A 55,748-nucleotide genomic window follows, 5' to 3' on the forward strand; every position below is an offset into this window, starting at 1 on the left:
ACAAAGGCCGGGTGCGCATCGACACGGCTGGCAAGAGGGTGATGCTGGAGGTCTCGCTCAACACCTCGCTCACCTATTGGGACGAATCCAACACCACCACGCCCACCAACACCACGGGCAACGCCAACAACGGCGCTGTCAATGGCGGCACCGGCACCTGGGACGCCACCACCACCAACTGGACCCACAGCACAGGTTGGCTCAACGGGGCGTGGGCGGGCGGTACGGCCACGGCGGTGTTCAGGGGCACGGCCGGCACCGTGACCATTGCCAACGGCTACAACGCGTCGGCCGGTGGCCTGACCTTTGAGACCCATGGCTACACCCTCACGCGCACCGGCAACGGCACGCTGGCCCTGACGCAAGACGCCACCTTCAGCAGCACTGCCGGCAGTGGCTCCACCGCCACCATCAGCACCCCGATCACGGGCACCCACTACGGCGTGACCTGGAACGCCACCGGCGGCGGCGCGTTCGTTCTCAACGCCAACAACACCTACACCGGTGCGACCAAGGTGAGCGCCGGCACGCTGGTCATCAACGTCACCCAAAACGGCACCGCCACGCCGGCAGACAAGAGCTTCCTGGTGGACACGGGCGCGACCTTGCAGCTCAGCCGCACAGACAGCTGGGGTACGCACGTCACAGCCGGTCATTCGGCCATGGAGGTCAAAGGCACGGTGCAAAGCAACAGCACCTTCAACACCTTGAGTGGCTTGAAGCTCACGGGCGGCACCTTGCAGGACAACGGGGGCTTGGATACCCTCTGGCCCGCCTTCAGTTTGAAGGGCACAGTCACGGTCACCGGGGCCAGTGCCATCACCCGGGGAACGGGGAACAACCATGGCGTATTGATTGGCGACACCACCGACGGTGCCGTCACTGACTTCAGTGTCGCCAATGGCGCCACATTGAATGTGACCACGCCGCTGCTCAACAACCGAAACAGCATGGCTGCGAACGTGCAAAGTGCGCTGACCAAATCCGGTGCGGGCACGCTGGTGTTGGCCGCCCCCAACACCTACACCGGCACCACCACCGTGAGCGCCGGCACTTTGCAGATCAACAGCTCACAGACCAGCGCCACCGGCGCGGTGACGGTGAACTCTGGTGCCACGCTGCAGGTGGCCGGCACGGGCGTGACGGTGGGCGGTGCGACCACGGTGCAAAGCGGGGGCAATCTGCGCGCGGCCGGAAGCCCCAGCCAGCCGAAGTTCGGCAGCGGCCTGACGCTGGCCGCCGGCAGCACCACCTACTTGGTCATGGGCGCCCCCAGCACCAGCTGTGCGGTGGGCGAGCCCAGTGACTGCATGGCCGTGACGGGCAACCTGAGCCTCGATGCGACCGCCAACACCGGCTCGCGCGTGGTCATCATTGCGCTGCCCGGCTTTGCCGCAGGCACCTATACCTTGTTCTCCTACACGGGCACGCTCAGCGGCACACCTGACATCAGCAACGTGGTGCTGCCCACGGGCTATGTGGGCACGGTGGTGGTCGACAGTGCGGCCAAGCAGGTGCAGCTCTCGGTCGCCGTGGACACCAGCCTGAGCTACTGGGACGAGGCCACCCTGACCCCGGCCAATGCGAACAACAACGCGGTCAACGGCGGCACCGGCACCTGGAACGCCACCAACAGCAACTGGACCCGCAGCAGCGGCAACGCCAACGGCCCCTGGGTCGGTGGCACGTCCACCGCCTCGTTCAATGGCACGGCCGGCACCGTGACGGTGGCCGACGGCCATTCGCCCGCCATCGGGGGCCTGAGCTTTGGCGCTGACGGTTACACCCTCAACCGGGCGAACACCGGCACCCTGACCCTGGGCAAGGACGCGGTGTTCACCACCACCACCTTGGCCAATGCCACCATCAACGTGCCTATTACGGGCACCTACGGCATCGAGTGGAGTCCCACCCAAGTGACCGATACCAAGGGCAAATTGACCTTGGGTGCCGCCAACACCTACACGGGTAAAACCACAGTCAGTGCCGGTACGCTGGAATATGGGCTGGGGCTCTCCCCCGCAGGCAGTGACATCGTGGTGGGCAGCTCGGGCACCCTGCTGCTCAGCCGCACCGATATCTGGGGAAATGCCGGCACCACAGGTCACACCAAACTCACGGTCAATGGCACCTTGAAGAGCAACAACAGCTACAACACCTTCACCAGCCCCACGCTGAACAACGCCAGCTTGCAGCTCAACGGCGGCAAAGACGGCACCTGGGGCACGTTTGGCTTCAAAGGGACGGTGACGGCCACCGGCACCAGCAGCATCGGTCTGGCCAATCCACTGGGCAACACCAACTTCAACTGGATTCACATCCACAACGCAGGCACCACCTTCAACGTGGCGGCCAACGATGACAAGCTGACCATTGATGTCCCCATCTACAACAGCAGCTCGGGCAGCCCCTTGATCAAGACGGGCACCGGCACTTTGACCCTGAGTGGGGCCAATCGCTACAGCGGCACAACGACGCTCAATGCGGGCACCCTGATCCTCAATGGCACCCATACCAGCGCAGCCTCCGGCGCAGTGACGGCCAACGCCAACACCACCCTGGCGGGCAAAGGCTCCACCCCCGCTGCGGTGATCGTCAAGGCCAATGCTTCGCTGGCCCCCGGCGATGGCGGCGTGGGCACGCTCACGCTGGGCGCCCTGACCCTGGAAGCCAACTCGACCACCCAGTTCGAGTTGGGTGCCCCGGGTACAAGCGGCGGTACCGAGAATGACCTGCTGCGGGTCCAGCCCGTCAGTGGCGTCGGCACCGGCAACATCACACTGGCCGGCGCGCTCAACATCACGCCCCTGAGCACCTTCAGCCCCACGGGGCGCTACACGCTCATCACCTACACCGGCACGCGCACCGGCACTTTTGCCAGCAACAACCTGGCCGCCGCCGGATACCAGGGGGTCATCCAATACGACGACGCCAACAAGCAGGTGTTGCTGTTGTCGGTGCCGCAGGTGAACATCACCACCCAGTCCAACGGGGGCGTGGGCACCTTTGGCTACGCGCTCACGGGCCTGAGCAGCAACAGCCTGAGCCAGACCACGGCCACGTCGGGCGTGGCCGTCACGGGTACCCCCTTCAATGGCACCTTGGGCGCTGCGGTCAGCATGGTGCAAAGCGTCCCCACGGGTTGGCCAGCCAACCCGGCCAGCGTCAGCTGTACCGACGCCAACGGCAGCACCACCGGCAACGGCAACGGCGCGCTGGGCACGGTCACCGGCACCCGCATTGACCTGCCTGCCAGCGTGATGAAGGCCGGCGCCTCGATCACCTGCGCCTTTGTGAACACGCTCAACGGCCTGTCGGGCGTCGTGTTCAATGACGGGGGCGCGCCCTCGGGCGGCGTCAACACCGGCACGCCCAATGACGGCATTCGCAACGGCAACGAGGCGGGCCTGTCCGGCGTGGCCATGACGCTGGACAACTGCACCGGCACGACCGTGTACGACAGCACCACCACCGATGGTGGCGGTGCGTGGCGCCTGTACATTCCACCGGCGCAGACGGGGCAGACGGTGTGCGTGAAGGCGGCCGTCAGTGCCAGCCATGTGGACACCGGCGCCAACGCGGCCGGCACCGCACTGCCCAACGCCACGGCCACCACGGTCGGGGGCGTGGCCTACACCTACACCCGCGCCTCGGCCCAGGTGGCCTTCACCGCCCCGGCCACGGGTACGGCCGTCATGGACTTCGGCCGGGTGCCGGTCAGCGCCTTGCTGACCCACAGCACCCTCTCGGCCCGCGGCGGCACCTATGCGGTGCACGGCCACCGCTTCACGGCGGGCACGGGCGGCAGCCTGAGCCTGTCCACGCTGACGCCCACCATCAGCCCCACCGGGGTGTCCGGCTGGAGCGAGGCGCTCTACCTCGACCCGGGTTGCACCGGCGCCTACCAGCCCAATGCCACGCAGGTGTTTCCGCCGGCAGCGCCCATGGCGGTGCTGCAAGGCGAGGTCGTCTGCTTCGTGATGCGGCAGTTCGTGCCCTCGCAGGCGGGCCATGGCGCGGTCAGCAGCGTGCCGGTGCAGGCCCATCTGAGCCTGACAGGCGCCAGCCCCACGCTGAGCGTGACCTACACCGTGACCGACGTGACCACCGCCTCCAATGCGGCTGTGCAGCTGTTCAAGCAGGTGCGCAACCTCACCACGGGCGGGGCCAGCGCGCCCTGGACCACCAACAACAGCGCCAAGAAGGGCGACGAGCTGGAATACCAGGTGACCTTCACCAATGCCAGCGCGGCACCGGTGACCGAGGTGGTGATTCAGGACAGCACCACCCACTGGACCACCTGGAAGAGCGCCATGGCCACGGCCGTGCCCAGCGGCACCACCTGCACCATGACCACACCGGCCGGCACCCAGACAGGCTGCACCACGGCCATGACCGGCACGGGCAAGGGGGCCTTGCAATGGTCCTTCACGGGCACGCTGTTGCCTTCGGCCAGCGGGACGGTCAGCTTCCGTGTGACGGTGGACTGAATGCGTGCAAGCGCTCCAAAGGCCAGGCGCTTGAACCGCGCCTGGCCAAGCGCCTTGCAGCTGGCGGCCCCATGAAGCGCTGCGGCCATCCCTCCAACAGACCTGGCAGCGCCCCTTTTACGCGACGCCGTGACGGATCACTTCTTGGTGTAAATCTGATCGAAGCTGCCGCCGTCTGCAAAGTGGGCTTTGTCGGCTTTTTCCCAACCCCCAAAGGCCTGATCGATGGTGAACAGGTTCAATTTGGGGAACTGTTTGGCGTATTTGGCCTGGGCCTTGGCCGAGATTGGGCGGTAGAAGTTTTTGCCGGCGATGTCTTGGCCTTCGTCGGTGTAGAGGTATTCCAAATAGGCCTGGGCCACAGCGCGGGTGCCTTTGCGGTCCACGTTTTTGTCGACCACGGTCACGGCCGGTTCGGCCAGGATGCTGATGGAGGGGTAGACCACATCGATCTTGCTGCCGAATTCTTTTTCGAGCAGGTTGGCTTCGTTTTCCCAAGAGATGAACACATCACCCTGGTTGCGTTGCGCGAAGGTGATGGACGAGCCCCGGGCACCGGTGTCGAGCACCGGCACGTTTTTGTAGAGTGCGGCCACAAAATCTTTGGCCTTGGCTTCATGGCCGTATTTGCGCTTGGCGAATTCCCAGGCGGCGAGATAGTTCCAGCGGGCCCCGCCCGATGTTTTGGGGTTGGGCGTGATGACGCTGATGCCGGGTTTGACCAGGTCGTCCCAGTCACGGATAGCCTTGGGGTTGCCCGCACGCACCATCAGCACGATGGTCGAGGTGTAAGGCGAGCTGTTGTGCGGCAAGCGTTTTTGCCAGTCTTTGGGAATCAGATTGCCGTTTTTGTGCAGCGCGTCGGTGTCACCGGCCAAGGCCAAGGTGGCCACATCGGCATCCAAGCCGTCAATGATGGAGCGGGCTTGCTTGCCCGAGCCGCCGTGCGACTGCTTGAAGCTCAGGTCTTGGCCGGTTTTGGCTTTCCAGTGGGCGGCAAAGGCCTTGTTGAATTCAACGTACAGCTCACGGGTCGGGTCATAGGACACGTTGAGCAGGCTGACGGGCGCTTGCGCCTGCGCCGTCAGACCCGACACGGTCAAGGTCAAAGTCAAGGTGAGTAAGGCGGCGAGTTTGAGAAATGGGCGTTTTGTTTTCAAGGGATCACTCCGAAAATACACATCAAAAGGCTGATGGGATGGATTCTGGAAGTGATCCTTTCAAACTCAAACGACTGTTTTTCTATTTCCTAATGAAGGAATCATCTATAGATAAGGCCAGCAAAGAAGGGCTTAACCATAAATGCGTGCAACCTTAGAGATTTCTCATGGCCCTTTTGGCGGTAGCAAACGCATTGGCCCGCATCCCGGCAAACATGTCTTTTAGGAATTGTCTGGCCAAGGGCTGCGCTTTTTCGGGCGAACCGGCATTGAAGGGGGGCTGCGGGTCGTACTCCAGGTACAACTGCACCGCCTCGGCATAGACCCGGCTTTTCAGCAGCGCCACCAACTTGAGGCCAAAGTCGATCCCGGCCGTCACGCCACCGCCTGTGATGCGGTTGCGGTCCACCACAATGCGGCCCCGCGTGGGAATCGCGCCCAACTCTTTGAGCACATCGCGGGTGTCCCAATACGAGGTGGCTTTGTAGCCCTTGAGCAAACCCGCTGCCCCCAGAATCAAGGAGCCGGTGCACACGCTGGTCACATAGCGGGCGGTTTGACCCTTGGCTTTGAGGAAGGCCAGAACTTCCGGGTCTTCCATCATGGTGAAGGTGCCCGGCACACCGCCCGGCACAAATAACACATCCAGCTGCTCGGGGCATTGCGCGAAGGTGGTGGTGGGCTTGATCGGAATGAGCGCGGCAGGCCCCGGGCTTTCATTGCCCACGGGTTCCAGGTCTTTCCAAAGCAGGTGGATTTCCTTGTTCATCAAGGCCTCGAACACGGTCAAGGGCCCGACCAAATCCTGCAAAAACATGCCCGGATAAACCAACATGCCGATGGTGATTTTGGGGCCCCCAATGAGAGGCGCGTAACGGTCCATGGTGGCCAGGTGGTGCTCGTCAGCAGCTTGCTTCGAGGGCGCATGCACGGCAGCGGGCTTGGCCGACGCTTGGGACGTCTGCATGGCCGAGTAGCCCAGCACCACCGAGGGCCAGGACAACAAACGAGAGAAATAACGACGGTTCATGAGAGCTCAAGGGGCACCCTTGCGGATGCCCCCTCCTGTGGCGTGGTGGATGGATCAGAATTTCGAGCTGATGCCCACCACCAGGCTGCGCGGCAAACCGGGTACGACTTGGCCACCACCAAAATAGGCCATGGGTGCGTAATACTGTTTGTTGAGCAGGTTGCTGATGCTGGCGCTGTACTGGATGTCGCCGCGCTTGTAACTGGCCTGTGCATCCCACAAGGTGACAGCCGGCATCAAGAAGGTGTTGCTGGTGTCGCCTGCCAGGTTGGAGCGATGCGACGCGCCCAAGCCCAGGCCCAAACCGCTCCACTCGCCTTGTCGCACGTCGTAGCGTGCTGCCACACGCAGTGTTTGTTCAGGCACATTGAACAGGCGTTTGCCCACCAGGTCCGTGGTGTCCTGAGTGATTTCTGCGGTTTGGTGCGTATAGGCTGCAATCCATGCCAGTGAAGGTGTGGCTTGCCAGCGCAAGTCAACATCGAGGCCTTTTGCTTGCTGAACACCTGTCTGCACCGAGAAGCCGGTGTTCAAGGGTTCAGCCACTGTGGCGTTCTTGCGCTGGATATCAAAGAGCGCTGCGGTCGCTGTCAGACCTTGCCAGCCCTTGATGCGAAGACCCAATTCTTTTTGAACGGCTTCCTCCATTTTGGGCGCAGTTCTAAACAATTTGCCGAAGGGTACGCGGGACATCTCGCTGTAACCACCAAAGAAGGACACGACATCACTGGCGTCAAAGACCGCTCCGAAGCGAGGCGTGACCTTGCTATTGCTGCGAGGGGTGTTGATGTTGATCATCATGACCGGGTCAACGTAATAATCTTTCCCAGTGGTCCGGGTGTGACGCAAGCTGCCGTGCAAATGCAAATTGCCGATCTGAACTTGGTCCTGAATAAAGGCCACGGTTGAAGTGCTTCGGTTATGTTGTCGGTTTGATTCGTTAGGCACCATGGGCTCAAACCAAACGGGCCTGAAGTTGCCAGATAAATCTGTTGGAGTCAGCCCATCGAGAGGGGAAAACCCCATACCAAATGGATAAGGGTCTGCGTAAGCCATGAATGCATCGTCACGGGTTTCGTCTCGATCAAGGCCAAAACTGATGCGATGCAAAGCATTCCCTGACTTGATGGATGTGTTCAAGCTGACTTGGAGGGTGTCTGAGGTCAACTTCTCCCACAAACGCAAGCCATACAAACTCACCGACGATCCAAAACCGCTGCCGAACAAACCCTCACTGCCATAGGGAAACGGAAACACCCCCCGCTGATCCACTTCAGCCGTGTTGTGTGCAGCCAGGGCCTTCAAGGTCCAGTCATCGTTCAAGACTTGTGTCCACTGCACATTCAAGCCGCGTGACTTTTGTGTGGTGTCGGGCAAGCCGGTGGCGGTGACGAAGGTGCTGCGGCCTATGCCTGCAGCAGGCTCGGTGGCCGAGGCGCTGGCGCGGGGCAAGCCCGAATAATCCACCGTGGTGTTGTCCAGCATGCGGGCCTTGATGACCACTTTGGTTTTGGCATCGGGCGACCAAGACAGGCTCGGGTTCAGCGCCGACTTGCGGAAGAAAACGCCTTGGGTTTCGCTGTCAGAGCGGTCATGCTCGCCGTTGACCCGAAACGCCCACGCCTCGTTGATGGGCTGATTCAAATCAAAGTGCGCATTGCGGCGGCCAAAGTTGCCCAACTTGACACCCACTTCACGCGAGGCCTTGGCCACAGGGTCTTTGGTCGTCACTGCAATGGTGCCGCCCACCGTCGAATAATTGCCAATCGCCTGCCCACTGCCATACAGGCCACCCGCTGGGCCTTTGATCACATCCATTTGCTGAATGCCCCCCAGACTCTCTTGGTTCTGAAACCAGCCTGGCACCGAGACACCATCGACCACCATGGCCGCATTGAACCCGCGGATTTTGAAGCCCACGTTGTTGCTGTCGCGTGGATCGATTTCGTTCACATTGCTGACATTGCGCAAAGCGTCAGAAACCGTTTTGCTGCCCTGGTCCTCGATGACCGAGCGTGGAATGCTCACAATCGACTGAGGCACCTGCTCTACAGGGACGGCAGAACGTGTCGCGGTTTGTGTGATGGCGGGCTGATATCGCTCTTTGTCAGCCGTGATTTCGATGGTTTGTGTTTGAGCGTGTGCCAACGAGACGCAGCAAGCCCATGCGGCCAACGCGACAGGCGATAGACGTGAAATTTGAAAAGACATTTTTATTCCATAGATTGAATTGATGGCGAGAAGGCTGCGCAGCCCTCAAGGTGTTGACGCCTGCTGGATCCCGAAGCAGTGCGTCCTTTTTCCGTGCGCAAATTCAGCGCGGTGAATTGTTTTTGGGATGAGCCCCATGGGACCCATGTGGAGCGCCATGACCGGCATCACCATCCACCCGCAACATGCCCTCAAAGGAAGCGAACTTCTTCAAAGTGTCAGCGGGCAGTCGGCTTTCGGCCGTTTGCAGCTTTTTCGACAATGCAGTCGCAACATCGTTGGGCATGCCGGTTTGCACCAAAGCGTCTGCTTGTCGCAGGCCATCCCCGGCACAAACCACGATCACCCAATGAGCGTGCCGTTTTTGCAGCAACGCACGCCCACCGCGTTCGCCTTGCAACCAACCTGCCAATGCCCAGTCGCCCTCTACAACCACAGGCGCGACCTGCAAAGGCGACTTGGGTTGGTCAAACTGCTTCTTCATGACATGCACGATGGTCTGCATGTCTTTTGCCGGACTGACCTTGGAAGAGTGATGATCCCCAGCAACCTGATGGCCACTGGCAGATGCCAACCAAGCAGCCAAAAAGGCGGAAAAGAAAATTTTTGTCATGGTACTTTTTCCTTTTAGCGTCAGAAACTGGCTTTCACACCCACTTGCAAAGAACGTCCCGGCATGGGGTAGCCCTCGCGAAACGTGTAGGTTTTATCCAAAAGATTCTCGATCGCCGCAAAGACTTCGCCACGCTGTCCGAGTTGCGGGACCTTGTATCCCAAGCGCAGATTGGCCACAGTGAATCCATTGACCTGAACGGTATTGGTGCTCACCGTACGCGCTTGACCCAAAACCGTCATGCGGGTCTGGTGTTGTGCATCGGCACTGGCGCGCCACGGGCCTTCTTGCCAATTGATGCCCACACTGAGGCTGTCTTGCGGTGCATAAGGTAAGTCTGACTTGCTGCTGTTCAGGTGTGTCCATCCCGCAAACATCTGCCAAGACTTGCCCATGGATTGCGCCCAGGTGAGCTCTGTCCCTGTCACGTCATAGGTGCCCAAGTGGACAAAACCAGGGGCCGATACTGCAGGAGGGAAAGCAAAAATGTAACGGTCCTTGACACGGTCTTTGAACAGGGCCAAGTCCACCGAGGTATCGCTCGAGGGTTTCCAGCTCACACCCAACTCCTGATGGTCAAGCCGTTCTGCGCCCAAGGATTTCCAAGTATTTCCGAGGGGAGCCATGAGGTGCGACAACACAGCGGCATCCAGTCCTGGGTAGTTGACCCCTTTGGACACCTGAACGCGCAATGCCAAACGTTCCCCCTGCGCCAGTACCAAGCCCGCTTGATGCGCGGACTCTGACTTCAGGACATTGTGGCTGTAGTGCCGCACACCCACGGACGGCGTGGCCGACCAGCCGCCAGTCAAGTCCAACTTGTGACTGACCGCCACAAAGGGAGAGCTCACGCGCAAATCAGCGGCCACGAACCGGGCGGTAGGCACATCACCACCGATCTTGTCGACGTCCAGGCCTGCCTGTACCTGCCCACCTTGCCAAGGCTGCAGGCTTTCACGCCAACGCAAGCCCGTTGTTTTGAAGTTGGACTTCAACCCAGGATTTTGTTCCCCATAGCCCTCGGTGCTGTACACCTTGAAACTGCCTTGAACTTTGTCATGTTGATGTGCGACAGTGAATGCCAACAAATCGCCACGGGTGTTGAAAGTCTGTCCCTTGTTGGCCTGTGTATCCTGATGGCCAGGGTCGGTCGCGGTATTGCTGCTGTTCATGGCCAGCAGGCGAATCGACCACTGGCGGTCAATCCTGTAACCCAATTGGCCCATGACATTGTTCAAGCGACCTTTGGCGTCCGGCCGATGGCCATCGGAAGCAGCATGCCCCTGAGCCAACGCGAAGTCCCAGTCGCCCTGTCGGCCGCTGACATCCAACTGCTCAGCCACGGTACCAAAGCTCCCGCCACGCACACTCACCTCACCCGAGACGCCATCTGCGGCCCGTGCCTTTTTGGGCTCGAGGGCAATGGCCCCAAACGTGTTCCCAAATTCGTGCAGCTGCGGACCTTTGATGACATTCAATCGGGCCATGCCGTTGAGCGGCAAGAGGTCCAGCAATGGATGGTTCCAGATGCCCATGTAAAAAGGGACGCCATCGATGTAGGTCTTGATTTCACTGCCGGGGCGGCTGGAGCCCATGCCACGGATATAAACCGCACCACCTTCTTCACCACCAAAGGAGCCCACTGGATTGAAGCGAGAAATGCTGACGCCCGGTGTACGGCGCAATGCGGCGGCGGCATCGATCGCATTCAGGTCTTCGATCTGACGCGATGTCACTGTCGTGCGGAAACCTGCCATGTCATCGGCACTGTTGCTGTCGATGACGGCGGGCGCAATGATGAGCACATCATTTTGCGGCGATTGCGCCCATACCGTTGCCGCAGGCAGTAAGCCCCACAGGGCGATTGCAACGGGTGAAAATTTGAATTGTTTTTGCATGGTCTGATGAGATCTGTGCGCGCAGGCTCTGCCGTACACGCGAAAAAGCACCGCCCAAAAAAATATATCGAGCGGAGGAAATGCGCCTTACGGCGTTCAGATCAGATCAGGCGGTCCGCGAGAAGGCAGCGGCGGCGCGGTACGAGCCAACAACAGCGCCTCAGGCAAGGCTTGCACGATGAAAGCGCGTGCATCGTGCACATGCGCCAAAGCAGCCGCCGTGGGTGGCGGCAATGCGGGTGTGGCGTGAGCACACAGCGGGCAGTCCATGCTGCTGCTCAAGGCAGTGTTTTCACCCTCGCCTTGCACCACCACTTTCATGACGCCCATGCTGGAACACACGACGTCCATGGTTTTGGGCTGCAGCGTGGCGGCCAACACCGAAACACCCACAAACAGCATGTACCAAACCAGCAGGAGGCGACTCAGTGAGCGAAAGAAGGGGTGTGATCGGTACATACCCATGCCTCAACGACTGGCTGCCCACGGATTCGCGTGGCGAGGGTTTTGAACAAACGTGTGGTCGGTCAAGGTGTTCAAGAAAGCGACCAGGTCGCTGACTTCTTGCTCGCTGACCTCGAAGCCCCCGATCAATGAACTGCGCAAGGGGCTGGGCCCGTTGGTCGTGCCGCCTGCGCGGCCAGCCTGCGCGTAGTGGGCGCGGATGACTTGGTCGAGCGTGGCCAAAGAGCCGTCGTGCATGTAGGGCGCAGTCAGCGCAATGTTGCGCAGACTGGGCGTGCGGAACTTGCCCATGTCATCGGCGTCGCCCGTGAACTCGCTGATGCCCGGGTTGTCTGCGGGGTAGGCACCCCGGCCATCCAGGTTGTGCAAGCCTGTGTTGTGAAAGCCGCGCTCGGCCAGAGGCAGCTTGCTGTGGCGGATGTTGTCGGTGAAGGTGAAGCTGCCGTGGCAGTGGTAGCACTCCATCTTTTCGCCAAAGAACAGGCTTTCTCCGCGCTTGGCCGCTGCTGAGATGGCTTTGGGCTGGCCGCCGTATTTGTACCGGTCATACGGGCTGTCAAACGAGAGCAGGCTGCGCTGAAAACTGGCCAAGGCTTTGGTCAGCGTGCCCAGCGAATACAAAGCCTCGCTGCCTTTTGCCGCTTCGACTGGAAAGGCTTTGACAAACAAGTCGCGGTAACGCGCATCGGCTTGCAGGCGTGCAAACAGTTCTTTCTCTCGCCCTGCCATGCCCATCTCGACCGGGTGCTCGCCAAACAGCGGAATGAGCGCCTGCACCTCCAAAGCCGTGAGGTTGGGGTTGGCCCAAGTCAGCACAGGCAGATAGGCCACATTGCCCAGCGCCATGGCGCTGCGTTGACCCGCTTGCCCGGTCACGCCTTTGGCCACGGCCAGTCCATCGGTGAAGGCTTTGTCTTGGTGGTGGCAGGTGGCGCACGACATGCTGCTGTCCGCCGACAGGCGTTGGTCGTAAAACAGGTGCCGCCCCAGCTCGACCTTGGCCGCACTCATCGGGTTGTCTGCGGGCACCACAGGGCGTGGCACCCAGGCAGGCAGGTCCCAATGAAATACGTCTGTGGAACTGCCCGTGAGCATGGCCCAACCGGCCAAAGCCAGCAGGCAGGTGCTCAGGGTTTTGCGCAAGGGGTTCATGGCCGAGCTCTGGGGTGCAGATCAGCGTTTGGACAAAAGGCGTTGAGGGCCTGCAGCGGCCACGCCGTCATAGGCCAGGCCCAGCGCCTGCATCACAGGTGGGCAGTCGCCGTCTTTGGAAAAGCTCATGCAGCCGGGCGATGTGCCTTTGGCGTTGACGTCCACATTGGCTTGTGCCAGCACCGCGCCCATGTCGGCCACCACGGTGTTTTTGCGCAGGTCAAAGCCATCGAAGCGCACCGTCAGGCGGTTGGGGTTTTGGCAAGCGCTGGGGGCCTGGGTTTTGCTCTCGCCCGCGCATGCCGTGCTGCCCAGGTGCACCGAGTAACGGGTGACCGGGCCCATAGCGTTGGCTGCAGCGGGTTTGTCTGTGCTGATGCCACTGCTGGCGGTGTCGAATTTGATGAACTTGTAGCCGCCTTGCCAGTTCCAGAACATGGCTGTGGAGTTGAGCGGCGCGGGCGCGACCGTGGGGTCTTGGTGGTTTTGTGCAAAAGGCACGCCCACAGTGAGTTCCACCCCGGTGTACTCGCCCGCTGGCACTTGGCCGCGCACGCTGGTGTTGGTGGCCTCTGTGCCATTGCGGCAAGGGCCTGCGCCGTTTTCAAAGTCCAGCAGCGCCACCGATTGCTGTTGCCACACGCCGTCTTGTGCGAGTTGCACAGGCACGGTGCTGCCGTCTTGGCGCACCAGCTTGACTTCGCTCACGTACATGCGAAAGTCGCTGGGCGTGATGGTCGAGCGCGTGCTGCCCACGCCTTCGTAACGCTGGCCGCAGGCAAAGGGCTGGCCGTTGATTTGGGCGGCAAACTTCAGCTCAACAGCTTGGGAAGTGGGTGGGCTGGGCAAGGTGCTGCAAGCGCTCACGGCCAAGGCCAGTGCCGTCAGGGTGAAAAAATATTTCATCGTGTCTTCCAGTTGAAAATCAATGCTGATGCGCAGATGCACCTGCACGCGGTGTTTGCACCCAGACGTTGACACGCCGGGTGCCTGCTTTTTCAAAAACCAACTCCAGATCGAAGCGGTCACCGTCTTTGAGGGGTTGGGCCATGTCCAGCAGCATCAGGTGGTGCGTGCCCGCGCCGCCGTGACGCAAGGACACTTCGGTTTGCGCGGGCAACTCCAAGGCGGGCACTTGGCGCATGCGCATGACCTGGCCGTCCATCTGCATCTGGTGGATTTCTACCCGTGCCGCCACAGCGGTGCGGGCCGACAGCAGGCGGTCAGGCGTTTTGCCTTTGTTGCGGATGGATTTGAAATACACCGCCCCTGTGGTCGTGCCTGCCAGGCTGGGCGTGGCGTAGGGGTGGTCTATCACCACATCGCCTTGGCGAAAACCGTGCGCGTGGGCAGAGCCTGTGCCCAACAGCGCCAGGGCCACCACGCCCATGAACAAGCCGCCTGCCACAAAGCCCAAGCCAAAGCCAGTTTTTTGGGCGCTCTGCCAGAACCTAAAAATCACTTGTTGCATACCAGACCTTTCAGGCCGCCATGGCAAAGGGCTCAGCCACGGCCCACACACTGGGCACGCGCAGGCGGGGTTGCTTGCGTTCGGGCAGCAAGGTGTTGAGTTCGCGGCACACCGTCTCGAAGGTGGAGTCGACCACGCGGGCCATTTCTTTGAGTGTGGGCAGTTCTTTGCGCTGCACGGTCAACACACGGCCATCGGCCTGCTTGCCCAACACGGTCAACAAATACGCGAGGCGCTGGACGATGGGGCCTGTGCGCAAACGGTGCATGTCGCAGGTCTGCCGCTGCTGCTGCAAGAAGCCCTGCGTCATGGTGGTGTAGCGGTCCAGGTCTTGGCCAGCCGCAATCGGCTTTGTTTGCGCGGCCACCAAGGCCACAGCTGTGAAGGCATAGGGTTCGGCGCACAAAGACTCCACGCCGATCAGGTCGCCGGCTTGGGCCAGTTGCACCAAAATTTGGCCATCTTGGCCCTGGCGCTCCAGCTTGAAAACACCTTGGGTCACCCGCCACACAGGGCCCACACCGCCTGCGGCCAACAAGCTTTGGCCACGGTTCACATGGATGGGCTCACCCACCGGAATTTGATTGAAAAATTGCACACGCTGCTCCTGACTGAATGGGCCAGTGCACCTGCATGAAAGCAGGCGCCTGGCGAACAGCAGGCGGGCATGAGCCCGGCCTGCCACGGCTGACTTCAGGCGTGGGCAGGCGGGGCGCGGGAGTGGACCGTCCAGCGGGGGACGGCTTGAGGAATGTCTTGATCCAACTGCGCCAACAAGGGTGGCGCTTGTGGCAAAGCCTGCCACGCCAAGGGGGCGGGCGGCGGTGCCATGCGGTCGCTGGCCAACACGCACAAGGCGCAATGGTCGAGCATGGTCGCACCCGGCACAGAACCGTCATCGCCCTGTGCATTGCCCGGTTGTTTGAGCGCCGTCTGTGGTGTGCCCTCGGTGGTGCACACCGTCATCCAAGGCACTGCGCTGCCCTGGCTCCAGGCCCGTGCACGCGAGACCGTGGGGGCCAAAGCCGCCAGCAGCATCGCGCACAGCAGCCACAGGCTGAGCCTGCGCAGTTGGGCAGAAGTCCAGGTCATGGAGGGGTCAGGCAAAAGTCAAGAGATCAGTGCTTGTGCGCCGAATGGCCATCGCCATGCTTCATGGCGGGTGCGCCGGCCATGCGGGCAGCGGCCTTGATTTCGATGTTCTGGCGCTTGCCATCCTTGCCTTCGACCACCAGGGTCACCGGTACGGTGTCACCGTCTTTGACTTGGCCTTTGAGGTCCATCAGCATGACGTGGTAACCGCCGGGCTTGAGGTCCACCGCTTTGCCAGCAGGCAAGGCCAGGCTGGGCACCGCGCGCATTTTCATGACGCCGCCGTCCATGGCCATTTCGTGCACCTCCACCACACCCGCCACAGGCGACTGGGCCGAGACCAATTTGGCGTCTTGGCTGGACTGCAATTGCATGAAAGCACCTGTGGCCTTTTGCTGCGCCACGGTGGCACGCACCCAGGCGTCTTTGACGGTGACTTGGGCTTGGGCCTGGCTGAACAGGGCCGACATCAGGACGGCAACAGAGACAACAACGCGTTTCATGGCGAACTCCAGTTAATAAAAAGACACGAGGGGAAAGGGTTTGGCGGCGCTTGAAAGCCAGCGCACTGGACCACGGGCAGGAAGATCGGCTCATGCAGGCACCCCGCACTGGGCCGTCAAACAGCTGCCGTGATCAAGAAAAAGAGGGGGGAGCGCGGGCCTGCCAGGGCAGCCCGATGAGCGAAGCCAGCCGGGCCTGCTCCAGAGGACGCAGCGCATGAGACAGCCCAACATGGACTGGCGCTGAAACCGACAGCACCGGGGGCGCTGCCACCGGCAAACACAAGGGGCAGTGCAGGCCTTGGTGGCTGCTTTGCGCCTCATCGCCATCGGCATCGAGCTGCAGCAGCTTGACGCTGCCCGCTGTGGTGCACACCAGTTGCACACCCTCGGGGTTGACCAACGGCGAAGCCACGGCCACCCCCACAAACAACGCAAACCACACCAGCACGAAGCGGGTGAGAAGGGGGGCATTGCGCAGGGATTGCAGACTGAACATGGCGGCAATTATGGCATCGAAGCTTGGGGCCTCTGGACTCACCTGGTCCATGCACCCGTCTCTTCAGAGGGTTGTTTCGGCTTTTTCGTCTGAAATTTGATCGTTTGCCCACTGTGCGCAACGATCGGCCGCACGGGACATGCCTTGGGCATCCACCGGGAAAAAACCGGGAATGTCGTACTTGTCGAAATGCGCATACGAGGAAAACGCCATGGCCCAATCGGCAAACTGCCGATCGGTGATGGGGCCTCGCGCCAACAGTTCGACGTTGTGGTGCCGCTCATCGCGCTGGAGGCTTCTCCACAAAGTATCGATGGAGCCACTGGGGCCCTCGATGCACTGAACAAAAATTTCCTCGGTGTAGAGCAAATGCCCCGTGATGCCCAAGCTCAGGTTGCGTTTGCGGCACTGCACCAGCAAATTGAACAGGTGCAGACTGCCCAGCTTGTGGGTGGCTTGTGAGCGGTAAACAAGTCGCTCCAACATAAGGGCTCCGAATAGAGGGTGGCGATATTTTGGAGGGGCGTCTTGATACGGACCTTACAGGCATATTGGTGACTCATCGGTTCAGCGACATAGGCTAACCTGCGTTCTACCTGCTTAACTGGAGACTCCCATGCTCACACTCTGCGGCTTCGCAGCCAGCAATTACCACAACAAAGTCAAATTCGCCTTGCTCGAAAAGGGCGTGCCATTTGAAGAGGAACTGGCTTGGGTCGGTGCCACCGACGCTGCGGCCAGCCCCTTGGGCAAAGTGCCTTACCTCAAAACACCCGATGGCGCGATGTGCGAATCGGCTGTGATGCTGGAATACATCGAGCAAAAGTACCCGCAAAACCCCCTGATCCCTGCCGATCCATTTGCCGCCGCCAAGGTGCGCGAGCTGGCTCTGTTTCTGGACCTGCACCTGGAGCTGGTCGCTCGCAACCTCTACCCCGAAGCCTTTTTCGGCGGCAAAGTGAGCGACTCGGTCAAAGAAAAAGTCGGTGCGCAGCTTGAGAAAAACGTCGCGGCCTTTGCCAAGCTCGCCAAGTTCGCCCCCTTTGTGGCGGGCAACAGCCTGACGCTGGCCGATTGCGCCGCCGTCACGCATTTGCCTCTGGTCTCGGGCGCCACCAAGCTGGTTTACGGGAAAGACTTCCTCGCCGATCTGCCAGCACGCGACTACCTGAAAATGATGGGCGAGCGCCCCCACATGCAAAAGGTCAACGCCGAGCGCAAGGCCAATATGGAGCTGATGTTGGCCCGCATGAAAGCCAAAAGCTGAGTCTGTGCGCTTGAGCACCTGATGCAGATCAACCCCGGCCCGTGGCCGGTGTCACGCGGCAGCGGGGGTTGACCCACATCAATACCGCGCCACAAGAGGCGCCTAGGATGAAGCCATGACTTCATCCCACACCCCTTCCCTGAACGCCCACCGCGAGCGGCTTTTGCAGGAGCGCGCGCAACTGCTGCGGCGCATCGCCCAAGAGCGCGGTGGTCTGGTCTCGCGCGCCGACATGGCCGCCGAACACGATGTGCGCAGTTGGGACGACCGGGCCCAGGCCATTTCCGAGCGCGATGACGAGTTCGCCATGAACGAACACGAAACGGCCGAGCTGGGCGACATCGAAGCCGCACTGGAACGCATGGATGCGGGCACCTATGGCCAATGCACCGACTGCGGCGTGCGCATTGCGCCTGCGCGCCTGAACGCCTACCCCACAGCCAAGCGCTGCATCGATTGCCAGACCGTGGCTGAACACCACCGCTGAGAGGCCCCAACCTCGGGTTCCTCCCGCTACCCCAGCAGGGGGCTGGCTGATATGCTTTCGGGCATGCACAGCCTTTTCCATTTTGCTTTTCATGTCACCAACTTGGACGAAGCCCGCCGTTTTTATGGCGGGACTCTCGGCTGCCAAGAGGGGCGATCCACCGACACGTGGGTGGACTTTGATTTTTTCTCTCACCAAATTTCCTTGCACTTGGGCGAGCCGTTCAAAACGACCCTGACGGGCCATGTCGGAGAGCACCTGGTGCCCATGCCGCACTTCGGCTTGGTCTTGCAAAAGAACGATTGGCAAGCGCTGGCTGATCGCTTGCAAGCGGCCCAGACACCGTTTGTGGTCGCCCCCCATCTGCGCTTTGCAGGTCAGCCGGGCGAGCAATGGACCATGTTCTTCATGGACCCGTTTGGCAACCCGATCGAAGTCAAAGGCTTTGCCGACCTGGGCACGGTGTACGCGAGCTGATGGGCATGGAGCACACCTTTGCTTCGGCCACCATCTTGCTGCTGCTGATCACCGACCCGCTGGGCAACATCCCCATTTTTGTGAACAGCTTGCGGGCCGTGCCGCCGGAGCGGCGTGCGCGTGTGATCGTGCGCGAGGTCTTGATCGCCTTTGGCCTGCTGTTGTCCTTCATGTTTGTGGGGCAGTCCTTCCTCAAGGCCATGAGCCTGTCGGACGTGTCTTTGCAAATTGGTGGCGCGGTGGTGCTGTTCTTGATTGCGCTGCGCATGATTTTTCCGCCGCCACCCCAAGACACGCCCGTCCCCTTGGCCGAGCCTTTGATCGTGCCCCTGGCCATTCCCGCTTTGGCAGGCCCCTCGGCCATGGCCACTGTGTTGCTGTTGGTCAGTCAAGCGCCCGAGCGGCGCATGGAGTGGGTGGCCGCATTGACGGTGACCATGCTGGTGTGCGCCGTGGTGCTGCTGCTGGCCGAACGCTTGCAGCGCGTGGTGGGTTTGCGCGTGGTCTCGGCTTTTGAGCGATTGATGGGCTTGATTTTGGTGTCCATCTCGGTCGAGATGCTGATTCGGGGCTTGAAGTCCCTGGCGCAAAGCTGGCCGCACTGACAAAACCCCAGCGCCTGCTTGGCCGCGACTTCAGTTCAGTTTTCTCGCTTCAAGGGGCACTTCTTGCTTGGTGCGCGGCTTGCCGATCGGGCTGGCCGTTTGCCCCTTTTGGGTGGCGACCATGTCTTCTTCGCTCGGGTACTGCCCCATCAGCCAGTAGTCAAACACACGCCGCGCGATGGGGGCCGCTGAAGCCGCGCCAAAGCCCGCGTTTTCCACCACCAAGGCCACCGCGATCTTGGGTTTGTCTGCCGGGGCATAGGCCATGTACAAAGCGTGGTCACGCTGGTATTCCGACAGATTGGCCGCGTTGTACTTGTCCTTTTGGCCAATGGTGACGGCTTGGGCTGTGCCGGTTTTGCCAGCGCTGGTGTACGCCGCGCCGGCAAACACGCGGGCCGAGGTGCCGGACGTGACCACGCCCACCAAGCCGTTGCGGACCACCTCCAGGTGCTCGGGCTTGAAACCCAGGTCAAGCGGCTCGGCGGCATTCACCTGCGTTTGCGCATGGGTCAAGGCGTCTTGCGTGGCCGACACCACGCGCGGTTTGAACTGCACCCCGCCATTGGCCAGTGTGGCCGTGGCCGAAGCCAGTTGCAACATGGTGAAGGTGTTGTAGCCCTGTCCAATGCCCAAAGAAATGGTTTCACCGCCGAACCATTTTTTCTGTTCTGGCTTTTTGTAGTAGTTGCGCTTCCACTCGGTGCTGGGCAAGATGCCGCGCACTTCGCCCGGCAAATCAATGCCCGTGATCTGACCAAAACCCAAAGGCTTCATGAAATCGTGGATGGCGTCCACGCCCATGTCATTGGCCAGCGAGTAGTAATAGACGTTGCTGGACAGCGCGATGGAGCGGACCATGTCCACCGGGCCCAAACCACTGTCGCCGTGGCTGCGGAAGGTGTGGCCCCCATACGTCCATGAACCCGCATCGTTGATGATGGTGCTGGCACTGCGCTTGCCCGTCGACAAAGCGGCCAGGGCCATGAACGGCTTGTAGGTCGAGCCCGGTGGGTAGGTGCCGCGCAAAGCCCGGTTGAGCAAGGGCTTGTCGATCGACTCGTTGAGCATCTGCCAGTTTTCAACGTCGATGCCGTCCACGAACAAGTTGGGGTCGAAGGTGGGTTTGCTGACAAAGGCCAACACCTCACCGGTGTTCGGGTCGAGCGCGACCAGCGCGCCACGTCGGGCACCAAACAGGTCTTCCACCATTTTCTGCAACTGGATGTCGATGGACAGCACGACGTTTTGCCCCGGCGTGGCCAAGTCGCTGGACAGGCTGCGCGTCGCCCGTCCGCCCGCCGAAGTTTCCACCCGGTTCACGCCGGTGATGCCGTGCAGTTCGCGCTCGTAACGCTGCTCCACCCCCAGCTTGCCGATGTATTCGGTGCCGCGGTAGTTGCCCGTGTCGTCCTCTTCTTCCAAGCGCTCTTTTTCCTTGGCATTGATGCGGCCGATGTAGCCCACCACATGGCTGGCCAACTCGCCGTAGGGGTATTGCCGGAACAGCCGGGCCTTGATTTCAACGCCCGGGAACCGGTAACGCTGCGCACTGAACTTGGCCACCTCTTCGTCGCTCAAACGGGTGCGGATGGGCAAGGAGTCGAAACTGCGCGAGTCTTCGCGCAAGCGCTTGAAGCGGCGACGGTCTTTGCCCTGTATGTCCACCACCTCGGCCAAAGCGTCGATGGTGGCTTCGAGGTCGCCCACCCGCGAGGGCGTGATCTCCAGTGTGTAGGCCGAGTAATTGCTGGCCAACACCACCCCGTTGCGGTCGAGGATGGTGCCGCGAGGCGGCACCGTGGGGATCACCGCGGTGCGGTTGTTTTCGGCCTGCTCCAGCAAGTCGTCATGCCGCACGATCTGCAAAAACGACAAGCGGGCGACCAACAACAAGAAGCAGACCAGCACCACGATTTGCATGACGGCCACCCGCCCACGAAAGCGCTGCAGTTCGGCCTGACTGTCACGCAACTCGGCAAGGGAGGGCAGCCACAAGGACATGGTCAAAGGGGCCGGATGTTGTCAGGGGCAAAAGCCCGGCGCTGCGGCGCGAGCAACAAAGCCCCGACCAAGGGCCACAAAGCGGCTTGCATGAACGGCGCCAGCAACTGGCTCCAATGCGGCCAAGCGTCTTGTACGACCAGGCGCGTGACCCATTCCACCAAAGCGGCCAACACAAACAAGGGCACGATTTGCAAGGCTTGCTCGCGCAGTGGAAACCACTGCAAACGCCGCTGAACCGCCAAAGCGATGCTGCTGAGCACCACGTAGGACAAAGCGTTTTGCCCCAGCAAAGCCGACTCGTGCACATCGAGCGCCAAGCCCAGCACAAACGCCAACACCACCCCCACGCGACGGGGCTGGTAGACATTCCAAAACACCACCACGATGGCCAGCACATCGGGCAGCCAATTCCATCCGGCCAGACCCAACAACATGTTCAGCAACAAGCCCAAGATCAAGGTGAAGGCAATGAAACGGGGGTTGGCCGGGAGCAACAACTGGCGGCCTGCGGGCATGATCATGGCGAGATTCCTGCAGCAGACGTGGGGCCCTTGCCTTTGCGCTTGGGTTCGGGGGGCGCCACGGGCACGGCGGGCCAATCCTTGACCGGCATCAGCACCAGCAGATGCCGGCCTCGCGGTTTGGCCGTGGGAGTGGCCTGCACGCGGGCAAAGGACGAATCCACCCGACGGTCGATGTGGCTCACCACGCCGACATGCAAGCCCGCGGGGTACACCCCATCGATGCCGCTGGTGGTGAGCAAATCGCCGGACTTGATGTCGGTGCCCGAGGGCACAAATTTCAACTCCAAGGCCCCCCCTGGATTCGTGGGGTCGCCAATGGCCACATGGCGTGTGCCGGTTCGTGCGTTCAAAACAGGAATGGTCTGGCTGCGGTCGGTGAGCAAAGTCACCTCACTGACCAAGGGGTAGACGCGGGTCACTTGGCCCACGACGCCGCCCACATCGATCACGGCCGCCCCCTGCACCAAGCCGGCCACCAAACCCCGGTCCACCACCAAGCGGTCGGTGTAAGGGTCGGCCGTGTCGTACAAAACTTCAACCGCCTTGGTGGGGCCTGCAAACTGGGCACGCAAATCCAAAAGGTCACGCAGCTGGGCGTTTTCTTGGGCCAGCAGCTCGACTTGCTGCAGCCTTTGGGCTTGGGCAATGGTGCGGGTTTGGAAGTTTTGCGCCGCGTCTTGCGCTTTTTCCAAATCACCGAAGTAGGCGCCTAGGCCACTGAAGGCCCGCACAGGCTGTAGCGATAACCATTGCAAAGGGGCCAGCACCACGGCGATGCCCGAGCGCAAGGGTTGAGAAATCTGGAAACGGTGGTCAGAAGCCATCAACAAAATGGACAGCAAAGAGAGCAGCACCCACTTGGTGGTCGCAGACAAGCCCTGCCGAAAAATCGGCGGGGCACTGCGTTCCAGGGTATCCAGAGCCATGAGGGGGGTGCGCCGGATGCAACCGGGCTTATTCGCTGGTGAAAATGCTGCCCAGCTGGTCCATGCGCTCCAGGGCCATGCCGCAACCACGTGCCACGCAGGTCAGCGGGTCTTCGGCCACCAAGACAGGCAGGCCGGTTTCTTCGGCCAGCAAGCGGTCCAGATCGCGCAGCAAAGCGCCGCCGCCGGTCAGCATCATGCCGCGCTCGGCGATGTCTGCGCCCAACTCAGGTGGGGTGTGTTCCAAAGCGGTTTTGACGGCCGAGACGATCTGGTTGAGCGGATCGGTCAGGGCTTCCAAGATTTCGTTGGAGCTGATGGTGAAACTGCGGGGCACGCCTTCGGACAAGTTGCGCCCTTTGACTTCCATCTCCTTGACTTCGCTGCCGGGGAAGGCCGAGCCAATGTTTTTCTTGATCGATTCGGCGGTGGGCTCACCGATCAGCATGCCGTAGTTGCGGCGGATGTAGCTGATGATGGCTTCGTCAAACTTGTCGCCACCCACGCGCACACTGCCTTTGTAGACCATGCCGCCCAGCGAGATGACGCCGACCTCGGTCGTGCCACCACCAATGTCGACCACCATGGAGCCCGAAGCTTCCGACACGGGCAAACCTGCGCCAATGGCCGCGGCCATGGGTTCTTCGATCAAATACACCTCAGAAGCCCCTGCGCCCAGCGCCGACTCACGGATGGCGCGGCGCTCGACCTGGGTGGAGCCGCAAGGCACGCAAATGATGATGCGCGGGCTGGGGCGGAAAGTGCTGCGGGGGTGCACCATGCGGATGAACTGCTTGAGCATCTGCTCGGTCACCGTGAAGTCGGCGATCACGCCGTCCTTCATGGGGCGGATGGCTTCGATGTTGCCGGGCACTTTGCCCAACATGGCCTTGGCTTCGTGGCCCACGGCTTGCAAGGTTTTTTTGCCTTGGGGGCCGCCCTCGTGGCGGATGGCGACCACCGAGGGTTCGTCGAGCACGATGCCCTTGTCGCGTACAAAAATCAGGGTGTTGGCAGTGCCCAGGTCAATGGCCAGGTCACTGGAGAAATAACGGCGGAAAGAGGAAAACATGCAGGGGTCCTTTGACGCGTCGGCCCCGAGCCTGCGATGGGCTGATGGGGGTCGGCGCGGCGTTCAAATCAGGGGTGTGGTCAGGGCGGGCTCAAAGACTAACGAGCGGGCGGCACCAAACACAGGATAATACCTGATCCCCCGGCAAAACAGGTCTTTCCAGGCCCCTTTGACGCCGTAAAAAACGACCTCTTACAACTCTTTTCAAACCATGTCCCTGACCTCGCAGGATATTGCCCGGATTGCCAACCTCGCTCGGCTGGAACTACAACCCGAAGAAAGTGAGCGCATGCTCACGCAAATCAACGGATTTTTTGGCATCGTCCAAGCCATGCAGGCCGTGGACACCACCGGCATCACCCCCATGGCCCACCCCGTGGCCGCCATCCAAGACATCACGCTGCGCCTGCGCCCCGACCTGGCCAGCGAGCCCAACCAACGCGACCTGAACCAAACCAGCGCCCCGGCTGTCGAGCGCGGCCTGTTCCTGGTCCCCAAAGTCATCGAGTAAGCCATGAGTGACCTGCACCAGCTCAGCGTGAAAGCGCTGGCCACCCTGCTCCAAACCAAAGAAGTCAGCGCCGTCGAAGTGGCCACGCGCTTTTTGGCCCGCATGGGCGGCAACCCGCACAACGCCTTTCTGGACATCGACAGCGAAGTGACGCTGGCCCAGGCCCGTGCCTCTGACGCCAAATTGGCCGACGGCACCGCTGGCCCGCTCGAAGGCGTGCCTGTGGCGCACAAAGACGTGTTCGTGACCCGCGACTTCGCCACCACAGCGGGCTCCAAAATCCTGAGCGGCTACCGCTCGCCGTTTGACGCCACCGTCGTGCAGCGCCTGCGCACGGCAGGCATGGTCACCTTGGGCAAGCTCAACTGCGACGAGTTCGCCATGGGCTCAGCCAACGAAAACTCGGCCTACGGCCCGGTGCAAAACCCCTGGGACACGGCCCGCGTGCCGGGCGGCTCCTCCGGCGGCAGCGCCGCCGCTGTGGCCGCGGGCCTGGCACCCGCCGCCACCGGCACCGACACGGGCGGCTCGATCCGCCAGCCGGCCAGCTTTTGCGGCATCACCGGCATCAAGCCCACCTATGGCCGCGCCAGCCGCTACGGCATGATCGCCTACGCCTCCAGTCTGGACCAAGCCGGCCCCATGGCCCGCAGTGCCGAAGACTGCGCCCTGCTGCTCAGCGCCATGTGCGGACCCGATTTGGACCGCGACTCGACTTCGCTGGACATGCCCAGTGAAGACTTTTCAGCATCGTTGAATCAATCGATGGAGGGCCTGCGCATTGGCATTCCCAAAGAGTTCTTTGGCGAAGGCCTGGCCCCCGATGTGCGCGCTGCTGTAGACGGCGCTTTGCGCGAATACGAAAAACTCGGCGCCAAGCTCGTGCCCATCAGCCTGCCGCGTACCGAGTTGTCCATTCCGGTCTACTACATCATTGCCCCGGCCGAAGCCAGCTCCAACCTCAGCCGCTTTGACGGCGTGAAGTTCGGCCACCGCGCCAAGGACTACACCGACCTGGTGGACATGTACAAAAAGACCCGCGCCGAAGGCTTTGGCAACGAGGTCAAGCGCCGCATCATGACGGGCGCTTATGTGCTCTCGCATGGCTACTACGACGCCTACTACCTGCAGGCGCAAAAAATCCGCCGCATGATCGCGGACGACTTCCAACGTGCGTTCACCGAGTGCGACGTGATCGCCGGTCCCGTGGCCCCTTCGGTGGCCTGGAAGTTTGGCGAAAACGCCAATGACCCGGTGGCCGACTATTTGGCCGACATCTTCACCCTGCCCGCCTCGCTGGCCGGCTTGCCCGGCATGAGCGTGCCCGCAGGCTTTGGTGCAGGCCAGATGCCTGTGGGCTTGCAGCTGATTGGCAACTACTTCCAGGAAGCCCGCTTGCTGAACGCCGCACACCGCCTGCAACAAGCGACCGATTTCCACCTCCGCCAACCGGAGGGCCTTCAGTGAACCCAGGTTTTTGTGGGAGCGAGCCCCTGCTTGCGAATGCTTCGGCCGCAGGAGCGACCTCCCACAATGTCTGATTCATCCGGTGAAAAACACATGAGCAAACTCGTCCAAGGCTACGAAGTCGTCATCGGCTTTGAAACACACGCCCAACTCTCGACCACCAGCAAGATCTTCAGCCGCGCTGCGACAGCGTTTGGCGCTGAGGCCAACACCCAGGCCTGCGCGGTGGACATGGCCCTGCCGGGCACACTGCCCGTGATGAACATCGGCGCTGTGGAACGTGCCATTGAATTTGGCCTGGCCATCAACGCCCATATCGCCGAGCGCAGCATTTTTGCGCGCAAAAACTATTTCTACCCCGACCTGCCCAAGGGCTACCAGATCAGCCAGTTCGAGATCCCGGTGGTGCAAGGCGGTGAGGTGTCGTTCTTTTTGGAAGAAGGCCAGGCAACCGTGCGCAAAACCGTGCGCCTGGAGCGTGCCCACCTCGAAGAAGACGCGGGCAAATCGCTGCACGAAGACTTCATTGGCCAGTCGGGCATTGACCTGAACCGCGCGGGCACCCCCTTGCTGGAAATCGTGACCCAACCCGACATGCGCAGCAGCGAAGAGGCGGTGGCCTACGCCAAAGAGCTGCACAAGATCGTGACCTGGATCGGCATCTGCGACGGCAACATGCAAGAAGGCTCATTCCGATGTGATGCCAACGTGTCGGTGCGCAAACCCGGCGGCGAGCTGGGCACACGCCGCGAGATCAAGAACCTCAACAGCTTCAAGTTCATGCAGCAGGCGATTGACTACGAAGTGCGCTGGCAGATCGACCAGATCGAAGACGGCATCGCCATCCAGCAAGCCACCGTGCTGTTCGACCCCGACACGGGCGAGACCCGCGCCATGCGCACCAAGGAAGACGCCGCCGACTACCGCTACTTTCCCGACCCGGACCTGCCACCGCTGGTGATTGGCCGCGACTGGGTCGAGCGGGTGAAGGGCGAGATGGCCGAGTTGCCGCGCGTGATGGCCGAGCGTTTTGTCAAAGACTACGCCCTGCCCGAATACGACGCCACGCAACTGACGCAAAGCAAAGCGGTCGCCGCCTACTTTGAAGCCACGGCCAAGGCCTGCGGCCAAGCCAAACTGGCCAGCAACTGGATCATGGGCGAAGTCTCACGCCGCCTGAATGCGGGCGAGATGGCCATCGAGCAAGCCCCGGTGAGCGCCGCCCAACTGGCCGCCCTGATTGGCCGCATCAGCGACAACACCATCAGCAACAACGCGGCGCGTCAGGTGTTTGAAGGTCTGTGGAACAAAGAGGGCGAAGTCGACGCCCTCATCGAAGCCAAAGGCCTCAAACAGATGAACGACACCGGCGAGCTGGAAAAGATCATCGACGAGGTGCTGGCCGCCAACCCCAAAAACGTGGAAGAGTTCAAGGCCGGCAACGCCAAAGCCCTGAACGGCCTGGTCGGCCCGATCATGAAAGCCAGCAAAGGCAAGGCCAATCCGGGGCAGGTCAATGCCTTGTTGATGAAGAAACTGGGCAGTTAAGGGTCACGCACATGGATGTGGGAGCGAGCCCCTGCTCGCGAATACCGACTTCCTCAACCCACACTTTGGGCCGCAGGGGCCTCCTTTTAGGGTCCTGCGGGGAATCCATTGATACCTGGTTCCCCGCCCCGCCCCCGTCTGCACCAACAATCCCATCTCGCACAGCACCGTGAGTCCCGGTCAACCGAGGCGCGTCACACGCGGCAGAGGTTCACGCATTGCTCGGTGCGGATGCCTTTGGCCAATCAGAAGAGTCCGTCCATTTGCAGCAAGGCCTTGAATTCGACCTTTTGTTGCCGTGATGAGGACGTGCTGCTCCAAGTCGAATGCGGCCGACTTCATGACTGCGCTTGGCAGACGCAATGCAGGGTTATTGCCCCATTTGCGCTTCATGCGCCCTGCAAGCCCATGCGTCGTTGTCGCCCACCCGTGCCCCAACAAGCATGCGGGTTAAACTATGCGCACGCCAAAATGCGCATGGAGTTCACAATGCCATCCACCCAAACGACCCCTCGATTGCGCACCGGCGCATCCGGTAAGCGCGCTGTCAATCTGAGCCTGAGCAACGATGTGCTGGAGGCCGCAAAGCACCTCACCATCAACATTTCTCAGGTCTGCGACAGCCACCTGCGTGAAGTTGTGCGCCGCGAACAAGAGCGAAAATGGCGCGAGGATCACGCAGAGTTCATCGCTGCTTACAACGCCACCATCGAGGCGGAAGGCTTGCCACTGGATGAGTGGGGAAGTTTCTGATGGCTCGCTTTGACGTTTATGCCAACCCTGGCAGCCATGCAGCCACCACCCCCTACCTGCTGGATGTACAAAGCGACCTGCTCAACAGCTTGGACACCAAGTTGGTGATTCCTTTGCGCAGCCTCAAGCACTTCCCAAAGGTCAAGCTGCCGACTCAACTGACACCGATTTTCACCATCGAAGGTGAAGCGTATTTGCTGGAAACACCCAAAATGGGCGCGGTGCCGCAGCGGGTGCTCAAGTCTCCAGTGACCTCGCTCGCTCAGGGCCAAGACCAGATCACCGCCGCGATGGATTTTTTGTTGCACGGCTATTGATCAGTCCCATTTGACCCCTCGCGTTTTCAGAGCGTGTTCCACGCCCTTCGGCCGCAGGGGCGGCCTCCCACAGGGGCGGCCTCCCACAAGGGGCAACCTCCCACAGGGGCAACCTCCCGCAGGGGCGGCCTCCCACAGGGGCCAGGGTTGTGCTGGCTTCAGCGCGCCAGCGGCACCACTTCTTGCTCGATCGCCCCGAACACGCTCTCGCCATTCAAGCCCTTCATCTCGATGCGGATAGTGTCGCCGTACTTCATGAACTCGGTTGAAGGCTTGCCGTCCAGGATGGTTTCGATGGCGCGTTTTTCGGCGATGCAGCTGTAACCTTTGGGCCACTCGGGTTGACCGTTCACGTCCACGCTTTTGTTGCTCACGGTGCCACTGCCCACGATGGAGCCGGCCCGCACATTGCGCGTTTTGCAGATGTGGGCGATCAGCTGGCCGAAGTGGAAAGTCATCTCGGGGCCGGCTTCGCACAGGCCCACCTTGCGGCCGTTCCAAGTGGACTGTAGCGTCAGGTGCACGCGGCCGCCTTGCCAGGCCTCGCCCAGCTCGTCGGGCGTCACGGCCACGGGGCTGAAGGCGGTGGCCGGTTTGCTTTGCAAAAAGCCAAAGCCTTTGCCCAGCTCGTTCGGGATCAGGTTGCGCAGGCTCACGTCGTTGGCCAGCATGACCAAGCGCACGCCTTCGATGGCGTCATCGGCGCTGGTCTGCATGGGCACGTCGCCGGTGATGACGGCGATCTCGGCTTCAAAGTCGATGCCAAACGTTTCGCTGGCGCACACCACCGGGTCGCAAGGGCCGATGAAGTCATCGCTGCCGCCTTGGTACATCAGCGGGTCGGTGTAGAAGCTGCTGGGCACTTCGGACTGGCGCGCTGCGCGCACCAATTCAACGTGGTTGATGTAAGCCGAGCCATCCGCCCACTGGTAGGCGCGCGGCAGCGGGGCCATGCATTGGGCTGGGTCAAAGGGAAAAGCGTGGCGGGCTTTGCCTTGGTTCAGCGTGGTGTACAGGTCTTCCAGCTGGGGCGCCAGAAAGTTCCAGTCGTCCAGCACCTGTTGGAGTTTGCTGGCGATGCCGGTCGCATAATGAGCGGTGCTCAGGTCGCGCGAAACCACCACCAGTTGTCCGTCGCGTGAGCCGTCTTTGTAGGTCGCCAATTTCATGTGGAATGTGTCCCTGGATGTCGCAATGCGCTACAGTGTGCCGCATCGGAAAATTACGCATTGTTAAATTCGTTTAACTAATCGAAACCAGATTTTAGGCGACATGGCATCAGACACCAGCACCCTCAGCCCTCCTGAGCACGACAAGGAGCGTGCAGGCATTCAATCGGTCGAGGTGGGCTTTGCCCTGCTGGATGTGCTGGCGCAAGCGCCGGGGCCTTTGATGTTGCGCGACTTGGCCGCGGCGGCCCAGATGAGTGCCGCCAAGGCGCACCGTTATTTGGTCAGTTTTCAGCGCTTGGGCCTGGTGGTGCAAGACAGCACCAGCACCCGATACGAGTTGGGCCCGGCCACCTTGCGCTTGGGCCTGGCCACCTTGTCCCGCCTGGACGCGGTCAAACTGGCGCGCGAGCGTTTACCCGCCCTCATTGAGGCGACTGGCCACACCACCGCCCTGGCCGTTTGGGGCAACCGGGGGCCCACCTTGGTGCACTGGCAAGAAACGCCGCTGGCCGCGCCGGTGAGTTTGCGTTTGGGCGACGTGATGCCGCTTTTGTCGTCCGCCACGGGGCGCTGCTTTGCGGCCTTCCACCACCATGGCGGCGGGTCTGACAAAGCGGCACCCATGATCGAACAAGAGTTGGCCCAGGCCCGCAAACTCGGGCGCAAGGACTTGCCCAGCACGCCGGCCCAATTGGAGGCCATGAACGCAGAAACCCGCCAACAAGGTTTGGGCCGCGTGGTCAATGTCCTGCTGCCGGGTATTTCGGGTTGGTGCGCCCCCGTGTTTGACGCCGATGGGCACTTGGTCTTGGGCGTGGTGTCCTTGGGCTCATCTGCCACCCTCGACACCGAATGGGACGGACCCATCGCACAGCGCTTGCGCCAATTTGCGCAGCAACTGTCGGCCGATCTGGGCTGGCGCGGCCACTGAGCGGACATGACACAGCGGCCAGACCCCACAGCCCGCATCGCGCCAAAGCCCGTGGCTTGGCAGCTCGCCCCTCCCTCGCGGCGGCGGCTCGCCGGCTTGGTGCTGACGGTGCTGGCGCTGCACTTGGCGCTGCTTTGGGGCATGACGGGCAGCCTCGATGGGCGTCTGCCCACAGACGAAGCGGTGCGCGTGGCGCCACTTCAAACACGTTGGATACCGCCTGTGTCTGCACCCGTGACTTCGCCCAGCGTGGCCAAGGCCGCCCAACCCCGCACGCGGATCGCGACGGTTCCCAAGGCCCCGTCTGAACCGGTGCTTGTGCCCAGCCCCGAGTCGCCCTCGCTGTCCAGCGATGCCTCTGTCGTGGAACCGCCCCTTGAGGCGTCCGGAGAAACCAGCACCCCAGCCCAAACCATGGCCGACAGCACGGCAAACATCGCGGCCGCCACCACAGCCGCCACCACGGCAGAAACACCCCGGACCGAAACCATCACGGAAGCGGCGCCTACGCCTTCAAGCGCAACGACCCCTCAAGCCATTCAGACCACCCCAACGGCATTGCCGCCCATCCCCGCAGGCGCTTTGCCGCCCTCGCTGCTGCTCAGCTACAAAATGACGGGCCAGGAAAAAGGATTGAACTACTTTGCCAACGGCGAATTGCGCTGGCAACACAACGACGCCGCCTACGCTTTGAGCTTGTCGGTGAGGGCATTCCTGATGGGTTCGCGGCATTGGCGCAGTGTGGGCGAGATCAACGAAACGGGTCTGGCCCCTCGGCGCTTTTCAGACAGCTGGCGCAACGAACGTGCCGCCCACTTTGACCGCGCCAACCAGCGCGTGGTGTTCAGCAACAACGCGCCCATCGCCCTCTTGGAGGCGGGTGCCCAGGACCAGATCAGCCTGTATGTTCAGCTGGCCGCGGCCATGGCCGGTGCGCCCCAGCGCTTTGAACCCGGCACGCGCCTGCAAGTCCAAACCGCCACCATCAAAGACGCCTTGCCCTGGCTGCTCACCTTGGGCGCGAACGAGACCTTGCAACTGAACGGACAAAGCGTGGCGACCGCCAAATGGGTCTGCCAGCCACGCAACCGATTCGACGCCACAGTGGAGTTTTGGGTGTCTGCCCAGCACGCATGGATGCCCGTGCGCATCAAGATCACCCAAGTCAGTGGCAGCTACATCGACCTGATGCTGAGTGACCAGGAGGCCTTGCCGACTTTGCCGGCCTTGCCGACCCCAGTGTCCCCTGGCCCGAACTCGCCCGTCCCAGCCGGTTAAATGCCCCTGCCACTTGAAGTTGTTCGATCCAACACCACGTCAGGGACACAACTTGAGTCAAAATGAAGCCATGAACCTGCTGTACGAATCCGAGACGTTTGCCGTGATGCATGTGTTGGCCAATGCACCTGCCGAACCCGCGCCTGCCACCAGCAAACCCTTGCTGGAGCGACACGGCTTCGAAATCGTGGACAAACGCTCAGGCAAAGAGGTTTATCTGGACGGCTCCTGGGCAGAAATGTTCCAGCAACAAATCCAGGCCTGGCAGCAGCACACCCCCACACAAGAAGAAGTGGAAGACACGCTCGAGGGCTACACCGGTCTGGCGCAGCAACCGGTTGTGGTGCACTGACGCCCCTGGTTGGAGCAGGCCACCTCTTTCAGGCGGCCAGCCAGGTCAACACCTCGCGGCTCAGGTGACGACTGTTCGTGGCAGGCAAAAAAAGACCGCCCCAAGTGCGGTCGGGGCGGGCTGGGCGAGCGATCTAGGCGAGCAATCTGGTCGAGCGCTTGGGGCGATCACCGTCGCCCAGCCATCAGGCGTGGCGGCGGATGCTGTCGGCCACGGTCTGCACGATCTGGTCGATGTGGGCGTCTTCCACGATGTAGGGCGGGCAGATGACGATGTTCTCGCCCGCAGGGCGCACCCAAACGCCTTTGTGGAAGCAATCCATGAAGATGTCGTAAGCCCGCTTGCCCGGCGCGCCCGGGATGCTGGCCAATTCGACCGCTCCGGCCAGACCGAGCGTGCGGATGCCGACCACGTTGGGCAAGCCCTTCAAAGTGCTGTGCATCGCCTCGCCCAGCACCCGTCCTTTTTGCCCGGCGCGGGCAAACAGGTTTTCTTCTTTCATCACATCGAGCGTGGCAATGGCCGCCGCACAGGCGACTGGGTGGCCCGAGTAGGTGTAGCCGTGGAAAAACTCGATGGCGTGCTGGGGTGAATGGGCGTTCATCATCGCGTCGTAGATGAAGTCACGGCAAATCACGCCGCCCAGCGGGATCACGCCGTTGGTCACCGCCTTGGCGAAGTTCAGCATGTCGGGCACCACACCGTAGTAGTCCGCCCCAAAGTTCACGCCCAGGCGGCCAAAGCCGGTGATGACCTCGTCAAAAATCAACAAGATGCCGTGCTTGTCGCAAATCTCGCGCAGACGCTTCACATAACCTTGGGGCGGGATGTACCAGCCCGCGCTGCCGGCAATCGGCTCGACGATCACGGCCGCGATGTTGCTCGGGTCGTGCAACACCAAAATGCGGTTTTCCAGCTCCAGCAGCGGGTCTTCGGCCCACACCGGCTCTTCGTGGTGGATGTAAGCGTGGTTCACCGGGTCATGGATGAAACGCATGTGGTCCACACGCGGCAGCAGCTGGGCACCAAACGCCTTGCGGTTGGCGGGCAATCCGCCCACGCTCATGCCGCCAAAGTTGACGCCGTGGTAACCCTTTTCGCGACCAATGAACACCGTGCGGTGGCCTTCGCCCCGGGCGCGGTGGTAGGCCAGCGCCACTTTGAGGGCCGTGTCCGCCGCTTCCGAGCCCGAATTGCAAAAAAGCACTTTGTTCAAGTCGCCCGGCGCCATGTCCGCAATCATTTGGGCGGCTTTGAATGCCTTGTCGTTGCTGGCCTGAAACGCCGTGGCGTAGTCCAGTGTGTCCAGCTGCTTCTTGATGGCTTCATTGATCGGCTTGCGGTTGTGGCCCGCGCCCACACACCAGAGGCTGGAGATGCCGTCGATGACCTTTTTGCCGTCGTGTGTGGTGAAGTGCATGCCCTCAGCCCCCACAAAGACACGGGGGTCTTGGCGGAAAGTGCGGTTGGGCGTGAAGGGCAACCACTGGTTGTCCATGTTGAACTCGGTATGGGCCACAGCAAAACTCCTCGAAATCTCTGAATGGGCGCAGTTTAATGGGCATTTCGGCGGCGTGCCGCCCCAGGGCGACAGGGCGAGGGACGGGAAAACGCGGGTCCTTACAATAGAACCCACTTCAACGACGGCCAACAGCGAGCGCCCTCACATGGCCCTGTCGATGCCCCTCCCCCTTGCTTGAATCCATGACCACGACCTACATCCTGACCCTCTCCTGCCCTGACCGCACTGGCATCGTGCATGCTGTGTCGGGTTTTTTGTTGGAGCGCGGGGGCAACATTGAAGAGGCGGCCCAGTACAACGACCACGACACCGGCCTGTTTTTCATGCGGGTGCAGTTTGCGTGTGATCGGCTGGACGGCGACAGCTTGAACGCCCAGTGGGCCGCTTTTGCCCAAACCTTCAGCATGAAGTGGGACCTGCACGCCACCGCCCAGCCCATGCGCACCGTGCTCATGGTCAGCAAGGAAGGCCATTGCCTGAACGACTTGCTGTTCCGCTGGAAAAGCGGCCTGCTGCCTTTGGACATCCGCGCCATCGTGAGCAACCACCGCGAGTTCTACCAACTGGCCGCCAGCTACAACGTGCCTTTTCACCACATCCCGGTGAGCAAAGACAACAAGGCGCAAGCGGAGGCCAAACAGTACGAGATCATCCAGGCCGAGGGCGCTGAGCTGGTCGTGTTGGCCCGTTACATGCAAATTTTGAGCGATGACCTGTGCCGAAAGCTGGCCGGTCGCGCCATCAACATCCACCACAGCTTTTTGCCCAGTTTCAAGGGTGCCAAGCCTTATTACCAGGCGCACGACCGGGGCGTCAAACTGATTGGGGCCACCGCCCACTATGTGACGGCCGACCTGGACGAGGGCCCGATCATCGAACAAGACGTGGCCCGTGTGGACCACAGCAAAACCGTGGAAGACCTGACGGCCCAAGGCCGCGACACCGAGAGCCAAGTGCTGGCACGCGCCGTGAAATGGCACAGCGAGCACCGCGTGCTGATCAACGGCCACAAAACGGTGATTTTCAAATAAATATTCTTGTGGGACAGATCTTTAGCTCTGTCCCCAACTGATTAAACTTTGCGGGACAGATCTTCAGCGCTGTCCCCAACTGATCCACGATGTCCGCCACCTCACGCATCCCGCCCATCCAGTGCCTCTTGACCTTTGAGGCCTTGGCGCGGCTGCGCAGCGTGACCCAGGCTGCCGAAGAACTGTGCGTGACGCCCAGCGCCGTGAGCCACCGGGTCAAACAGCTCGAGCAAATCATCGGCACCAAGCTGTTTGGCCGGGCCGATTTTTCGCTCACCACCGAAGGCATTGAATACCTGGCCCACGTTCGCGAGGGCTTGGTGTCGCTGCAGCGCTTTCCCAGCGCCAGCAACACGCCCGGACGCCGCAAGCTGCGGCTGGCCGTCACGCCCACCTTTGCGCGCTCGGTGCTGATGCCGCGCCTCAAACACTTTTTAGACGCCTACCCCGAGATCGACATCACGCTGCAGGTGAGCATTCCCCTGCTCGACGTGGTGGCCGAAGATGCCGACCTGACGGTGCGCTTTGGCACGGGTCGTTACTCGGACGTGGAGCACGTCTGCCTCGCCAAAGACGAGGTGACGCCCTTGGCATCGCCCGCTTGGCTGCGCGAAAACGGGCCATTTGCCAGCGCCGAGGACCTGCAAGGCGTGGCCCTCTTGCGCAGCCCACTGGAGCCCTGGCGCACTTGGTTTGCCGCGCACGATCTGGACTGGCCGGAGCCGACGGATGGTTCATCGTTCAACGACATTGGCCTGATGTGCGACGCCGCCGCCCAAGGCTTGGGGGTGGGCCTGATCCGCACCAAGCTCGGGGCCCCCTGGCTGGAAAGTGGCCAATTGGTGCGTTTGTTCGAGCGCAGCGTGCCCAGCCCGCATGCCCATTACCTGTGCTGGCGCACCGGCACCATGGAACGCTGGGAGTGCGCCACCTTCGCCGACTGGCTGAAAAAAGCGCTGGCCTGAACGGTCAAATTCACAAACCCGTCAAAGTTTCTTCAGCCCGGGGCCCTGGGCTTGCGCTTACAGTTGGGCATCACTTTCTAGGTTTTGAATGCCATGAGCGCCAATACCCCCGCCGAGACACAGCAACTGACCGCCACCGAACGGGCCGAGCGCCAACGCGCTGTGGTCACGGCACTGGGCCGGGTCTTGCCCGCTGACGCCATTTTGTACACCCCCGAAGACACCACGCCCTACGAGTGCGACGGCCTGACCGCTTACCGCGAGCGCCCGCTGGTCGTGGCCTTGCCCGAGACCGAGGCCCAGGTGCAGGCGGTTCTGAAAGCCTGCCACGCGCTGCAAGTTCCCGTGGTGGCGCGCGGCGCGGGCACGGGCCTGTCGGGCGGTGCCATGCCGCACCGCCTGGGCGTGACGCTGTCGATGGCCCGCTTCAACCAGATCAAAACCGTGGACCCGGTCAGCCGCACGGCGGTGGTGCAGTGCGGGGTGCGCAACCTGGCCATCAGCGAGGCGGCAGCCCCCTATGGCCTGTATTACGCGCCCGACCCGTCGAGCCAAATCGCCTGCACGATTGGTGGCAATGTGGCCGAAAACTCGGGCGGCGTGCACTGCCTCAAATACGGCCTGACGGTGCACAACGTGCTCAAAGTCAAAGGCTACACCATCGAGGGTGACCCGATCGAGTTTGGCAGCGACGCGCTCGACACCTGCGGCTACGACCTGCTGGCCGTGCTGGTGGGCAGCGAAGGCATGCTTGCCGTGACCACCGAAGTCACCGTCAAGCTGGTGCCCAAGCCGCAACTGGCGCGCTGCATCATGGCCAGCTTTGACGATGTGCGCAAAGCAGGTGACGCGGTGGCGGCGGTGATTGCGGCGGGCATCATCCCGGCGGGTCTGGAGATGATGGACGGCCCCATGACCGCTGCCGTGGAAGACTTTGTGCACGCCGACTACGACCTGAGCGCGGCGGCGATTTTGCTGTGCGAGAGCGACGGCACGCCCGAGGAGGTGGAAGAAGAAATCGGCCGCATGAGCGATGTGCTGCGTGGCTGCGGGGCGACCGCCATCACCGTGAGCCGCGACGAAGCGCAACGCATGAAGTTCTGGAGCGGCCGCAAAAATGCATTTCCGGCCTCGGGCCGCATCAGCCCCGACTACATGTGCATGGACTCGACCATTCCCCGCAAGCGCTTGGCCGACATCCTGCAAGCCATCTCGGTGATGGAGACCAAGTACGCGCTGCGCTGCCTGAACGTGTTCCACGCGGGCGACGGCAACCTGCACCCGCTGATCCTGTTCGACGCGAACGACGCTGACCAGCTGCGCCGCTGCGAGCTGTTTGGTGCCGAAATTTTGGAGACCAGCGTGGCCATGGGCGGCACCGTCACCGGCGAGCACGGTGTGGGCATCGAGAAAGTCAACAGCATGTGCGTGCAGTTCAGTGCCGAAGAAAACGAGCAAATGTTCGCCGTCAAACGCGCCTTCGATCCCCAAGGTCTGCTCAACCCCGGCAAAGTGATTCCCACGCTGAACCGCTGCGCCGAGTACGGCAAGATGCTGGTGCGGGCAGGGGCCATCAAGCACCCGGATTTGCCCCGTTTCTGAACCCCTCATTGCCCGCAAGATCGACGGCTGCAGGTCGGTGGCTGTAGGTCGGTGGCTGTAGGTCGGTGGCTGTAGGTCGGTGGCTGTAGGTCGGTGGCTTCAGCCCCGACATGGATTTTTATCCACTTGTCGGGGCTCAAGCCACCGACCTACAAAAAACAAAAGCACCTCACTCCCTGACGCCGGGCAAGGGGCCTGGGGCAGTGCCCCAGTCAGGTGGATACGCGCCATTTTTGACGTAACGGTGAAACGTGCTGTACGGCCAATCGCGCACGTGTTGCACATGACCGTGTTTGAGCGGGTTGTAGTGGATGTAATGCGTGTGCTGCTCAACGTCGCGGTCGTCGCGCAAGGTGTGCTCCCAAAATCGCCCTTGCCATAAGGCCTGCGTCCCGATACGACCGCGCAGCCTGTGCACCACACCTTGTTTGATGAGCATCCAGCGGGTGGAAAAATCGGCATCATCCGGCGGCAAACGCCAGATGGCATGCAGGTGATCGGGCATGAGCACCATGGCCAGGTTTTCAAAAGGCCGCTGTGCGCGCACATGCCGCATCACATCGCCCAAAGTCTTCACACACCTCGGCTCGCACAGCCAAGGCTGCCGCTCGCGGGTCACCACCGTGAAAAAGAATGTCCCGCCCGGCGTGTCTGATCGACGGTATTGCATTTCTGCATCTCCCTGACTTTTTGAAGTCATTGAGCCACGGTTTGAACGCATCAGCAAGTATTTACTCAGAAATGCGGATGGACAGTCCTGTCGATCGACGGCTGTCGATCGACGGCTGTAGGTCGGTGGCTGTAGGTCGGTGGCTGTAGGTCGGTGGCTTTAGCCCCGACATGGATTTTTGTCCACTTGTCGGGGCTCAAGCCACCGACCTCCAAGAGACCCTTTTGTTGCACCGGCCACCATCGGCGCCACCACTTGGTTGCGCACGCAACAAAATGAGCTTAAGATCAAGGCCTCGATCCACACCACTCAAACCGAAGAACGGCATGTCCACGCCCCTTGAGCGAACGCTCACCTATCGCCTGCACCAGTTGCACAAGCTGACCGATGCGGACAGCCAATCGGCTTATCCCGAATCCACTGGCTTGTCGATGAGCGACGGGCGCTGCCTGACTACGATCGGCACCTTCGAGCCTTTGTCGGTCAAGGCGCTGGCTGAAAAATCCAACCTGAACAAGGCCCAGGCCAGCCGTGGGGCGCAAGCCTTGGTGGACCAGGGTCTGGTGCGCAAGGAAGACCGGCCCGACGATGGCCGAGGCGTGGTGCTGACCCTGACCCCTGCCGGACGCAAAGTCTTCAAACGCGCCATGGCCATGGTCGCTCAGCGCAACGGTCAAATTTTCGGCTGTCTCACGCCACAAGAACAAGCCACATTGAGCACCCTGTTCGACCGCCTGATTGCCCACGCCCGCCCACGCTGAATCCCCCCTCTCTCAAGCCCTATGCACACCCCCAGCACGCAAGCCCGGCCTTCGATTTATTACACCTACGAAGTGTTCAAGCCTTGGCTGGCATCCGCACACCCGAAGCCAACTCGCCAAAAAGTCGTGATCGTTGGCTCCGGCCCCGCCGGCATGGTGACGGCGCTGGAGTTGGCGCGTCACGGCGTGCCCAGCGTGGTGCTGAGCGCCGAGTTGCAGTTCTCGCAGGGCAGCCGGGCGATTTGCTTCACCCGTCGCTCCATGGAAATCCTGCAACAAGTGGGCGTGGCCGACCGCATGACCGCTGGCGGCCTGCCCTGGCGCTTTGGCAACTCGTATTACCGGGGGCAGCGCGTGTTCCGCATGGAGGCGCCGCACGATTCCGATGACCGCTTCTTTCCGATCATCAACGTGCAGCAGCAGTTCATGGAGGAATACCTGCACGACGCTTGCCAAGCCAACCCGCTGATCGATTTTCGCTGGGGCAACAAGGTCAACGCCGTGGACCAGCAAGACGGCTTCGCCGTGCTCGAAGTGGACACACCCGAAGGTCCTTATGCGCTGGAGAGCGACTGGGTGGTGGCCGCCGACGGGGGCCGCTCAGGTCTGCGCAGCGCCCTGAATTTGCAGATGGAAGGCGCGTCCTACGAAGGCTTTTTCGTGATCGCAGATATCCAAATTGACCTGCCTTTCCCAACAGAGCGCCTGGCTTTTTTTGACCCCGACTGGAACCCCGGCAACACCATCTTGATGCACCGCGAACCGAACGGCATGTGGCGCGTGGACTACCAGCTGCCCCCCGGCGAAACGCCCGAAGAGGCGCTGCGCCCCGAGTCGCTCAAGGCCCGCATCGACGCCCAGCTGGCCATGATCGGCCACGCCGGCCAGCCGTGGGTGATGGACTGGTCCTCGGTCTACTCGGCGCGCACGCTCACACTGCCTGACTTCGTGCACGGCAGCGTGATCTTCACCGGCGACGCGGCGCACCTGCTGCCGATATTTGGCGTGCGCGGGGCCAACACCGCCTTCCAGGACGCACAGTCGCTGGGCTGGCATCTGGCTTTTGTGGTCAAAGGTCTGGCAGGCCCAGCGCTGCTGGCCAACCACAGCACCGAGCGCGTCGGCGCAGCACGCGAGATCATCACCGAAGCAGGCAAAAGCACTCGCTTCATGGCACCGCCCAGCCCCGGTTTTCGATTGTTGCGCGACGCGGTTCTGTCGCTCTCGCTCACCCAAGAGTTTGTGCGCCCGCTGTACCACTGGCGCACGTCCAGGCCCCACGCGTACACCCACTCGGTGCTCAACAGCACGGGGGATGACAACGGCCTGTTCAAAAGCGGTCCGGCCCACGGTGCACCACCGCAAAACGTGCGTTTGGCGGCGAACGACTTCCTGCTCGACCACTTGGGCGGCGGCTTTGACCTGCTGTACTTCACCGATGCGCCGGCCGTGCCCGAGGCGCTGCAGCGCGTCATCCAGACCGCGCGCGCCCAGGGCATGCCCCTGAACGTGATCGCCGTCGGCGCGAGCCACGCCGTGGATGGGGCCGACCAACACCTGCCCGATGCCGACGGTCACCTGCGCGAGCGCTATGGCGTGCCCGCCAACGGGGGCGCGTACCTGCTGCGCCCCGACCAGCACATCTGCGCCCGCTGGCTCACGCTGGACGCCACCCGCCTGCAAGCCGCACTCACCACCGCCCTGCCTCAATAAGGACACACCATGTCACCACCCACACTCACCATCGGCGGGCTGGAGGCCGTGTACGACGCATTGGCCACCGCCTTGGACCAAGCGGGCTCAGACAAGGCGCAGCTGTTCCTCGTCAAGTTGGCTTTGCTCAACGCCAATGCGCTGGCCGACGAGGCGTTGTTCCAGCAACACCTCCACGCCGCCCTGCAAGACCTCTGATCCCACCCTCATCCACACCAGGAGACCACCATGCTCGTTCAATCCGTTCACCACGTCGCCTACCGCTGCAAAGACGCCAAAGAAACCGTCGAGTGGTACCAAAAGCACCTCGACATGAAATTCGTGCTGGCCATTGCCGAAAACGAGGTGCCCTCGACCAAAGCACCGGACCCGTACATGCACATCTTTCTGGATGCGGGCCAAGGCAACATCTTGGCTTTCTTTGAGCTGCCCAGCCAGCCCGAGATGGGCCGCGACGAGAACACCCCCGCCTGGGTGCAGCACCTGGCCTTGAAAGTCGATTCCATGGCCACGCTGCTGGCCGCCAAAGACAAACTGGTGGCGGGCGGTGTCGAGGTGCTCGGCCCTGTCGACCACACCATCTTCAAAAGCATTTACTTCTTTGACCCCAGTGGTCACCGCCTCGAATTGGCAGCCGACTGCGGCACACCCGAGATGATGAAAAAGCTCGACGAGGTGAAGTGGGACATGCTGCAAGAGTGGAGCCAAACCAAGCGCGCGCCCAAGCACGCCGCCTGGATGCACGACGGCAGCATGAGCGTGTGAAACAGCAGGCGATGACCATGCTCAACGACACCCACCACCCTGGCCTGCGCAGCTGGGTCGCCTCGGCCAACGCCGCAGGCACCGACTTCCCCATCCAAAACCTGCCGTTTGCGGTGTTCCGCCGCCAGCGCTCGTCCGAGCCCTGGCGTGGCGGTGTGGCCATTGGCGACCAGATCGTGGACCTGGCGGCTCTTGCCCAGTCCGGCGTTCTGCAAGGCCAAGCCGCTGCTGCCGCGCAAGCGGGCGCACAAGACAAACTCAACGCCCTGATGGCGCTGGGCACAGCGGCCTGGAGCGCCTTGCGCCTGGCCCTGTCACGTGCCCTGCGTGAAGGGTCACCCGAGCAAGCCGCTCTGCAAGCGTGCCTGGTGCCGCAAGCCGAGGCCGAATACGCGGTGCCCGCCCGCATCGGCGACTACACCGACTTCTACACCTCGGTGCACCACGCCACCAACATCGGCAAGCAGTTTCGCCCCGACAACCCACTGCTGCCCAACTACAAATGGGTGCCGATTGGCTACCACGGCCGCGCGTCCAGCATTGGCGTGTCGGGCCAGCAGTTCCGCCGCCCGCTGGGCCAGACCATGCCCCCCGGAGCGACCGTGCCATCGTTTGGCCCCTGCAAGCGGCTGGACATTGAGCTGGAGCTGGGCATCTTCATCGGCAGCGGCAATGCCCTCGGGGACGCGGTGGAGATCACCGAAGCCGAAGACCATGTGTTTGGCATCTGCCTGCTCAACGACTGGTCGGCGCGCGACATCCAGGGCTGGGAATACCAGCCGCTCGGCCCCTTCCTGGCCAAGAACTTTGCCACCACCGTGTCGCCCTGGGTCGTCACGCTCGAAGCGCTGGCCCCCTACCGCGTGCCCTTCACCCGCGCAGAAGGCGACCCGCAACCCATGGCCTACCTGGACTCAGCGGCCAACCGCAGCGGCGGCGCTTTTGACATCCAGCTGCAAGTGGGCCTGCAAACGCCCCAGATGCGCGAAGCCGGGCAGCTTGAGGCCAGCATCTGCCGCACCAACTACCGCCACGCCTACTGGACCGTGGCACAAATGGTCACGCACCACACGGTCAACGGCTGCAACCTGCAGCCCGGCGATCTGCTGGGCAGCGGCACGCTCTCTGGCCCCACACTCGACCAGGCGGGCGCTTTGATCGAGCTGACCACGGGCGGCAAACACCCCTTGACCCTGCCGGGCGGCGAGCAGCGCACCTGGCTGGAAGACGGCGACCGCGTGGTGCTGCGCGGCTGGTGTGAAAAAACAGGCGCTGCGCGCATTGGCTTTGGCGAATGCGTGGGCACGGTGCTGCCGGCGCGCGTGCCCAAGGGCTGACCGGCTGCGGTTCATCGCGACGCGGGCGTCGCGCCCACCAAGGGCGGGCACCGCTTCCTCGCTCACCAGGTGTCGATCGCCAGCGTGCCGTCCAAGGGCCGGACCTGCCCAGCCTCCAAGCCCGCCACCAGCCAGTCGCGTGTGGTGGCCGGGTCGATGACCGCGTCGATCTCCAGCGTCGCGGCCATGTGGATGGCGCTGCCGTTGTCGTATTGCTGCGCCAGCAACTGCTCAAACAGCGCTTCACGCTCGGGGCCCTCGGGCAGGGCCTCCAGCTCTTTGCGGTAACCCAGCCGCACGGCGCCCTCCAGGCCCATGCCGCCAAACTCGCCCGTGGGCCAGGCCACCGTGCTCAGGGTTTCGTGAAAGCCGCCCCCTGTCATGGCCATCGCGCCCAAACCGTAGCCTTTGCGCAGCACCACGCTGAGCAGCGGCACCCGCAAATGCGCGGCCGCCACGAACATGCGCGAGACATGGCGCACCTGCGCCGTGGCCTCGGTGTCCGGTCCCACCATGAAGCCGGGGGTGTCGACCAGGCTGACGATGGGCAGACCGTGCGCGTTGCACAGCTGCATGAAGCGGGCCGCTTTGTCGGCGGCATCGGCGTCGATCGCACCCCCCAAGTGCAGCGGGTTGTTGGCCAGCATCCCCACCGGACGGCCCGCGATGCGCGCCAGCGCGGTGTGGATGCCCACCCCGAAGCCGGTGCGCAAATGCATCAGGCTGCCCTCGTCGGCCAGGCCCTGCAGGGCGGCGCGTGTGTCGTACACGCGCAAACGGTTTTCTGGCACCACATGGCGCAAGGCCTCGGCGGGCGGGGCTTGCCATGCACGCACCGCCCCCTGGAAAACCGACACATACTGCCGCGCCGCTGACACCGCCTGCGCTTCCGTCTCCACCAGCACATCGATCACCCCATTGCCATGCTGCACATCGCTCGGGCCGATTTGCTCGGGCTTGAAGACGCCCAGGCCACCGCCTTCGACCATGGCGGGGCCTCCCATGCCGATGTTGCTGTCACGGGTTGCGATGATCACGTCGCAGCAGCCCAGCAAAGCGGCATTGCCCGCAAAGCAGCGCCCCGCCACCACGCCCACCACCGGCACCCGGCCGTTGAGGCGCGCAAACGACGCAAAGGTGGCCAGGTTCAGGCCTGCCACGATGGCCACGTCAACGTCGCCCGGCCTGCCCCCGCCGCCTTCGGCAAACAGCACCACGGGCAATTTGTTTTGCAGGGCCACGCCCAACATGCGGTCGGTTTTTTGGTGGTTGCGCATGCCTTGTGTGCCCGCCAGCACCGTGAAGTCGTAGGCCATGACCACCACACGCTGACCGTTGACGCAGCCGATGCCCGTGACCATGCCGTCGGCAGGCGTGTTGCGCATGAGGTCGTCGGCGCTGCGGCGGCGGCTTTGCGCGGCCACCGCCAGTGCGCCGTACTCCACAAACGAGCCTTCGTCGCACAGGTCCGCGATGTTTTCTCGGGCCATGCGCAGACCCTGTGCATGGCGCTTGGCCACGGCTTCGGGGCGCTGTGCGTCTTGCGTGAAGGCCAGGCGCCCTTGCAGTTTTTTCAGGTCGCCCCGCTCGGCGCCGGCCACAGCCTCGTGCGCTGGGGGCGGGGCGGACGCCGGACTGGCCAGCCCTTCAGACACCGGCGCCAGTGTCAGCAGCACCTCACCCTCTCCCACCGTCTCGCCGGGCTGGAAATACAGCTCAGCCAAACGCCCTGCGTGAGGCGAGCGGATTTCGTGCTCCATTTTCATGGCCTCCAAAATCACCAGCACATCCCCGGCGGCCACCACATCACCGGCTTGTGCCAGCCACTGCACCACCTGGGCTTGAAGAGGGGCATGAATTTTTTGCATGCGCTCATTGTGCGGCGATGCCCCGGAGACAGGGGGTCAAGTCCGGGACAATTTAAACTGGATTTTTTGGCCCGCACCGAGATCCGACCATGAACTTCGAACCCCTGATCGAGTTGACCCGCAACGGCGTGCAGGAATGCGTGCACCTGGGCGCACTGGCCGTGACAGACACCGAAGGCCGTGTGCTGGCGCACGTGGGCAATCCACACTGGCTGTGCTTCACCCGCTCCACCCTCAAGGCCCTGCAGGCACTGCCCCTTGTGCAGTCCGGCGGCGTGGCGCACTTCGGTTTCACGCCCTCCGAGCTGGCCATGATGTGCGCCAGCCACAACGGCGAGGAGATGCATGTCGAGCAGGTCGCGTCCATCTTGCGCAAAAGTGGCACCAACACCCGGCAAATGCGCTGCGGCTGCCATGTGCCCTACCGCTTCACGTTTTTGGACCTGCCCATGCCCGAAGGCTTTGCCTACGACGAGCGGCACCACAACTGCAGCGGCAAACACAGCGGCTTTTTGGCGTATTGCGTGCAACACGGTTGGCCCACCGACAGCTACACCGAGGTGGACCACCCGCTGCAACAAGACATTCGCCGGGCCGTGGCGCACCTGGCGGGCCTGAGCGAGCAGGATTTGGCGCTGGGCATCGACGGTTGTTCAGCGCCCAACTACGCCATGCCCTTGTCGCGGCTCGCCCGCAGTTATGCCCGCTTGGCAAGCCCGCAATCCGATGGTTTGTACGGCCACAGCCTGCAGCAGCTGGGTCAGGCCATGAGCACCTACCCCGAATTGGTGTCGGGCACGGGCAGGAACGACGCCGACTTCATGCGCGCAGGTCGGGGCGACTGGGTCAGCAAAGTGGGGGCCGACGGCGTGCAGGTCGTGGCCAGCCGTGCGCGGGGCCAGGCCCTGGCGGTCAAGATCATGGACGGCAACAAAACGGCGCTGTTTGCGGCCACGGTCTGTGCCTTGGACCAACTGGGCTGGCTGGACGATGCGCAGCGCCAGCAATTGGCCCCTTGGCGGGCCGCCACGCTGCTGAATGTGGCGGGCATCGCGGTGGGCGAGCGGCGCAGTGTGTTCCAGCTTCAAGCCGGCGAACCCGGCTGAAGCGGTCCAGGCGGCGCGTTCAGCGCTTGCCGAAAATCGCCGTGCCCACGCGCACCATGGTGCTGCCTTCGGCAATCGCGGCCGCCATATCGGCGCTCATGCCCATGGACAAGGTGTCGAGTGACAGCCCTTGCTGGCGCAAAGCCTCCAGCAAACTTTTGGCCTGGGCGTGCACCGCCCGCATCTGGGCATCGGTGGGTGCTGGTTCGGGAATGGTCATGAGGCCGCGCAACTGCAAACGCGGCAAAGCGGCCACGGCCTGCGCCAGCGCGGGCAGCTCTTGCGGGCGCACGCCGGATTTGGTCTCGCCGCCGTCCACATTCACCTGTATGCACACCTGCAAAGGCGGCAAGTGGTCTGGGCGCTGCTCGGACAGTCGCTGGGCGATTTTGAGGCGGTCCACGCTGTGCACCCAATCAAAGTGCTCGGCCACCAAGCGCGTCTTGTTGCTCTGGATCGGGCCAATGCAGTGCCATTCCAGAGCCAGGTCTTGCAAGGCCCCGATCTTGTCCACCGCCTCCTGGATGTAGTTTTCGCCAAAAGCGGTCTGCCCTGCGGCGTGGGCGGCGCGCACCGCCTCTGGCCCCCAGGTTTTGGACACGGCCAACAAAGACACGCTGTGGGGCGCGCGGCCAGCGGCTTGGCAGGCCACTTCAATTTGCGCCTGGACACGCAACAGGTTTTCAGCAATGGGGGTGTTCATGGCCTGAGCGTACCAAACCGCAGGCGGGCTCTGCGCAGCCAGGCCCCACTGTCGCCAACTCGGCAAAGAAATGCACCCCACACGAACCGGTGTACGGCCAGACTGCTAAATTACCCCTTTTCAACGACCTTCAGCGAGACCCCCATGAGCCAAATTGCAGCCAAAACCTACGAATCCGCCCCCGCCCGCCAAGTGGCCTTTTTGGGTCTGGGCGTGATGGGCTACCCCATGGCCGGCCACCTGGCCCGTGCCGGTCACCACGTCACCGTGTACAACCGCAGCGCCGCCAAGTCGGCCGCTTGGGCCGCCGAATGCCCGGGCAACGCCACCGCACCCACCCCGCGCGAGGCCGCGGCCGGTGCCGACATCGTGTTCGCCTGCGTGGGCAATGACGCCGACTTGCGCAGCGTGGTGTTGGGCAAGGACGGCGCTTTTGCCGGCATGAAGCCCGGCGCGATTTTTGTGGACCACACCACGGCATCGGCCGAAGTGGCCCGCGAGTTGTACGCCGAAGCCCAAAAATTGGGCCTGCACTTTGTGGACGCGCCCGTCTCCGGCGGGCAAGCCGGGGCACAAAACGGCATGCTCACCGTGATGTGCGGTGGCGACGCCGCGGCGTTTGACGATGTGAAGCCTGCCGCCATGGCGTTTTCTCGGGCCTTCACCTTGCTGGGTGCATCCGGCGCAGGACAGTTGGCCAAGATGGTCAATCAGATCTGCATCGCCGGTCTGGTGCAAGGCTTGTCTGAAGCGGTGGCCTTTGGCCAGCAAGCGGGTCTGGACATGCACCAGGTGCTGGACGTGATCGGCAAGGGCGCGGCGCAAAGCTGGCAGTTGGACAACCGCGGCAAGACCATGGCCGACGACAAATTCGAGTTTGGTTTTGCGGTGGACTGGATGCGCAAAGACCTGGGTTTGGTGCTGGACGAAGCCAAACGCAACGGCGCCCGCTTGCCCGTGACCGCCTTGGTGGACCAGTTCTACGCCGATGTGCAAAAAATGGGCGGTGGCCGCTGGGACACCTCGAGCCTGATTCGCCGTTTGCGCTGAGCGCAGAGCGGCGTTTTACCCACAAAAAAAGCGACCCGAGGGTCGCTTTTTTGGGTGCGCGTGGCCGCATCACTTCTTGGGGGTCGGCTGACTCAATCGCTTGAGCTCTTCCTCGGAGATCTCGTCGAACACGCGGACCACTTTGCTCACGCCGCCAATGCCGCGGACGATGTCGCTGGCACGCTTGGCTTCACGGGCCGTCACGCGGCCCATCAAATACACAACGCCGCGCTCGGTCACCACCTTGATGGCATTGACCTGCAGGTCTTTGGCATCGATGAATGCGGCCTTGGCCTGACCCGTGATCACGAGGTCTTTAGACCGCTGGGTCACGCTGCTGGGCAAGGCCACGGCCAAATCGTTCACCACGGACAACACGTTTTCTTGGCTTTGCGCCAATTTTTCAGCGCGCTCTTTATCGGCCTGCGTGCGCACCTCGCCACTGAGCAGGACCTTGCGGTTGAAGCTGGTCACATTCAGGTGGATGCGATCGCCCAGGTCTTGGCGAACGGCACTGGCGACCTTGAGTTCAATGGCCTCGTCTTCCAATTGGGTCCCGGCCGTGCGACGGTCGGTGGCCACGATACCGGTCATGACGGCACCGCCCACCAACAAAGGCGCGCAAGCGGACAAGCTGGACAAGGCCGCAGCCAAAACCACAGCGCTCAAAACCGAAGATTGAAAATTGCGTTTCATTTAAAGAGGCTCCTGTTCACCCAACAATTGGGTGTCAATTCCATCACAAAGACAATGCAGCACCAGGTACTGCACTTCACGAATTCGTGCGGCTCGCTCATGCGGCACACACACATGCACATCGGTTTCACGCAGCTGTCGGGCCAAGCCGCCACCATGGTGCCCGGTCAAGGCCAAGACGCTGATTTCGCGGTCATGGGCCGCTTGCACGGCCTCGACCAAAGCGGGCTCTGCGCCGTCGGAGCTGATGAGGACCAACACATCGCCCATTTGCCCCAGCGCTTGCACCTGCCGGGCCAAACCTTGGCCATCGGTCCAGCGGGTGGCCGTCACGGCATCCGCAGACAAGGCCAAAGCCGCCAAGCCCGGGCGCTCCCGCTCAAAACCACCCACCAGCAAGTTCGCCAAGTAATGCGCCAAGGCAGCCGAAGGGCCCATGCCACCGACCAAGACTTTGCCGCCACCGGTGACGCAGGCCATCACCGCCTGAACAGCCGAATCCACAGGCTTGGCCAAAGATTCGGCCACCTGGTAGTGCAAGTCGGCACTGTCAATGAAGTGTTGTTGGATACGGAGGTCTAGCATGCGCAGGCGATGATAACCCCGCTCACTGCCCTGCCACCCTAAAATGCCGTTTTTTCCCTGGTATTTCAGGCCGCATCAAAAGCCGCCTGCAGCCATTGGGGTCCGCTCGACTCGATGGTCACGACATCGAAGCGGGCAGGCGGCAGACGACGCCAGCGCTGCAGATAGTGGTGCGCTGCAAAAACGATGCGCCGCTGCTTCACCCACCCAATGCTGGCCGCAGCCCCGCCATGGTCAGATCGACTGCGCTTGCGCACCTCGACAAACACCACGGTGCCGTCTGCAGCCTGCATGATCAGGTCGATTTCGCCGCCCCCTCGGCCGGGCGTCCGATAATTGCGCTGTAGCAAGCGCAAACCGCGCGCTTGCAAATAGGCCAGCGCCTCGTCTTCGCCCGCATCCCCCCGGGCTTTGGTGGTTGGGGCTGGCGTGTTCTTTTTGAGGAATTGCATTGACTCCGTCTCCCTTGTCAGCCTCGTTCGCCAAAGCCTTGGAGGCTGCGCGCGACGCTGCCGGATCGCAAAACAACCCGGCCAGCACACTGTATGTCGTGGCCACCCCGATTGGCAACCTGGCCGACATCAGTCTGCGGGCTTTGCATGTGCTGGGCCAAGTCGATGCCATCGCTTGCGAAGACACCCGGCACACCCAACAACTGCTCAGGGCCTACGGCCTCGAGCGCCCCGGCACCCAATTGTTGGCGGTTCACCAACACAACGAAGCCGAGGCGGCCCAATCCGTGATCGCCCGACTGGCCCAGGGCGAACGTGTGGCCTATGTGAGCGATGCGGGCACGCCAGCCATCAGCGACCCGGGCGCCCGCTTGGTGGCCGCCGTGCGGCAAGCGGGTTGCCGTGTGCTGCCCCTGCCAGGCGCCAGCAGCGTGACCACGGCCCTCAGCGCCAGTGGCATGACGGGAGACAAGGGGTTTGTCTTCACCGGTTTTTTACCCAGCAAATCGGGCGAACGTCAGCAAGCGGTGCAGTCCTTGGCGCAAGAAAGCCGCGCCGTGGTGCTGCTGGAGGCGCCGCACCGCATCGAAGCTTTGGCGCAAGCCCTGTCGGTGTTGGGTGAGCGCCGCATCACGGTGGGGCGTGAGCTGACCAAGCAATTTGAGCAAATTGAAACCATCGCAGCGCACGCCTTGCCAGCCTGGCTGGCCGAAAAACCCGATCGCCAGCGCGGCGAGTTTGTGCTGGTGCTGCACGATGCACCTGTCGCCACGACCGAGGGCGAAGGCCTGCGCGTGCTGCAAGTGCTGCTGCCAGAGCTGCCCCTGAAAACGGCCGTCAAGCTGGCGGCCGACATCACGGGTGAATCCAAAAATGCCTTGTACGACCAAGCCCTCGCGCTGAAGAAGGGCTGAACGCCGCGCGCCGATGGGTGGGCAAAAGCCTGCAACCGTCAGCGCTTGCGCAAACCCAGCCACATGACGGTGGCCACCACCACCAAGGCCCCCACCAGCTGCATGGGCGCAATGGTTTGCCCCAACACCGCCCAGGCCAAGACCAAGGCAAAAACGGGCTCCACATTCATGATGGCCGAGTTGCCCACCACCCCCAACTTGGGCAACACCGTGAACATGATCGTGAAGGCGGTACCGTATAAAAACGTCAACGCCCCCAGACCCCACCAACCCGCTGTGGCATTGGGCAGATGGAAACCACTTTGCGTGGCCGCGACGGCGGCGGCCAACACCGCCACCGTCGCCATGGTCGTGAAGGTGCGCAAACGGCCATCCACATCAGCCGCCTCATGTTGGGTGATGACCATGGCCAAACCGAATGTGGCTGAAGCTGCCAAGGCAAAGGCGATGCCCACCCCGATTTGGGCCCAGTGCTGCGCTGCGCCCAGACCTGAAGCGGCGCCCAACACATCCAGCGCCAAGGCCAGGCCGAACAAAAGCAATGGCATGGCCAGCAAAACCGCAGGCTCTGGGCGGTGACCGTAGAGCACACGCGCCCAAAACGCGGTCAGCAGTGGGTAGGTGTTGAACGCCAACAGGGCCAGTGCCACGGGCAGTCGTGCCACGGCAGAGTAGAGGCAGACACTTTGCACAGCGATCAAGACGCCGATCAGCAGCAAAGTTCGAGGCTGGCGCTGCGACAACTTGAGGCTCACTTTTTGCTGCCACAGGATCAAGGCCAAGACCAAGGCCGTCACGCTGCTGCGAAAAGTGACCGCGGTCACCACATCCACACCCTGGTTGAAAGCGGTTCGGGCCGCCACATGGTTGGCCCCCATCATGAGGGCGATCAGCAAGAGTGTGAGAAAACCGGTCAGGGTCAAGCGGGAATAGGCGCCCGGAACTTGGGTGTGTGAGGACATGGCTTCTATTTAACCACCCACTCACCCCGAAGATGACATGCAGGTGACTGCGCATCTGTCGCGCCCGCCCTGACGCGCGCTGTTCAGGCCACCGCGCTGTTGGGCCATGGGCATTTCACACGACGTCGCCGTAGAGGCCTCGGCCCTGCGCATGCAACCGGCTCAGACCCAACAAAACGTCGGTCAAGGGCGTGGGAATGGCCGTCAGTTGCCCCAACTCACGCACGGCAGAGACCAGGGCATCGAGCTCGACAGGTTTGCCCGCTTCCACGTCTTGCAGCATGGAGGTGCGAAATGCGCCCAATTTGCGCGTCAAGGCATGGCGGTCTTCGGGCTGCTGATCGATGGGGATGCCGATCTGTGCACCGATGGCTTTGGCTTCGAGCATGACCCCCGAGATGAATTGGCGAACCAAGGGGTCGTCCAAAATTCGGTCCGTGGTGGCGCCTGTGAAGGCGCTGATCGGGTTGATGGTCATGTTGCCCCAGAGCTTGTACCAAATGTCTTTTTGAATTTGCGGCGACAGCGTGGCGTTGAAGCCCGCTCGGCGCAGCAGGGCATGCAGCGCCTGCACGCGGGGTGAGGCCTCGCCCGTGGGCTCGCCCACGATCAAGCCGTCCCCAAAGTGGTGGCGGATCACGCCAGGCGCATCCACCGAGCAGCTGGCATGGACCACGCAGCCGATGATGTGCCGAGCGGGCAGTGCACGCGCAATGGTGCCCTGGGGGTCCACCGCGTCCAATGAGCGCCCGGCCACCGGGCCGCCAAAGCCCTGCAAAAACCACCATGGCACACCGTTCATGGCGGTCAGCACGACGGTGTGGGGCCCGATCAGGGGCCCCACCTGCTGTGCGACCGAAGCCAGCGCAGGGGACTTGACGGAGATGACCACCACATCTTGGACGCCCAATGCCTGGGCATCGTTGGACGCCCTGACGGGCTGGGTGTGCCACTCGCCAGCCTGATGAAGTTGCAGACCGCTCTGCTGCAGCGCGGCCAGGGTGTCGCCCCTGGCCAATACGCTGAGGTCCGCCCCAGCGCGGGCCAAGTGCACCCCCATCCAGCCGCCAATGGCGCCTGCACCGACGATGGCGATCTTGTTGAATTTCACATCGTTCTTTGTTTCGCTCATGCGCGCCACCCTGGACCCTGCTTGTCCATCTGGCGCACCAGCGCCTCAAACACGTCTTGCCCAGCCCCGTGGTGGGGGTTGAACTGCAAGGCATCGCGCGTGCACTTCGCGGCAATGTCTTCGGGCACCGGGATCGGTGCACCCATGCTCTGAGTGGCCAACTGGATTTCACAAGCCCGCTGCAAAGTCCACAAAATCGCAAAGGTCTGCGACAGGCTGGCGCCCCATGCGAGCAGGCCATGGTTGCGCAAAATCACCGCCGGCTTGCTGCCAATGCTTTGCAGCACACGCGGGCCTTCTCCTGCATGGATGGTGATGCCCTCAAAGTCATGGTAAGCCACCATGCCATGCAGCTGGGCGGAGTAGAAATTGCTCTGCGACAGGCCGTCCTTCAGACAAGCCACCGCCACACCGGCGGTCGTGTGCGTGTGCATGACGCAGTGCGCCCCTTCAAGGCCACCGTGCAAAGTGGCATGCACCACAAAACCCGCCGGGTTGACCTTGTACGGCGAGCCGTCCAGCACCTCGCCTTGCATGTTGATCTTGACCAAATTGGAGGCCGTGACCTCGCTGTAGTGCAGGCCAAAAGGGTTGATCAAGAAGTGCTTCTCGCCCCCGGTCGCGCTGTCGGGCAAGCGCAGCGTGATGTGGTTGTAAATCATCTCTGTCCAGCCGAGCATGGCAAACACGCGGTAGCACGCGGCCAGTTCCAGCCGGGCTTGCCATTCGTCAGGATGGACCCGCGCTTGCAGCGAAGGCACCACAGGTTGGGGGGATGGAAACATCAGGCTCTCCTTGAGTGGGGGTCACAGCCCCCTGTTGATGGGCTCGGCTGACCAAAAATGAACAGGGTCTGACCCCCATTCGTTCGGTCGGTCAATAGGTGCTGCCCTTGGCAGGCACGGCGGTGGTGATCTCTTTTTTGAAGTGCGCCGCCAAATCGGTGGTGTGGCGCATCAAAATTTGGGTGTCCAGGCCCACCGCCACGAACAAGGCACCCAGCTGCAGGTACTGCGCAGCCAGTTGTCGGTCGGGCGTGAGGATGCCGGGGGCCTTGCCGGCTTTCCGGATGCGGGCGATGGCGTCAGAGATGGCCGCTTGCACCTCAGGGTGTGCCGCGTTGCCCACATGGCCCATCGATGCAGAGAGGTCGGCCGGGCCGATGAACACGCCGTCCACGCCGGGGGTGGCGGCAATGGCGTCCAAATTCTCCAGCGCCTGGCGTGATTCCACCTGCACCAACAGGCAGACCTCTTGATTGGCACGCTTGAAATAGTCGGGGTAGTGGCCCCAGCGCGATGCCCGCGCACCCGCCATGCCGCGCACACCGCCTTGCCCATCGTCTTGGGGGTAACGCATGGCTTGCACCAGCTGCGCAGCTTGTTCTGCCGTGTCCACCATGGGCACCAGGATGTTTTGCGCGCCCAGGTCCAGATACTGCTTGATGAGCGCTGTCTCGCCCAAAGGAACCCTGCACACCGGGTGGCTGGCCGGGTAAGCCGCCAAGGTTTGCAGTTGCGCCTGGATGCTGCGCAAGTCGTTGGGCGCGTGCTCACCGTCAATCACCAGCCAGTCAAAGCCGGCCAAGGCACAGATTTCGGCGGTGTAGGCACTGGCCAGGCCCATCCACAGGCCGATTTGCGGCTGTTGGTTTTGCAAGGCTTGCTTGAAAAGGTTTGTGGGCGTGTTCATGGGACGTTGCCTCGTTTTGAAAGGGAAAAAGGTTTGCAGGTTGTTGGGGTCGGGGTGGCGGCTCGGGCGATGTGGCCAAGCGAAGCGCCTCTGAGCCCGGGCCGCCAGCCCGGCCCCAGCAGCCTCCCGCTGTCGAAAGACACAGCCACTGCAGACGCTTCCAAAGGCTCAAACAAACCGAAACTCCAGTTTGCCCAATGGCCCGTAGTCCGCCTCAAACACATCCCCCACTTTGGCCAGGGCAGGTTTGGTGAACGAACCGGCCAGCACAATTTCGCCCGCCTGCAGGTGTTCGCCCCAGGGCGCGAGCTTGTTGGCCAGCCAGGCAATGCCCACCGCCGGGTGCCCTTGCACGCCAGCCGCGAGACCTGTCTCCTCGACCACGCCGTTTTGGCGCAGCACCGCGCCGCACCAGGGCAGGTCGGTGGTCAATGGGTCCACCCGCTTGGCCCCCAGCACAATGCCTGCATTCGCCGCGTTGTCGCTGATGGTGTCGTACACCTTGCGCATCACCTTGTTGTGGCGGTCGAACTGCTCGATGCGCGAGTCGATGATTTCGATGGCGGGCGTGACGTAGTCGGTGGCCTCCAGAACCTGCTGCACCGTCACGTGGGGGCCGCGCAGTTCTTTTTTGAGGATGAACGCCAGCTCCACTTCCACACGGGGGGCGATGAAATCCGTGAAGGGGATGTCCAGCACCTGGCCGGGCGTGCAGTCGTAGCGCATGTCGTCCAGCAGCGTGCCGTAATCGGGCTCGTCGATCTGGCTCGAGACCTGCATGGCCCGGCTCGTCAACCCGATCTTGTGGCCGATCAGGGTGCGCCCCTCAGCGAACTTGATCTGCATCCAGGCGCGGTTGATGCGGTAGCCGTCTTCGATGGTCATGCCCGCAAAGCGCTTGGAAAAGTGCTCGATCTGGGTGCGGGTTTTCTCGGACTGGTGGAGCTCGCGCGCGAGCTCTTGGATCAAGGCGTCGTCAAACATATTGCGGATTTCCTGTGGGAGCGCGCCCCTGCGCGCGAATGAATGTCATGGGCGTCAACCACCGTTCGCAAGCAGGGGCTCGCGCCGACAAAAGTCAGAGGCTGTGTCATCTCAAACCTTGTTGAAAAGCGGATGGAGGTTGCTGTGCTTGGCGTCGAACACCTCGGGGCCGACGTCGATCTGCAGCGTGATGCCGATGTGGCGCTGCGCCATCACCGGCGCGAAAAAGGCTTTGGCCACGTCGAGCAGGGTCTGCCCAGCGGCTTGCTGGGTGGCCTCGCTGCGGCCACGGCCCATGCGCAGGTTCAGGTACACAAAAGCGTAATCGCCTGAGCCGCCGGCCTCACGCCCTGCCGCGCCGCCATCGGCCACCGCGTAATGCGGCGCGGGGTAAGCCAGCACGCGCGTGCCGCCCGTCGGAAAAACCTGCTGGCCTTGTTCGTCGCGCACGGTGAGCATGGCGTCGGCCATCTGGCGGCACAGGGTGCTCATGTGGACTTCGGCGTCCAGCTGGCCGGTGTAGAGGATCACGAGATGGGGCATGTGCGCACTCCTCAAAGGCGGGTGCCGATGGCCGTGTAGCCCTCGGCACGGCTGGCCACGGCAGCGGGCACTTTGGCGCCGTCCTGCGGTGTGACTTCAAAAATCGCGTTGAGCTGGCCCGTGCCGCTGGCGCCAAAGTAGGGCGTCACCATGTCCACCGCGCCGTCATAGCCGGTCCAGCCCAAAGCGCCCATCAGCATGGCGGTGTCGTGCATGAAGCCTTCGCCGTGGCCTTTGCTGGCGTACTCGGGCAGCATCTCGCAAAAGGCTTTCCATTCGCGGTTGCCCCACATCTGCAGCACCTGCTTGTCCAGCTGCTCTAAAAACGGGCTCCAGACCTTGTGCGCAAACTCCGGTGCCAGGCCGTTTTGGGCAAAGCGGTGCGAGAGCGATCCGCTGGCCAAAAAGGCCACCTTG

The 55,748-nt window shown here is 62.4% G+C and carries 56 protein-coding genes and 1 pseudogene (2 of these 57 cut by a window edge); 24 read left to right on the top strand and 33 right to left on the bottom strand.

Features of this window, described 5'->3' with window-relative positions:
- A protein-coding gene (locus tag B9Z31_RS13580; protein WP_158235688.1) for an S-layer family protein crosses the window boundary here: on the top strand, positions 1-4,490 show its 3' portion. The gene continues 13,522 nt to the left of window position 1, outside the view; the window shows 4,490 of its 18,012 coding nt (coding positions 13,523-18,012); its start codon lies beyond the left edge, outside the window; it ends in the stop codon at positions 4,488-4,490.
- Between the two features lie 137 nt (positions 4,491-4,627).
- Here the strand turns inward: B9Z31_RS13580 and B9Z31_RS13585 are convergent, their stop codons facing one another.
- The 14 genes from B9Z31_RS13585 to B9Z31_RS13650 all read right to left on the bottom strand — a co-directional run bounded on the left by B9Z31_RS13585 (position 4,628) and on the right by B9Z31_RS13650 (position 17,070).
- Entirely contained in the window at positions 4,628-5,605 is a 978-nt protein-coding gene (locus tag B9Z31_RS13585) for a sulfate ABC transporter substrate-binding protein (protein ID WP_233200986.1), read from the bottom strand.
- Positions 5,606-5,804: 199 nt separating this feature from the next.
- A complete protein-coding gene (locus tag B9Z31_RS13590) occupies positions 5,805-6,680 on the bottom strand; it encodes a DJ-1/PfpI family protein (protein ID WP_199174510.1) in 876 nt (291 codons plus the stop codon).
- Between the two features lie 54 nt (positions 6,681-6,734).
- Positions 6,735-8,891: a TonB-dependent siderophore receptor gene (locus B9Z31_RS13595; RefSeq protein ID WP_100120106.1), complete on the bottom strand. Its 2,157-nt coding sequence runs from the start codon at positions 8,889-8,891 to the stop codon at positions 6,735-6,737.
- Positions 8,892-8,994: 103 nt separating this feature from the next.
- Positions 8,995-9,504: a copper uptake system-associated protein gene (locus B9Z31_RS13600; RefSeq protein ID WP_100120107.1), complete on the bottom strand. Its 510-nt coding sequence runs from the start codon at positions 9,502-9,504 to the stop codon at positions 8,995-8,997.
- Between the two features lie 20 nt (positions 9,505-9,524).
- Positions 9,525-11,402 carry a TonB-dependent receptor domain-containing protein gene (locus B9Z31_RS13605; protein WP_100120108.1) on the bottom strand — a complete coding sequence of 626 codons (1,878 nt, stop codon included), beginning with the start codon at positions 11,400-11,402 and terminating at the stop codon, positions 9,525-9,527.
- Between the two features lie 96 nt (positions 11,403-11,498).
- Positions 11,499-11,861, bottom strand: a complete 363-nt coding sequence (locus tag B9Z31_RS13610) for a DUF2946 family protein (RefSeq protein ID WP_143473852.1) — start codon at positions 11,859-11,861, stop codon at positions 11,499-11,501.
- A 9-nt stretch (positions 11,862-11,870) separates the two neighbouring features.
- Positions 11,871-13,019: a methanobactin export MATE transporter MbnM gene (locus B9Z31_RS13615; RefSeq protein WP_100120110.1), complete on the bottom strand. Its 1,149-nt coding sequence runs from the start codon at positions 13,017-13,019 to the stop codon at positions 11,871-11,873.
- Between the two features lie 21 nt (positions 13,020-13,040).
- Positions 13,041-13,925 (bottom strand): MbnP family copper-binding protein, encoded by an 885-nt coding sequence (locus tag B9Z31_RS13620; protein WP_100120214.1) that lies wholly within the window; start codon positions 13,923-13,925, stop codon positions 13,041-13,043.
- 19 nt (positions 13,926-13,944) lie between these two features.
- Entirely contained in the window at positions 13,945-14,490 is a 546-nt protein-coding gene (locus tag B9Z31_RS13625; protein WP_233200980.1) for a copper chaperone PCu(A)C, read from the bottom strand.
- Positions 14,491-14,500: 10 nt separating this feature from the next.
- Positions 14,501-15,088, bottom strand: a complete 588-nt coding sequence (locus B9Z31_RS13630) for a Crp/Fnr family transcriptional regulator (protein WP_100120111.1) — start codon at positions 15,086-15,088, stop codon at positions 14,501-14,503.
- Positions 15,089-15,183: 95 nt separating this feature from the next.
- Positions 15,184-15,582, bottom strand: coding sequence for a DUF2946 family protein (locus tag B9Z31_RS13635; protein ID WP_100120112.1), 399 nt, complete (start codon positions 15,580-15,582; stop codon positions 15,184-15,186).
- A 26-nt stretch (positions 15,583-15,608) separates the two neighbouring features.
- A complete protein-coding gene (locus B9Z31_RS13640) occupies positions 15,609-16,085 on the bottom strand; it encodes a copper chaperone PCu(A)C (protein ID WP_100120113.1) in 477 nt (158 codons plus the stop codon).
- A gap of 133 nt (positions 16,086-16,218) precedes the next feature.
- Complete coding sequence (locus tag B9Z31_RS13645; RefSeq protein WP_100120216.1) at positions 16,219-16,584, bottom strand: DUF2946 family protein; 366 nt, start codon at positions 16,582-16,584, stop codon at positions 16,219-16,221.
- Positions 16,585-16,647: 63 nt separating this feature from the next.
- Positions 16,648-17,070: a BLUF domain-containing protein gene (locus tag B9Z31_RS13650; protein ID WP_100120114.1), complete on the bottom strand. Its 423-nt coding sequence runs from the start codon at positions 17,068-17,070 to the stop codon at positions 16,648-16,650.
- A gap of 130 nt (positions 17,071-17,200) precedes the next feature.
- On the opposite strand from B9Z31_RS13650, the gene B9Z31_RS13655 reads away from it, so the two are divergent.
- The 4 genes from B9Z31_RS13655 (at position 17,201) to B9Z31_RS13670 (ending at position 19,420) form a co-directional block, all read left to right on the top strand.
- A complete protein-coding gene (locus B9Z31_RS13655; RefSeq protein WP_100120115.1) occupies positions 17,201-17,851 on the top strand; it encodes a glutathione S-transferase in 651 nt (216 codons plus the stop codon).
- A 115-nt stretch (positions 17,852-17,966) separates the two neighbouring features.
- Positions 17,967-18,338: a TraR/DksA C4-type zinc finger protein gene (locus tag B9Z31_RS13660; protein ID WP_199174511.1), complete on the top strand. Its 372-nt coding sequence runs from the start codon at positions 17,967-17,969 to the stop codon at positions 18,336-18,338.
- A gap of 63 nt (positions 18,339-18,401) precedes the next feature.
- The gene (locus B9Z31_RS13665) at positions 18,402-18,815 is read left to right on the top strand and encodes a VOC family protein (RefSeq protein ID WP_199174512.1); all 414 of its coding nucleotides are present in this window, start codon (positions 18,402-18,404) and stop codon (positions 18,813-18,815) included.
- Positions 18,816-18,820: 5 nt separating this feature from the next.
- Entirely contained in the window at positions 18,821-19,420 is a 600-nt protein-coding gene (locus B9Z31_RS13670) for a MarC family protein (RefSeq protein WP_100120217.1), read from the top strand.
- Positions 19,421-19,450: 30 nt separating this feature from the next.
- On the opposite strand, the gene mrdA is transcribed toward B9Z31_RS13670, so the two are convergent.
- Genes mrdA through B9Z31_RS13690 form a run of 4 tightly spaced genes read right to left on the bottom strand, consistent with a single transcriptional unit; the run spans position 19,451 to position 23,949 of the window.
- Entirely contained in the window at positions 19,451-21,424 is a 1,974-nt protein-coding gene (gene mrdA / locus B9Z31_RS13675) for a penicillin-binding protein 2 (RefSeq protein ID WP_100120118.1), read from the bottom strand.
- 2 nt (positions 21,425-21,426) lie between these two features.
- Positions 21,427-21,948 carry a rod shape-determining protein MreD gene (mreD, locus tag B9Z31_RS13680; RefSeq protein WP_100120119.1) on the bottom strand — a complete coding sequence of 174 codons (522 nt, stop codon included), beginning with the start codon at positions 21,946-21,948 and terminating at the stop codon, positions 21,427-21,429.
- Entirely contained in the window at positions 21,945-22,877 is a 933-nt protein-coding gene (gene mreC, locus B9Z31_RS13685; RefSeq protein ID WP_100120120.1) for a rod shape-determining protein MreC, read from the bottom strand. Before mreC ends, mreD begins: the two co-directional genes overlap by 4 nt.
- 28 nt (positions 22,878-22,905) lie before the next feature.
- Positions 22,906-23,949: a rod shape-determining protein gene (locus tag B9Z31_RS13690; RefSeq protein WP_100120121.1), complete on the bottom strand. Its 1,044-nt coding sequence runs from the start codon at positions 23,947-23,949 to the stop codon at positions 22,906-22,908.
- A 211-nt stretch (positions 23,950-24,160) separates the two neighbouring features.
- On the opposite strand from B9Z31_RS13690, the gene gatC reads away from it, so the two are divergent.
- From gatC to B9Z31_RS13715, 5 genes are all read left to right on the top strand, one after another.
- Positions 24,161-24,460: an Asp-tRNA(Asn)/Glu-tRNA(Gln) amidotransferase subunit GatC gene (gene gatC / locus B9Z31_RS13695; protein WP_100120122.1), complete on the top strand. Its 300-nt coding sequence runs from the start codon at positions 24,161-24,163 to the stop codon at positions 24,458-24,460.
- A gap of 3 nt (positions 24,461-24,463) precedes the next feature.
- A complete protein-coding gene (gene gatA, locus B9Z31_RS13700) occupies positions 24,464-25,927 on the top strand; it encodes an Asp-tRNA(Asn)/Glu-tRNA(Gln) amidotransferase subunit GatA (RefSeq protein ID WP_100120123.1) in 1,464 nt (487 codons plus the stop codon).
- A 93-nt stretch (positions 25,928-26,020) separates the two neighbouring features.
- Positions 26,021-27,475, top strand: a complete 1,455-nt coding sequence (gene gatB, locus B9Z31_RS13705; protein WP_100120124.1) for an Asp-tRNA(Asn)/Glu-tRNA(Gln) amidotransferase subunit GatB — start codon at positions 26,021-26,023, stop codon at positions 27,473-27,475.
- Positions 27,476-27,964: 489 nt separating this feature from the next.
- Positions 27,965-28,228, top strand: coding sequence for a type II toxin-antitoxin system CcdA family antitoxin (locus B9Z31_RS13710; RefSeq protein ID WP_199174513.1), 264 nt, complete (start codon positions 27,965-27,967; stop codon positions 28,226-28,228).
- Positions 28,228-28,545: a CcdB family protein gene (locus B9Z31_RS13715; protein WP_100120125.1), complete on the top strand. Its 318-nt coding sequence runs from the start codon at positions 28,228-28,230 to the stop codon at positions 28,543-28,545. Before B9Z31_RS13710 ends, B9Z31_RS13715 begins: the two co-directional genes overlap by 1 nt.
- Positions 28,546-28,703: 158 nt before the next feature.
- Here B9Z31_RS13715 and B9Z31_RS13720 read toward each other — a convergent pair whose 3' ends face one another.
- Positions 28,704-29,714 carry a fumarylacetoacetate hydrolase family protein gene (locus B9Z31_RS13720; protein WP_100120126.1) on the bottom strand — a complete coding sequence of 337 codons (1,011 nt, stop codon included), beginning with the start codon at positions 29,712-29,714 and terminating at the stop codon, positions 28,704-28,706.
- A gap of 103 nt (positions 29,715-29,817) precedes the next feature.
- Between B9Z31_RS13720 and B9Z31_RS13725 the strand changes: the two genes are divergently transcribed.
- The 3 genes from B9Z31_RS13725 to B9Z31_RS13735 all read left to right on the top strand — a co-directional run bounded on the left by B9Z31_RS13725 (position 29,818) and on the right by B9Z31_RS13735 (position 32,278).
- A complete protein-coding gene (locus B9Z31_RS13725) occupies positions 29,818-30,648 on the top strand; it encodes an IclR family transcriptional regulator (protein ID WP_100120127.1) in 831 nt (276 codons plus the stop codon).
- Between the two features lie 6 nt (positions 30,649-30,654).
- Positions 30,655-31,926 carry a DUF3108 domain-containing protein gene (locus B9Z31_RS13730; RefSeq protein WP_100120128.1) on the top strand — a complete coding sequence of 424 codons (1,272 nt, stop codon included), beginning with the start codon at positions 30,655-30,657 and terminating at the stop codon, positions 31,924-31,926.
- Positions 31,927-31,996: 70 nt separating this feature from the next.
- Positions 31,997-32,278, top strand: a complete 282-nt coding sequence (locus B9Z31_RS13735) for a DUF3567 domain-containing protein (RefSeq protein ID WP_100120129.1) — start codon at positions 31,997-31,999, stop codon at positions 32,276-32,278.
- A 184-nt stretch (positions 32,279-32,462) separates the two neighbouring features.
- Here B9Z31_RS13735 and B9Z31_RS13740 read toward each other — a convergent pair whose 3' ends face one another.
- Positions 32,463-33,797, bottom strand: coding sequence for an aminotransferase class III-fold pyridoxal phosphate-dependent enzyme (locus tag B9Z31_RS13740; RefSeq protein WP_100120130.1), 1,335 nt, complete (start codon positions 33,795-33,797; stop codon positions 32,463-32,465).
- 185 nt (positions 33,798-33,982) lie between these two features.
- Here B9Z31_RS13740 and purU point away from each other — a divergent pair, with 185 nt between their 5' ends.
- From purU to B9Z31_RS13755, 3 genes are all read left to right on the top strand, one after another.
- Positions 33,983-34,831, top strand: a complete 849-nt coding sequence (purU, locus tag B9Z31_RS13745; RefSeq protein ID WP_100120131.1) for a formyltetrahydrofolate deformylase — start codon at positions 33,983-33,985, stop codon at positions 34,829-34,831.
- Between the two features lie 89 nt (positions 34,832-34,920).
- Positions 34,921-35,796 carry a LysR substrate-binding domain-containing protein gene (locus B9Z31_RS13750; protein ID WP_100120132.1) on the top strand — a complete coding sequence of 292 codons (876 nt, stop codon included), beginning with the start codon at positions 34,921-34,923 and terminating at the stop codon, positions 35,794-35,796.
- 93 nt (positions 35,797-35,889) lie between these two features.
- Positions 35,890-37,398 (top strand): FAD-linked oxidase C-terminal domain-containing protein, encoded by a 1,509-nt coding sequence (locus B9Z31_RS13755; RefSeq protein ID WP_100120133.1) that lies wholly within the window; start codon positions 35,890-35,892, stop codon positions 37,396-37,398.
- A gap of 169 nt (positions 37,399-37,567) precedes the next feature.
- On the opposite strand, the gene B9Z31_RS13760 is transcribed toward B9Z31_RS13755, so the two are convergent.
- Positions 37,568-38,068, bottom strand: a complete 501-nt coding sequence (locus tag B9Z31_RS13760; RefSeq protein ID WP_100120134.1) for a transposase — start codon at positions 38,066-38,068, stop codon at positions 37,568-37,570.
- A gap of 326 nt (positions 38,069-38,394) precedes the next feature.
- Between B9Z31_RS13760 and B9Z31_RS13765 the strand changes: the two genes are divergently transcribed.
- From B9Z31_RS13765 to fahA, 5 genes are read left to right on the top strand one after another with little or no spacing between them, the layout of a single operon-like run.
- Positions 38,395-38,829: a MarR family winged helix-turn-helix transcriptional regulator gene (locus B9Z31_RS13765; protein WP_100120135.1), complete on the top strand. Its 435-nt coding sequence runs from the start codon at positions 38,395-38,397 to the stop codon at positions 38,827-38,829.
- Positions 38,830-38,850: 21 nt separating this feature from the next.
- Positions 38,851-40,542, top strand: coding sequence for an FAD-dependent monooxygenase (locus tag B9Z31_RS13770; protein ID WP_100120136.1), 1,692 nt, complete (start codon positions 38,851-38,853; stop codon positions 40,540-40,542).
- 9 nt (positions 40,543-40,551) lie between these two features.
- On the top strand, positions 40,552-40,740 hold the full coding sequence (locus tag B9Z31_RS13775; protein ID WP_100120137.1) for a DUF2783 domain-containing protein: 189 nt from the start codon (positions 40,552-40,554) through the stop codon (positions 40,738-40,740).
- 30 nt (positions 40,741-40,770) lie between these two features.
- Positions 40,771-41,307 (top strand): VOC family protein, encoded by a 537-nt coding sequence (locus tag B9Z31_RS13780; protein ID WP_100120138.1) that lies wholly within the window; start codon positions 40,771-40,773, stop codon positions 41,305-41,307.
- A gap of 11 nt (positions 41,308-41,318) precedes the next feature.
- On the top strand, positions 41,319-42,644 hold the full coding sequence (gene fahA, locus B9Z31_RS13785) for a fumarylacetoacetase (RefSeq protein ID WP_100120219.1): 1,326 nt from the start codon (positions 41,319-41,321) through the stop codon (positions 42,642-42,644).
- Positions 42,645-42,706: 62 nt separating this feature from the next.
- Here fahA and B9Z31_RS13790 read toward each other — a convergent pair.
- Positions 42,707-44,497 (bottom strand): annotated as a pseudogene (locus tag B9Z31_RS13790) (carboxyl transferase domain-containing protein); the annotation flags it as partial.
- A 104-nt stretch (positions 44,498-44,601) separates the two neighbouring features.
- On the opposite strand from B9Z31_RS13790, the gene B9Z31_RS13795 reads away from it, so the two are divergent.
- A complete protein-coding gene (locus B9Z31_RS13795; protein WP_100120140.1) occupies positions 44,602-45,618 on the top strand; it encodes an asparaginase in 1,017 nt (338 codons plus the stop codon).
- Between the two features lie 19 nt (positions 45,619-45,637).
- Here the strand turns inward: B9Z31_RS13795 and B9Z31_RS13800 are convergent, their stop codons facing one another.
- The gene (locus B9Z31_RS13800; protein WP_100120141.1) at positions 45,638-46,321 is read right to left on the bottom strand and encodes a YggS family pyridoxal phosphate-dependent enzyme; all 684 of its coding nucleotides are present in this window, start codon (positions 46,319-46,321) and stop codon (positions 45,638-45,640) included.
- A 144-nt stretch (positions 46,322-46,465) separates the two neighbouring features.
- Here B9Z31_RS13800 and B9Z31_RS13805 point away from each other — a divergent pair, with 144 nt between their 5' ends.
- A complete protein-coding gene (locus B9Z31_RS13805; protein ID WP_100120142.1) occupies positions 46,466-47,371 on the top strand; it encodes an NAD(P)-dependent oxidoreductase in 906 nt (301 codons plus the stop codon).
- A 69-nt stretch (positions 47,372-47,440) separates the two neighbouring features.
- Here the strand turns inward: B9Z31_RS13805 and B9Z31_RS13810 are convergent, their stop codons facing one another.
- From B9Z31_RS13810 to B9Z31_RS13820, 3 genes are all read right to left on the bottom strand, one after another.
- Positions 47,441-48,067 carry a BON domain-containing protein gene (locus tag B9Z31_RS13810; RefSeq protein ID WP_100120143.1) on the bottom strand — a complete coding sequence of 209 codons (627 nt, stop codon included), beginning with the start codon at positions 48,065-48,067 and terminating at the stop codon, positions 47,441-47,443.
- Positions 48,068-48,652 (bottom strand): SIS domain-containing protein, encoded by a 585-nt coding sequence (locus B9Z31_RS13815; protein WP_100120144.1) that lies wholly within the window; start codon positions 48,650-48,652, stop codon positions 48,068-48,070.
- 65 nt (positions 48,653-48,717) lie between these two features.
- Positions 48,718-49,104 carry a YraN family protein gene (locus tag B9Z31_RS13820; protein WP_100120145.1) on the bottom strand — a complete coding sequence of 129 codons (387 nt, stop codon included), beginning with the start codon at positions 49,102-49,104 and terminating at the stop codon, positions 48,718-48,720.
- A gap of 14 nt (positions 49,105-49,118) precedes the next feature.
- Between B9Z31_RS13820 and rsmI the strand changes: the two genes are divergently transcribed.
- Complete coding sequence (gene rsmI, locus B9Z31_RS13825) at positions 49,119-50,018, top strand: 16S rRNA (cytidine(1402)-2'-O)-methyltransferase (protein ID WP_100120146.1); 900 nt, start codon at positions 49,119-49,121, stop codon at positions 50,016-50,018.
- Positions 50,019-50,056: 38 nt separating this feature from the next.
- On the opposite strand, the gene B9Z31_RS13830 is transcribed toward rsmI, so the two are convergent.
- The 7 genes from B9Z31_RS13830 to hpaD all read right to left on the bottom strand — a co-directional run.
- The gene (locus B9Z31_RS13830) at positions 50,057-50,980 is read right to left on the bottom strand and encodes a DMT family transporter (protein WP_100120147.1); all 924 of its coding nucleotides are present in this window, start codon (positions 50,978-50,980) and stop codon (positions 50,057-50,059) included.
- Between the two features lie 115 nt (positions 50,981-51,095).
- Positions 51,096-52,112, bottom strand: coding sequence for a 2-dehydropantoate 2-reductase (locus tag B9Z31_RS13835; RefSeq protein WP_100120148.1), 1,017 nt, complete (start codon positions 52,110-52,112; stop codon positions 51,096-51,098).
- Complete coding sequence (locus tag B9Z31_RS13840; protein WP_100120149.1) at positions 52,109-52,897, bottom strand: class II aldolase/adducin family protein; 789 nt, start codon at positions 52,895-52,897, stop codon at positions 52,109-52,111. Before B9Z31_RS13840 ends, B9Z31_RS13835 begins: the two co-directional genes overlap by 4 nt.
- A gap of 91 nt (positions 52,898-52,988) precedes the next feature.
- Positions 52,989-53,804 (bottom strand): aldolase/citrate lyase family protein, encoded by an 816-nt coding sequence (locus B9Z31_RS13845; protein ID WP_100120150.1) that lies wholly within the window; start codon positions 53,802-53,804, stop codon positions 52,989-52,991.
- A gap of 168 nt (positions 53,805-53,972) precedes the next feature.
- Complete coding sequence (hpaH, locus tag B9Z31_RS13850; protein ID WP_100120151.1) at positions 53,973-54,788, bottom strand: 2-oxo-hept-4-ene-1,7-dioate hydratase; 816 nt, start codon at positions 54,786-54,788, stop codon at positions 53,973-53,975.
- A 111-nt stretch (positions 54,789-54,899) separates the two neighbouring features.
- Complete coding sequence (locus B9Z31_RS13855) at positions 54,900-55,331, bottom strand: 5-carboxymethyl-2-hydroxymuconate Delta-isomerase (RefSeq protein ID WP_100120152.1); 432 nt, start codon at positions 55,329-55,331, stop codon at positions 54,900-54,902.
- Positions 55,332-55,342: 11 nt separating this feature from the next.
- Positions 55,343-55,748: the final stretch of a 3,4-dihydroxyphenylacetate 2,3-dioxygenase gene (gene hpaD, locus B9Z31_RS13860; protein ID WP_100120153.1), read on the bottom strand. It continues 521 nt past the right edge of the window; 406 of the gene's 927 nt are visible here — the last part of the coding sequence; the start codon falls outside the window, past its right edge — the gene reads right to left on this strand; its stop codon occupies positions 55,343-55,345.

Origin of the sequence: Limnohabitans sp. G3-2 (assembly GCF_002778275.1) — a bacterium.
GTDB lineage: Bacteria > Pseudomonadota > Gammaproteobacteria > Burkholderiales > Burkholderiaceae_C > Limnohabitans_A.

Coding starts and splice junctions, on each gene's coding strand:
- B9Z31_RS13845 (WP_100120150.1), bottom strand. CDS start 53,804: ATGAACACGCCCACAAACCTTTTCAAGCAAGCCTTGCAAAACCAACAG.
- B9Z31_RS13725 (WP_100120127.1), top strand. CDS start 29,818: ATGGCATCAGACACCAGCACCCTCAGCCCTCCTGAGCACGACAAGGAG.
- B9Z31_RS13735 (WP_100120129.1), top strand. CDS start 31,997: ATGAACCTGCTGTACGAATCCGAGACGTTTGCCGTGATGCATGTGTTG.
- B9Z31_RS13715 (WP_100120125.1), top strand. CDS start 28,228: ATGGCTCGCTTTGACGTTTATGCCAACCCTGGCAGCCATGCAGCCACC.
- B9Z31_RS13815 (WP_100120144.1), bottom strand. CDS start 48,652: ATGCTAGACCTCCGTATCCAACAACACTTCATTGACAGTGCCGACTTG.
- B9Z31_RS13605 (WP_100120108.1), bottom strand. CDS start 11,402: ATGCAAAAACAATTCAAATTTTCACCCGTTGCAATCGCCCTGTGGGGC.
- B9Z31_RS13730 (WP_100120128.1), top strand. CDS start 30,655: ATGACACAGCGGCCAGACCCCACAGCCCGCATCGCGCCAAAGCCCGTG.
- B9Z31_RS13780 (WP_100120138.1), top strand. CDS start 40,771: ATGCTCGTTCAATCCGTTCACCACGTCGCCTACCGCTGCAAAGACGCC.
- B9Z31_RS13645 (WP_100120216.1), bottom strand. CDS start 16,584: ATGTTCAGTCTGCAATCCCTGCGCAATGCCCCCCTTCTCACCCGCTTC.
- B9Z31_RS13820 (WP_100120145.1), bottom strand. CDS start 49,104: ATGCAATTCCTCAAAAAGAACACGCCAGCCCCAACCACCAAAGCCCGG.
- B9Z31_RS13770 (WP_100120136.1), top strand. CDS start 38,851: ATGCACACCCCCAGCACGCAAGCCCGGCCTTCGATTTATTACACCTAC.
- mreC (WP_100120120.1), bottom strand. CDS start 22,877: ATGGCTCTGGATACCCTGGAACGCAGTGCCCCGCCGATTTTTCGGCAG.
- B9Z31_RS13855 (WP_100120152.1), bottom strand. CDS start 55,331: ATGCCCCATCTCGTGATCCTCTACACCGGCCAGCTGGACGCCGAAGTC.
- B9Z31_RS13805 (WP_100120142.1), top strand. CDS start 46,466: ATGAGCCAAATTGCAGCCAAAACCTACGAATCCGCCCCCGCCCGCCAA.
- mrdA (WP_100120118.1), bottom strand. CDS start 21,424: ATGTCCTTGTGGCTGCCCTCCCTTGCCGAGTTGCGTGACAGTCAGGCC.
- B9Z31_RS13755 (WP_100120133.1), top strand. CDS start 35,890: ATGAGCGCCAATACCCCCGCCGAGACACAGCAACTGACCGCCACCGAA.
- B9Z31_RS13795 (WP_100120140.1), top strand. CDS start 44,602: ATGAACTTCGAACCCCTGATCGAGTTGACCCGCAACGGCGTGCAGGAA.
- B9Z31_RS13750 (WP_100120132.1), top strand. CDS start 34,921: ATGTCCGCCACCTCACGCATCCCGCCCATCCAGTGCCTCTTGACCTTT.
- B9Z31_RS13710 (WP_199174513.1), top strand. CDS start 27,965: ATGCCATCCACCCAAACGACCCCTCGATTGCGCACCGGCGCATCCGGT.
- B9Z31_RS13635 (WP_100120112.1), bottom strand. CDS start 15,582: ATGACCTGGACTTCTGCCCAACTGCGCAGGCTCAGCCTGTGGCTGCTG.
- fahA (WP_100120219.1), top strand. CDS start 41,319: ATGACCATGCTCAACGACACCCACCACCCTGGCCTGCGCAGCTGGGTC.
- B9Z31_RS13660 (WP_199174511.1), top strand. CDS start 17,967: ATGACTTCATCCCACACCCCTTCCCTGAACGCCCACCGCGAGCGGCTT.
- B9Z31_RS13775 (WP_100120137.1), top strand. CDS start 40,552: ATGTCACCACCCACACTCACCATCGGCGGGCTGGAGGCCGTGTACGAC.
- mreD (WP_100120119.1), bottom strand. CDS start 21,948: ATGATCATGCCCGCAGGCCGCCAGTTGTTGCTCCCGGCCAACCCCCGT.
- gatB (WP_100120124.1), top strand. CDS start 26,021: ATGAGCAAACTCGTCCAAGGCTACGAAGTCGTCATCGGCTTTGAAACA.
- B9Z31_RS13650 (WP_100120114.1), bottom strand. CDS start 17,070: ATGTTGGAGCGACTTGTTTACCGCTCACAAGCCACCCACAAGCTGGGC.
- B9Z31_RS13765 (WP_100120135.1), top strand. CDS start 38,395: ATGTCCACGCCCCTTGAGCGAACGCTCACCTATCGCCTGCACCAGTTG.
- B9Z31_RS13615 (WP_100120110.1), bottom strand. CDS start 13,019: ATGAACCCCTTGCGCAAAACCCTGAGCACCTGCCTGCTGGCTTTGGCC.
- purU (WP_100120131.1), top strand. CDS start 33,983: ATGACCACGACCTACATCCTGACCCTCTCCTGCCCTGACCGCACTGGC.
- B9Z31_RS13800 (WP_100120141.1), bottom strand. CDS start 46,321: ATGAACACCCCCATTGCTGAAAACCTGTTGCGTGTCCAGGCGCAAATT.
- B9Z31_RS13590 (WP_199174510.1), bottom strand. CDS start 6,680: ATGAACCGTCGTTATTTCTCTCGTTTGTTGTCCTGGCCCTCGGTGGTG.
- gatC (WP_100120122.1), top strand. CDS start 24,161: ATGTCCCTGACCTCGCAGGATATTGCCCGGATTGCCAACCTCGCTCGG.
- B9Z31_RS13640 (WP_100120113.1), bottom strand. CDS start 16,085: ATGAAACGCGTTGTTGTCTCTGTTGCCGTCCTGATGTCGGCCCTGTTC.
- B9Z31_RS13670 (WP_100120217.1), top strand. CDS start 18,821: ATGGAGCACACCTTTGCTTCGGCCACCATCTTGCTGCTGCTGATCACC.
- B9Z31_RS13665 (WP_199174512.1), top strand. CDS start 18,402: ATGCACAGCCTTTTCCATTTTGCTTTTCATGTCACCAACTTGGACGAA.
- B9Z31_RS13595 (WP_100120106.1), bottom strand. CDS start 8,891: ATGTCTTTTCAAATTTCACGTCTATCGCCTGTCGCGTTGGCCGCATGG.
- B9Z31_RS13610 (WP_143473852.1), bottom strand. CDS start 11,861: ATGTACCGATCACACCCCTTCTTTCGCTCACTGAGTCGCCTCCTGCTG.
- B9Z31_RS13625 (WP_233200980.1), bottom strand. CDS start 14,490: ATGCAACAAGTGATTTTTAGGTTCTGGCAGAGCGCCCAAAAAACTGGC.
- B9Z31_RS13690 (WP_100120121.1), bottom strand. CDS start 23,949: ATGTTTTCCTCTTTCCGCCGTTATTTCTCCAGTGACCTGGCCATTGAC.
- gatA (WP_100120123.1), top strand. CDS start 24,464: ATGAGTGACCTGCACCAGCTCAGCGTGAAAGCGCTGGCCACCCTGCTC.
- B9Z31_RS13840 (WP_100120149.1), bottom strand. CDS start 52,897: ATGTTTCCATCCCCCCAACCTGTGGTGCCTTCGCTGCAAGCGCGGGTC.
- B9Z31_RS13835 (WP_100120148.1), bottom strand. CDS start 52,112: ATGAGCGAAACAAAGAACGATGTGAAATTCAACAAGATCGCCATCGTC.
- B9Z31_RS13760 (WP_100120134.1), bottom strand. CDS start 38,068: ATGCAATACCGTCGATCAGACACGCCGGGCGGGACATTCTTTTTCACG.
- hpaH (WP_100120151.1), bottom strand. CDS start 54,788: ATGTTTGACGACGCCTTGATCCAAGAGCTCGCGCGCGAGCTCCACCAG.
- B9Z31_RS13810 (WP_100120143.1), bottom strand. CDS start 48,067: ATGAAACGCAATTTTCAATCTTCGGTTTTGAGCGCTGTGGTTTTGGCT.
- B9Z31_RS13600 (WP_100120107.1), bottom strand. CDS start 9,504: ATGACAAAAATTTTCTTTTCCGCCTTTTTGGCTGCTTGGTTGGCATCT.
- B9Z31_RS13830 (WP_100120147.1), bottom strand. CDS start 50,980: ATGTCCTCACACACCCAAGTTCCGGGCGCCTATTCCCGCTTGACCCTG.
- B9Z31_RS13620 (WP_100120214.1), bottom strand. CDS start 13,925: ATGAAATATTTTTTCACCCTGACGGCACTGGCCTTGGCCGTGAGCGCT.
- B9Z31_RS13655 (WP_100120115.1), top strand. CDS start 17,201: ATGCTCACACTCTGCGGCTTCGCAGCCAGCAATTACCACAACAAAGTC.
- B9Z31_RS13720 (WP_100120126.1), bottom strand. CDS start 29,714: ATGAAATTGGCGACCTACAAAGACGGCTCACGCGACGGACAACTGGTG.